The 41,549-nt window shown below is 36.0% G+C and carries 34 protein-coding genes, 1 rRNA gene, 3 pseudogenes and 1 riboswitch; of the genes and pseudogenes, 18 read left to right on the top strand and 20 right to left on the bottom strand.

Going from position 1 to position 41,549, the window contains the following annotated elements; all coding sequences use genetic code 11:
* Positions 1–361, bottom strand: a pseudogene (locus tag BN999_RS03880) (transposase); the annotation flags it as partial.
* Between BN999_RS03880 and BN999_RS20970 the strand changes: the two are divergent.
* Positions 354–575 (top strand): annotated as a pseudogene (locus tag BN999_RS20970) (IS5/IS1182 family transposase); the annotation flags it as partial. The pseudogenes BN999_RS03880 and BN999_RS20970 sit on opposite strands and share 8 nt — an antisense overlap.
* A 43-nt stretch (positions 576–618) precedes the next feature.
* On the opposite strand, the gene thiT reads toward BN999_RS20970, so the two are convergent.
* The 4 genes from thiT to BN999_RS03905 all read right to left on the bottom strand — a co-directional run bounded on the left by thiT (position 619) and on the right by BN999_RS03905 (position 5,111).
* Entirely contained in the window at positions 619–1,191 is a 573-nt protein-coding gene (gene thiT, locus BN999_RS03890) for an energy-coupled thiamine transporter ThiT (RefSeq protein WP_096270077.1), read from the bottom strand.
* Between the two features lie 117 nt (positions 1,192–1,308).
* A riboswitch (TPP riboswitch) is annotated at positions 1,309–1,411 on the bottom strand.
* 63 nt (positions 1,412–1,474) lie between these two features.
* The gene (locus tag BN999_RS03895) at positions 1,475–3,262 is read right to left on the bottom strand and encodes a M3 family oligoendopeptidase (RefSeq protein ID WP_096270078.1); all 1,788 of its coding nucleotides are present in this window, start codon (positions 3,260–3,262) and stop codon (positions 1,475–1,477) included.
* 165 nt (positions 3,263–3,427) lie between these two features.
* On the bottom strand, positions 3,428–4,861 hold the full coding sequence (locus tag BN999_RS03900; protein WP_096270079.1) for an N-acetylmuramoyl-L-alanine amidase family protein: 1,434 nt from the start codon (positions 4,859–4,861) through the stop codon (positions 3,428–3,430).
* Positions 4,836–5,111 (bottom strand): phage holin, encoded by a 276-nt coding sequence (locus BN999_RS03905; protein ID WP_096270080.1) that lies wholly within the window; start codon positions 5,109–5,111, stop codon positions 4,836–4,838. The genes BN999_RS03900 and BN999_RS03905 overlap by 26 nt, the downstream gene beginning before the upstream one ends.
* Positions 5,112–5,373: 262 nt before the next feature.
* On the opposite strand from BN999_RS03905, the gene BN999_RS03910 reads away from it, so the two are divergent.
* Entirely contained in the window at positions 5,374–5,907 is a 534-nt protein-coding gene (locus BN999_RS03910; RefSeq protein WP_096270081.1) for a YceI family protein, read from the top strand.
* A 58-nt stretch (positions 5,908–5,965) separates the two neighbouring features.
* Here the strand turns inward: BN999_RS03910 and BN999_RS03915 are convergent, their stop codons facing one another.
* Positions 5,966–6,847 (bottom strand): VanW family protein, encoded by an 882-nt coding sequence (locus BN999_RS03915; RefSeq protein ID WP_096270082.1) that lies wholly within the window; start codon positions 6,845–6,847, stop codon positions 5,966–5,968.
* 219 nt (positions 6,848–7,066) lie between these two features.
* Positions 7,067–8,284 (bottom strand): NAD(P)/FAD-dependent oxidoreductase, encoded by a 1,218-nt coding sequence (locus BN999_RS03920; protein ID WP_096270083.1) that lies wholly within the window; start codon positions 8,282–8,284, stop codon positions 7,067–7,069.
* A gap of 157 nt (positions 8,285–8,441) precedes the next feature.
* Here BN999_RS03920 and BN999_RS03925 point away from each other — a divergent pair, with 157 nt between their 5' ends.
* Positions 8,442–8,885 (top strand): DUF2663 family protein, encoded by a 444-nt coding sequence (locus BN999_RS03925; protein ID WP_096270084.1) that lies wholly within the window; start codon positions 8,442–8,444, stop codon positions 8,883–8,885.
* Positions 8,886–9,251: 366 nt separating this feature from the next.
* On the opposite strand, the gene BN999_RS03930 is transcribed toward BN999_RS03925, so the two are convergent.
* On the bottom strand, positions 9,252–10,532 hold the full coding sequence (locus BN999_RS03930; RefSeq protein ID WP_096270387.1) for a SpoIID/LytB domain-containing protein: 1,281 nt from the start codon (positions 10,530–10,532) through the stop codon (positions 9,252–9,254).
* A gap of 289 nt (positions 10,533–10,821) precedes the next feature.
* Here BN999_RS03930 and uraA point away from each other — a divergent pair, with 289 nt between their 5' ends.
* A complete protein-coding gene (uraA, locus tag BN999_RS03935; protein ID WP_096270085.1) occupies positions 10,822–12,096 on the top strand; it encodes a uracil permease in 1,275 nt (424 codons plus the stop codon).
* Between the two features lie 65 nt (positions 12,097–12,161).
* Here the strand turns inward: uraA and BN999_RS03940 are convergent, their stop codons facing one another.
* Both BN999_RS03940 and dacB read right to left on the bottom strand, forming a co-directional pair.
* Positions 12,162–14,318: a type IA DNA topoisomerase gene (locus BN999_RS03940; protein WP_096270086.1), complete on the bottom strand. Its 2,157-nt coding sequence runs from the start codon at positions 14,316–14,318 to the stop codon at positions 12,162–12,164.
* A gap of 189 nt (positions 14,319–14,507) precedes the next feature.
* Complete coding sequence (dacB, locus tag BN999_RS03945) at positions 14,508–15,905, bottom strand: D-alanyl-D-alanine carboxypeptidase/D-alanyl-D-alanine endopeptidase (protein ID WP_176481862.1); 1,398 nt, start codon at positions 15,903–15,905, stop codon at positions 14,508–14,510.
* Between the two features lie 224 nt (positions 15,906–16,129).
* Here dacB and BN999_RS03950 point away from each other — a divergent pair, with 224 nt between their 5' ends.
* A complete protein-coding gene (locus tag BN999_RS03950) occupies positions 16,130–17,392 on the top strand; it encodes a helix-turn-helix domain-containing protein (protein ID WP_096270087.1) in 1,263 nt (420 codons plus the stop codon).
* Between the two features lie 15 nt (positions 17,393–17,407).
* Positions 17,408–17,548, top strand: coding sequence for a hypothetical protein (locus tag BN999_RS20485; RefSeq protein WP_176481863.1), 141 nt, complete (start codon positions 17,408–17,410; stop codon positions 17,546–17,548).
* A 76-nt stretch (positions 17,549–17,624) separates the two neighbouring features.
* Here the strand turns inward: BN999_RS20485 and BN999_RS03955 are convergent, their stop codons facing one another.
* From BN999_RS03955 to BN999_RS03980, 6 genes are all read right to left on the bottom strand, one after another.
* On the bottom strand, positions 17,625–19,235 hold the full coding sequence (locus tag BN999_RS03955; protein ID WP_176481864.1) for a YndJ family protein: 1,611 nt from the start codon (positions 19,233–19,235) through the stop codon (positions 17,625–17,627).
* Entirely contained in the window at positions 19,222–19,836 is a 615-nt protein-coding gene (locus tag BN999_RS03960) for a DUF4166 domain-containing protein (RefSeq protein ID WP_096270089.1), read from the bottom strand. The genes BN999_RS03955 and BN999_RS03960 overlap by 14 nt, the downstream gene beginning before the upstream one ends.
* Positions 19,837–19,847: 11 nt before the next feature.
* On the bottom strand, positions 19,848–20,756 hold the full coding sequence (locus BN999_RS03965; protein WP_255247394.1) for a DoxX-like family protein: 909 nt from the start codon (positions 20,754–20,756) through the stop codon (positions 19,848–19,850).
* A 76-nt stretch (positions 20,757–20,832) separates the two neighbouring features.
* The gene (abc-f, locus tag BN999_RS03970; RefSeq protein ID WP_096270390.1) at positions 20,833–22,395 is read right to left on the bottom strand and encodes a ribosomal protection-like ABC-F family protein; all 1,563 of its coding nucleotides are present in this window, start codon (positions 22,393–22,395) and stop codon (positions 20,833–20,835) included.
* Between the two features lie 372 nt (positions 22,396–22,767).
* Entirely contained in the window at positions 22,768–24,492 is a 1,725-nt protein-coding gene (locus tag BN999_RS03975) for a methyl-accepting chemotaxis protein (RefSeq protein WP_096270090.1), read from the bottom strand.
* A 229-nt stretch (positions 24,493–24,721) separates the two neighbouring features.
* Positions 24,722–25,081 carry a hypothetical protein gene (locus tag BN999_RS03980; RefSeq protein WP_096270091.1) on the bottom strand — a complete coding sequence of 120 codons (360 nt, stop codon included), beginning with the start codon at positions 25,079–25,081 and terminating at the stop codon, positions 24,722–24,724.
* Positions 25,082–25,292: 211 nt separating this feature from the next.
* Here BN999_RS03980 and BN999_RS03985 point away from each other — a divergent pair, with 211 nt between their 5' ends.
* The gene (locus tag BN999_RS03985; RefSeq protein WP_096270092.1) at positions 25,293–26,543 is read left to right on the top strand and encodes a DNA polymerase IV; all 1,251 of its coding nucleotides are present in this window, start codon (positions 25,293–25,295) and stop codon (positions 26,541–26,543) included.
* 55 nt (positions 26,544–26,598) lie between these two features.
* On the opposite strand, the gene coaW is transcribed toward BN999_RS03985, so the two are convergent.
* Positions 26,599–27,402: a type II pantothenate kinase gene (coaW, locus tag BN999_RS03990; RefSeq protein ID WP_096270093.1), complete on the bottom strand. Its 804-nt coding sequence runs from the start codon at positions 27,400–27,402 to the stop codon at positions 26,599–26,601.
* A gap of 200 nt (positions 27,403–27,602) precedes the next feature.
* On the opposite strand from coaW, the gene BN999_RS03995 reads away from it, so the two are divergent.
* A complete protein-coding gene (locus BN999_RS03995; protein WP_096270094.1) occupies positions 27,603–29,195 on the top strand; it encodes a BCCT family transporter in 1,593 nt (530 codons plus the stop codon).
* Positions 29,196–29,538: 343 nt separating this feature from the next.
* Here BN999_RS03995 and BN999_RS04000 read toward each other — a convergent pair whose 3' ends face one another.
* A complete protein-coding gene (locus tag BN999_RS04000) occupies positions 29,539–30,741 on the bottom strand; it encodes a S8 family peptidase (RefSeq protein WP_096270095.1) in 1,203 nt (400 codons plus the stop codon).
* 268 nt (positions 30,742–31,009) lie between these two features.
* Here BN999_RS04000 and BN999_RS04005 point away from each other — a divergent pair, with 268 nt between their 5' ends.
* From BN999_RS04005 to qoxD, 8 genes and pseudogenes are all read left to right on the top strand, one after another.
* On the top strand, positions 31,010–31,828 hold the full coding sequence (locus BN999_RS04005) for an alpha/beta fold hydrolase (RefSeq protein ID WP_096270096.1): 819 nt from the start codon (positions 31,010–31,012) through the stop codon (positions 31,826–31,828).
* Positions 31,829–31,944: 116 nt separating this feature from the next.
* Positions 31,945–32,403, top strand: a complete 459-nt coding sequence (locus BN999_RS04010) for an Hsp20/alpha crystallin family protein (protein ID WP_096270097.1) — start codon at positions 31,945–31,947, stop codon at positions 32,401–32,403.
* Positions 32,404–32,475: 72 nt separating this feature from the next.
* Entirely contained in the window at positions 32,476–33,258 is a 783-nt protein-coding gene (locus tag BN999_RS04015; protein WP_096270098.1) for a DUF2268 domain-containing protein, read from the top strand.
* A gap of 207 nt (positions 33,259–33,465) precedes the next feature.
* A pseudogene (locus BN999_RS21145) lies at positions 33,466–33,543 on the top strand (YjcZ family sporulation protein); the annotation flags it as partial.
* A gap of 948 nt (positions 33,544–34,491) precedes the next feature.
* Positions 34,492–35,391 (top strand): cytochrome aa3 quinol oxidase subunit II, encoded by a 900-nt coding sequence (gene qoxA / locus BN999_RS04025; RefSeq protein ID WP_096270099.1) that lies wholly within the window; start codon positions 34,492–34,494, stop codon positions 35,389–35,391.
* A gap of 68 nt (positions 35,392–35,459) precedes the next feature.
* Entirely contained in the window at positions 35,460–37,406 is a 1,947-nt protein-coding gene (gene qoxB, locus BN999_RS04030) for a cytochrome aa3 quinol oxidase subunit I (protein ID WP_096270100.1), read from the top strand.
* Positions 37,406–38,002 (top strand): cytochrome (ubi)quinol oxidase subunit III, encoded by a 597-nt coding sequence (locus BN999_RS04035; RefSeq protein WP_096270101.1) that lies wholly within the window; start codon positions 37,406–37,408, stop codon positions 38,000–38,002. Before qoxB ends, BN999_RS04035 begins: the two co-directional genes overlap by 1 nt.
* 2 nt (positions 38,003–38,004) lie before the next feature.
* On the top strand, positions 38,005–38,289 hold the full coding sequence (gene qoxD, locus BN999_RS04040) for a cytochrome aa3 quinol oxidase subunit IV (RefSeq protein ID WP_096270102.1): 285 nt from the start codon (positions 38,005–38,007) through the stop codon (positions 38,287–38,289).
* 42 nt (positions 38,290–38,331) lie between these two features.
* Here qoxD and BN999_RS04045 read toward each other — a convergent pair whose 3' ends face one another.
* Positions 38,332–38,556, bottom strand: coding sequence for a hypothetical protein (locus BN999_RS04045; protein WP_096270103.1), 225 nt, complete (start codon positions 38,554–38,556; stop codon positions 38,332–38,334).
* Positions 38,557–38,815: 259 nt separating this feature from the next.
* On the opposite strand from BN999_RS04045, the gene BN999_RS04050 reads away from it, so the two are divergent.
* Entirely contained in the window at positions 38,816–39,358 is a 543-nt protein-coding gene (locus BN999_RS04050) for a hypothetical protein (protein ID WP_176481865.1), read from the top strand.
* Between the two features lie 47 nt (positions 39,359–39,405).
* A complete protein-coding gene (locus BN999_RS04055) occupies positions 39,406–40,983 on the top strand; it encodes a flotillin family protein (protein WP_096270105.1) in 1,578 nt (525 codons plus the stop codon).
* A 443-nt stretch (positions 40,984–41,426) separates the two neighbouring features.
* On the opposite strand, the gene rrf is transcribed toward BN999_RS04055, so the two are convergent.
* Positions 41,427–41,542 (bottom strand): 5S ribosomal RNA (rrf, locus tag BN999_RS04060).
* Positions 41,543–41,549 lie beyond the last annotated feature (7 nt).

Here is a 41,549-nt window from a genome sequence, read left to right on the forward strand (position 1 = left end):
TTACCGTAAATTTCACCAGTTTTCTCGTCTGAAAGCTTCTCCCTGACGTATTCTTTTTGAGATTCCCACTTTTCATTGAGATATACTTTTCGATTGTTTCCCTCTTTCGCCTTTGTACACATGGAGCGTAAAGGGCATCCGGAACAATCTTCGCATTCATAGACTTTAAATTCGCGTTTAAATCCGTATTTGTCGGTTCGATGGGACACATGGCTGAATAATAATTTCTTTCCATTCGGACAAATGAATGCATCATCCTCTTCATTGTATTCCCAATTGTCTACATGAAAAGCATTGTTTTGTGTTTTCTTTTCTTCTCCTTTCGATACTGATTATATCTAATAAGAGGTGTTCTATTTCTATATCTGAAGGCTAATTTGGGTTTCACTCGAATGTCTGTTAGAGGAAAAGAGAAAGTGATAAATGAATTAGGATTTGCGCTTATGGCGGTAAACTTGAGGAAGTATACCGCAAAAATGGGTAAATCTAGTTTAGGAAATGGAAATGATTTCAAAAAACTGGTTCCAAGCAATTTTCAATCGCTTAGAACCAGTTTTTTATTACTTTCTGGCTAGTTTTGTCCCAGCCTCTTGTGAGCAGAATTTTATATTGCTTTCACTATGCTGCAGATAGTAGTGTTCTTGGTTGTTTATGAAATAGGAAATATACCGCAACAGTACAAATAATAATAGAAGGAGCAATATAGCTGATATTATATAAGAATGAATACATCCAAACATTCATTCCTTCAATTGCTGATTCAAAAAATACAATCCCAGCTACAAAATGCGCAACAAACCTTAGAATAGATCCAATAATTACACCAAGTAAAATATAAGAGAAATATGCCTTAGTATTTCCTTCTTTTAATGCATTTTTGATCTTACTTGCGAATATTCCAGCAAAGCCTAATACAGTAAACGCTACTAAATAATCAATTGCACCTTGTAACCAATGCATAATCCAAGCCTGGCCAACAGCTATTTGTAGAACTCCCCATAAGAAACCGGATAATAGTCCTCCTTTGATTCCCCAACGAAATGCTACGATGAATATCGGTATCATAGCAAGTGATATAGAACCACCTTGAGCCCATACTTTAAATGATAAGAATGGAGCTAGGTCTAAGACTAATGCTAAAGCTGTAAATATTGCTACTTCAATTAGAAACAATGTTCGTTTTGAGTTCACACCAAATTCCTCCCCTGAATGTATTCTAAAATCAAATAAAAGATTTTTAAACACAAAAAAAGCAATGCCAAGGGGAAGCTTCCTGATGGGGAATTCCGCTCACATTGCATACTATATCCATCATAAAAGCCACCATCCCTACGCTAGTATTAACTAACAGGTTCAAAGGGTCTGAACTAATTCGTTCACTCTCAGCCAAAAGGCTCCCCCTGTGGTCTTATTTTTCACTTTTTTTGCTACCGTTATTGTAGCTTAAGTTTATACTTTTGGCAATTATTCCAGTTTAAAGAGAAATAAACTCTTCAACATCCTTTACACAAAGCGCAATTGCATTTTCCCAGAAATCAGGCTTTGTTAGATCAACTTTCAGGTGCTTCATTGCTAGGTCCTCCACATTCATTCGACCCGTATCACGTAATAATGCTATATAGTCATCCTCAAAACTATTATTACTATTTTGCGCATGTGCATAGATTCCTAGACTAAATAAATATCCAAATGTGTATGGGAAATTGTAAAAAGGTGTACCTGTTATATGAAAATGTAGCTTCGATGCCCAGAATGTTGAATCATACTCACTAAGAGCGTCACAATATGCTTCTTTCTGTGCTTCAACCATCAATTCATTAAGTCTATTAACAGAAACCATCCCTTGTTTACGTTCCTCATAAAATCTAGTTTCGAATAGGAACCTGGCATGAATATTCATGAAGAAAGCTATACTACGTTGTATCTTATCTTCTAATAACTCTAGTTTCTCTTGTTTAGACTCAGCACTCTTTACCGTTGCATCCGCAACGATCATTTCTGCAAAAGTGGAAGCTGTTTCTGCAACATTCATAGCATATCCCTGGTTTAGTCCATGCATGTCATTCATAACATGTTGGTGGTATGCATGTCCTAATTCGTGTGCAAGTGTAGATATATTAGATGATGTCCCAGAGTATGTCATAAACACTCTAGTTTGTTGGCTATCTGGGAAGCTAGTACAGAACCCACCCGGTCGTTTACCAGAACGGTCTTCTGCTTCAATCCACTGCTTTTCGAAGGCCATCTGAGCAAACTCCGACATTTTCGGGCTGAACTTCCTAAAATTATCGATAATAAAATTGGCACCTTCTGAATAAGGTACTGTTTTAACGGTTTTAGATAGTGGTGCACCAATATCATAAATCGCTAATTTTTCTTTTCCGAGTATGTCTGCCTTTTTATTTAAATACTTTACGAAATGCTTCTTATTATCGGTTATCGCGCTCCACATTGCATCCAACGTTTCTTTTTTCATTCGGTTAATCTTAAGTGGTTCTTTTAAGACATCGTCCCAACCACGATGCTTGTATTTTTGCAATCGAAAACCAGCCAAATGATTGAGGGTTTGTCCAAACAGGTCAGAATTATTATTCCATGCATTACTCATTTGATTGAAAACATGTTTACGGAAATTGGAGTCTGGATTACTTAATTTATTCGCTGCCTGCCCAACTGAAAAGGACTTAATCTCTTCCCCTTCGGTAATTTCTACTGTCATATTACCAACTATTGTTTGATACATTTGCCCCCAGGCATTGTAACCATCCACTGCCAAGTCATTAATAATAAGCTCTTGCTCAGAAGGAAGTAGTTCCTTAGCTCCTTCTCTTGTTTCATTAAGTACAAAAACTACCTCTTGCAATTCGTCTGCAGTTAATATTTCAGTCCATGTATTGTCAGGAATAGAAATTAACTTCTGATTGAAAGCAGTACGGATACTACCCATTTTTGCAGCTAAATCATTTCGTTTTCCAACTAATAAATTAGCTGCTGCATCTTTCACATCTTGTGCACTTAAACAACTTATGTATGCAAAGGATTCTCGTAATTTTTTCATAGTAGATTCAAGCTTCTTTACAATGTTAACTAATAATAAGGTATTTGTATTTTCATCTGGATGATATCCGTTAATAAGAGAGGATAATTCATCCATTTCACCATCTACTATTTTAAGATAATCCTGAAATTCCTTTGATTCACTACCCCCAGGGAAAATAACATCTAAATCCCATGTTTTCTTGTAATCACTAGTCTGTTGCATTAAATCTCTCCTCATTTTAAAATTATAATTAATTAGTATTTTACCAATATATGCATTATTTTTCACTAAGAATATTTTGGAAATCGAAATATTTCTATTCCGAAATAAATATATTTCAAATAATAAGGATGTCTTACCTAAATCCAGGTAAGACATCCTTATTAACTATTGCTTATTAGAAATAGTTGCACCTGTGCTTGGGTGAGCATAAATTTGGACCTTGCCAAAATCACCGGTTTGAATTATATACACATGTGCCTGTGTTGTACCAAGAATTTTATACGATAGCCCTCCGAATTTCTTCGGATTTAGGAAACCTTTTTCATTACCCTTTACCGGAGAAGTATTTAATGGATATACACGCCATGAGCTCTCCGATTTAGGTAAATGCAAATACCGATCTCCAGTATTTTTAACGTCACTATTTGATGCACGTCTATCCTCATCAGAGATTGTGGATGCAGTATTAGGGCCTGCATAGATTTGTACTCTTCCAAAGTCAGAAGTTTCAATAATATAAACATGTGCTCCTGTACTACCTAATATCTCGTACGTTAGGCCACCAAATTTCTTCGGATTTAAGAAACCTACCTCATTCCCTTTAACTGGATCTACCCCTATTGGGTACACTCTCCAAGAGCTTTCACTAGCTGATAAGTGTAAATGTTTTTCTGTCTTTTCGTCAGTGTTAGTTGAAGGGCTGGTTGTGGATGAGCCCGGACTGCTATTAATAACTGCACCTGTACTTGGATGCCCGTATATTTGCACCCTACCAAAATCACTTGTTTGTATAATGTAAACATGTGCTTGAGGCTGACCAAGAATTTCATAGGTTAGTCCCCCGAACTTAGCTGGATTCAGAAATCCTTTTTCATTACCTTTCACAGGAGCTACATCAACAGGGTATACACGCCATGAATTCTCAGAAGCTGGTAAATGGATGTACTGTCCGGTAGACCCATTTGATCCACCACCTGGATTACTTGGTACTGGCGCAGGATTTATCGGTATATTGACATCTTGTTCCTCCCCTGATGGAGTTCGGTACGTGTATCCAGCATAGTCACAAAAAGCTTTTACAACCGCTTCTGCATATTTGAGATGATTATTACGCAGTTGCTGTATATCATCTCCTGGTGAATCAGCAAATCCATACTCGATTATATTAGTCACTACATTTCCAGTTTCTCTAATCATAAAATAATAATCCAAACTAGAATTCCCTGGAAGTGTACGTGTGAATACACGTCTAATATTTTGACCTGCTTTCCTTAATTCATCTGCAATTTTTTGAGCAATTGCTTTCCCGTCATAAATAGAGTGAATGACTTCTGCTCCGTCACCACCACCGGCATTTAAGTGATTGGAGTGACAATATTTCGCCCCGCTATCACGAACAATCCTTGTTCTTTCATCGGGAGAAAGGTATTTGTCAGTTGTTCTTGTAATTGCAACTGGAACCCCTAAATCTCTATATCGATTGTATTGATACAACGAAATCTTTAATGCTAAATCCTTTTCTTTCCAATAACGATTCGTACCACCACCCGGGTCCCTACCACCATGTCCCGGGTCAATGATTAAGATTGGTCTTGCCATTAGATTTTCTCTCCTTTACTTTAATTAGACCTTTATCTCGTAATGCATCCCTCTGAGCAATTCCTCTCTTTGTTATATAGTTATTTTTAAACCAAGTATTTAGTGCAACAATTATTGTAAAAATTGAAGCAACAACTTGTTCTAATGTCTCACTATCTATTGGAAGTGGTGATTTTCCAAAGATAACTAGTATTTGGTTAATTAACGCCAAAAAAAGTATGGACGTGCGAATGACCGTACCTTTGTCCACTTTTTTCCACCTCCTTTAATAGGTATATACTATTATTTTCATTCCTGAACTATTTCGTGACGGCGAATGTCCATAAGAATGAATCTTCATAACTATATTCGAATATTTTCTTAAGAAGGTGGCAAAAGAAAATCATAAACCAAAACTAAAATTAATTAAAAATAAATTAATTAAAGATACTTGACTTGCGACTATTATGCATATATACTTAGTTACGTAAAGTAAGTTAAGGAAATTTAATAACAAACAGGAGGAATTTATGATGACTAAAGCAGTATGGAATGTAGACAAAAGCCATAGCGCATTAGAATTTACTGTAAAACACATGATGATTTCAAAAGTTAGAGGATCGTTCACTAATTTTGATGCAACAATCGAAGCTAATCCAGATGACTTAACAGATGCAAGAATTGAATTCTCTGTTGATGTAAATAGTATTAATACTCAAAATGAGGATCGCGATAATCACTTACGTTCTAACGACTTCTTTGATATCTCAAATCATCCAAAAATGACATTTGTTGCAACTAATATTAAACGAAAATCAGACGACGAATATGCTGTTACAGGTGATTTTTCTCTTCGTGGAGTTACAAAACCTGTTACATTTGATGTAACCGTCGAAGGTGTCGGTAAAGATCCTTGGGGAAATGAAGTAGCAGGTTTCAGTGGCTCAACAAAACTAAACCGTAAAGACTTCGGTCTTGTATGGAACGCTGCACTTGAAACAGGTGGAGTACTTGTTGGAGAAGAAGTAAAAATAAATATTGAATTAGAAGCTCATAAACAAGGTTAAATTAAGATTTACTAGATAACTGTTTTACCTTTATAAAAAGGACCATTCCTCCGTGTAATTAGGAGGAATGGTCCTTTTTTCGATTAACTGTTGCATAATCTGATGTAAAAATTCTTACAATCATTTTTCCATCAATAGCTTTTGCACGTATTAATATCGGATAGCTATACTCGTTCTTGAAAATGAAGTCAGGCCCCCACCAACTTACTGTCGCATCCTTCCCTGGTGGAACATACGGTACTGAACGACTATGAGAATACCTCTCAACTATCTCAATTCCTTCAATAGAAACGGCATTAAATAGAGTGGATGAAACTTGGCATATACCTCCACCAATGTCTTCAGATAACTCCCCCTTTACAATCACAGGAGCTCTCTTATATCCTTTTTCAACTGTTCGCTTCCCTACTACCTCATTAAAGGAAAACGTTTCTCCTGGAAAAATCACATGATTATTGATGGCCTCTGCAGCTAGTTGAATATTATGAGAACGTTCTCGATTGCTAGTACGAAAGTAGGTAAGATAATTTCCGATTTCATTAGAACTAATATCAGTCAGTAATTCAGTATCCACCCTAGGATAAACTAGCTTTTTAGGCACTTTCATTTCGAACGAAACATCACTATAAAAAAACTCATAAAAAAAACGTATAAAGTTACGGCGATCTAACGATAAGCCTACTTTTTCTGGAACAATATTCCAAGAATCATCTAATGTAGCATTAACTGGTTCTTTATATATTTGTTCTTCAAGTCGTTCAAGTAATAAGGACAATTTTTCACGATCAAGAAATATAGAATCTATATGACGATATGTAAAATCACTTCGTATAAGTGTTTCATTTACATTATTATCCGAAATTACCAATCGGTTCTCCGCAGCAGTATTCATTCCAGTAAAAATAATAATTAAAAGTATCAGTACTATTATCCTTTTCATTAATGGTCTGCACCTCCTGACTTTAGTATCTGAAAAAAACCATAATTAATGTAACAAACCCCACCTCACTACAGGCAGCAAGGTGGGGAAAATTATCTAAAATCCCGCTTATCTTCTAATGAACGACAAGTGACCATATAGCCAATCATGGCCGATAGTCCAATTAAAAACCATTTCCATATTTTTTTCATGAAACCACCTCATTTAGATAAAAAACTGTTAAAATGGACGAACTTTTCCTTTTTTCAATAAAAGTTTTGGACCACCTAGTAAAAATAAATATCGATCATCTACTACTTTTTTCATTGTTGCAGCTGCCTTACCATATAACTTTTTATCACCTAAAATAGCTCCCATTCCATCTGTGACGCCTAAACTAGCAACTGTTCCTTTATCACTAAAAACAAATTCTTCTAATGGTTCATTGTGGATAAGGGCCCTTATATTATTCCCGCAAGTTGTTGCATGTTGCATTGCGGCTTGAGCAGTTGGCGGATAAGGGCGGTTAGCTTGCTTATCCATTACCCATGCACAATCTCCTAGTATAAAAATATTATTGTATCCAGGCGCTCGCAAATCACCATGTACTGTTACCTTTCCTTTAGTTAAGTCGAAACCTGACTTGCCTAATATGGAACTACCGGTAACACCACCTGTCCAAACAATAGTACCCGCCTTAATTAATTCATTATTTTCTCCAACGATAAACCCTTCTTCAGTACACTCATGAATACGAGTGCCCTCCATGATATGAGCACCACGTTCTTGTAATGATTTTCTGGCATAGGTTACTAGATCTTTGTCAAAGTTAGGGAGTATACTCGGTGCTGCCTCGACATTAACAATCTTCACTTTCCCTCTATCTATATCATATTTTTTACATAGCTTTGGAACCTTCTCCACAAGCTCCCCAACAAATTCAATTCCAGTAAACCCACCGCCTCCAACCAAGATGTTCAGACTGGATTCATGCGCATTAGGATCATTATTGAATTTCGCAAATTGATATTCGATATGTTCACGTATTAATCGACAAGAATCAAAATCCTCAATAAAAAATGCATGTTCATCCATACCCTTTATTCCAAATGTGTTGGTTTCATAACCGAGACACACCACCAAGTAATCATAAGTCAACTCGCTATTTTCTAGAATAACCCTGTTATCATCTTTTTCAATTTTAACAACCGTATCATAGATCAACCGTACTCTATTCGGATTAATTATATCTCGAATCATAATTCGAACTTGATTTTGATTAATAGTACCCGCTGCTAATTCATGGAGCCATGTAGTTTGATAGTGATAATTATGTTTATTGACTAATATTATTTCTGCTTCTTCTGGAGAGAGATTTTTTATGAGTCTCTTTGTTGTCATCATGCCTGCATAGCCTGCACCTAACACAACAATCCGAGGCTTGTTATTCAATGTCATTTCACCCTTTTCACTATTACTTGCGATCGAACTTTAAACGGTAAACAGTTTAGTATTATGCATAATTTTTGATAATATCCGATACTAACTTCTTTTCTAAATGGATGATTAAATATCACTGGACTAGCATAAGTATGGTTAGTAGGGGGGATTGTTTATGCCTTTAAAAACTGTGGAATATCTATCTGATGAAACAATAAACAAATTAAAGGAAGTTATTAAAAAAAGTAAAAAGAAGAAACGATATGAGAGATTACGAAATAACTCTCTAATAGTAGCACTATTACTTTTACTCACGTTTTTTTCAATACTCTATGTTGTCGATGTACGTTATGTTTCTGATCCATTTTCTACATTTGCGAATATCCTATTAAATCCTTATTATTTATTTATTATTGGCTTAATATCACTTTCATTTGTCTATTATAATTTTTACCAGAAAAAGCTTAAAAAAGAGAAAGACAAGCTAAATAATGTTCGAAAAGAAGTTATCGATTACCTTAATGATTCCAAAAATATGAACCTACAGGAAAAGGTTGATGCCATTAAAAAAGAGATGAAAGATGTTTATGATATTAATTTGTATGTTAAAAACAAGTAATAACATCCACTATGTAAATCGCATTGTTATAAGAAAGTAATAAAAAAGAGGCTGGGACATAACTAAAAGTATAAGTTGAGAACCTGAACGATACACCACATCAGCTCCGGAAATATACGGAGACTCCTACGGGAGGATAGGCATCGGTGAGACCCCGGAAGAGCTTTAGCTCTGAGGAGGCTCACCAGCCGCCCGTGGAAAGCGTAGTATATTTCCGGACCCCGGAAGAGCTTTAGCTCTGAGGAGGCTCACCAGCCGCCCGTGGAAAGCGTAGTATATTTCCGGAGCGGGTCTATGCGCTTTTCATGTTCGTTCGGATTTTAATCAACTAAAACTCTTTTGTCCCAGCCTCTTTAAATATAGGTGTTACTTCACCTGTTGTAAGGTCTCGGATGAAATATCCATAATGGTTGTACCTGGATAATAAAATGAAATAATCTCCCTATAATTCTTTCCCTGTTCTCCCATAAAATGTGCTCCCCATTGACTCATCCCTACTCCATGCCCAAAACCTCTACCCTTCATCGTATATACACCACTATTCAACTGAAGGGAATCAATTAAATAACTTTTAAAAATAGTCCCCCCTATCATGGGACGAATACGGTTTAAATTCATATCTTTTAATTGAACTTGCTCAAACAAAACCAATCCTTCAAAAATACGTCTCATAAATGTCACACTGATCGAACCACTAACACTTCTCCCCGAATCAAGTTGATCTCCTTTTAGTTCAAATTCAGGTACAGTTAATATTTTAATGTCACCTGGATACCCATTACGATTTAACCAACTTTTGATGGTATCGGTAATGTCCTTATCTCTTTCCGCCGTATTTTCCCACCAGTTTGGATTGCTGAAATCAATGCTTTCATAGTCAATTTGTGTTTCGTGTAATGAAAATTCCCATGGATGAGTTGGATCAAATGGATCATCCTTAATAGGAAAATAATTTAAAGGTTGTCCCCCCCAAACATTCGCATTATTTTCCGTTACACCACCATTACTCGCTGAGTAAAATGTTTCAACTAATCGGTTATTATGTGTTATTACTTCACCCTTTGTTTCTTCTACAGCTTTTGTCGTATTGATATCCCACTCATAGCCACCATAAACTTGGTAGCTTATCGTATCATCCATTACCTGATCCATTTTAGATACAGCATAGGTTCTTGCTGCTAATGTTTGCGCTTTTAACGTTTCGAGCCCCCATGACGAGAAAACTTCAAACGGAACAACTCCTTTTAAATAATCCTCTAACGGCAATTGGTTTATCGGACGTATTGAATGATCTTCTTCAACAATAAATTCCATCGCACCTAAGTATGGTCTATCATTAATAAAGACGACATGGTTTGTGTCATATACTTGAGGGACTAAGATTAATCCTCCAGTTATTTTTTGTTTCTTCTGACCCTTGTTTTTTAGATATAGTTCTCCTTTCTTTAGTGATAATGTATAATTCACTCCTTCTTTTAAATGTAATGTTGGGTCTAGACTAAAATAGTCTCCTTCAATTCGGATGTCTAATTCGTGCGTGTTTCCAATATAGTTCCTGAGTTTAACAGTAACCATCTGGTCAGCACTTACTAAATTCGGTACAAGTAATATTCCTATTATGGTGAATATAAATGTTATATATCTCATGTGGATATTTTTTCTTAGGTTTGCTTTTATATACATAGTAAAAAAGTAGATTGACATAATTCTTCATTCCGTGTAATATGTATTTAAGTTCATACGGTTACCTTTAATTCAGTCCTGTGAGACTGACAAGGTGTGTAAGGCAGTAAGGCTGTCTTATATATTCATAGAAATGGTCTGTCCATTTCTATACTCTTATGCTTTTTAGCACCTTGTCCTTTTTTAGGCAAGGTGCTTTTTTATTTCTCTTACTTGGTAACTGATGAACAATTTATTAAGGGAGAGAATTTTAATGGCACAATATGATGAAATACAAGTAGATCAACGTTTACCATTTTTACAAAGCTTACCACTAAGTTTCCAGCACTTATTTGCAATGTTTGGATCTACTGTATTAGTACCAATTATTTTTGGGGTAAACCCAGCTACTATTCTATTAATGAATGGGATTGGAACATTATTATACCTATTTATTACAAAAGGAAAAATTCCTGCTTATCTAGGATCTAGTTTTGCATTTATCGCGCCAGTTGGATTAGTCATTAGTCAATTCGGATATGGATATGCATTAGGTGGCTTCCTTGCAGTGGGAATCATTCTAACCCTTGTAGGTCTGTTAGTAAAGTTTGCAGGTACTGGATGGATTGACGTATTATTCCCACCTGCAGCAATGGGAGCAATTGTTGCTGTTATTGGATTAGAATTAGTACCAGTTGCCGCTAGGAATGCGGGGTTAATTGCTCAAAATGCAGGAGATACTTCTTGGACAATGGACCCAACAACAGTGATTGTGGCACTTCTTACATTAGGAATAACGGTTATTGGTTGGGTAACATTCCGCGGGTTCTTTAAAATTATCCCTATACTTATTGGTTTTGTGGCAGGTTATGTTATCGCGTATTTCTTTGGATTAGTAGATTTTGAACCAGTTAAAGAGGCAGCTTGGATTCAAGTACCAACATTCTACACCATGCAATTTGATTGGTCTGCAATTCTTATTATCGTTCCAGCTGCATTAGTACTTATTCCAGAACATATTGGGCACCTTTTTGTAACGTCTAACATTGTTAAGAAGGATTTAGCAAAAGACCCTGGACTTGATCGTTCCCTAATGGGTAATGGTATTTCCACAATACTTTCTAGTTTTGTAGGTTCTACACCAAATACAACTTATGGAGAGAACATTGGTGTACTAGCAATAACAAGAGTTTATTCCACATGGATTATTGGTGGAGCTGCCGTTATCTCTGTACTTCTATCATTTGTAGGTAAGCTTGCAGCACTTATCACTTCAGTTCCACCAGCAGTACTTGGCGGAATTTCCTTACTATTATTTGGAATCATTGCTGCTAGTGGGATTAGAATGCTAGTAGAAGCCAAAGTTGACTATAGTAAGTCCCAAAACCTGATTTTAACTTGTGTCATTTTAGTCATTGGTATTAGTGGTGCAACTGTACAAATTGGTGAGGTTGGACTTTCAGGTATGGGATTAGCAACTGTTATAGGAATTTTACTCAGTCTACTTTTCAAAGTATTTGATGTATTAAAACTATCTAACGAAAAATAGTATTTATTATCTACTAGATTAAAAGAAAAAGCTGGGATGTCATTTTAAATGAATCCCAGCTTCTTTTACTTTTCAAACTCCATATTCCATGAATAGTACTCATTTTGCGGATTTTTATCATAACTTAAATAGGCGTTGAATTTCTTCCCTTGTTTACTAGTTAAACCCTTTACATACGCCTTTTTATTCTTAAGTAAACTTTTTACCATGGTTTTTGTAGGTCTTTTCTTTAAAGCTGATAAATACTTATCATTTTTCCAGATTACAAACTTGCAACCTTTTTTCCAATTACTACAACCAAAACCTTTTCTCCCCTCAACAATCTTCCCACCACAATTTGGGCATGTTCCTAGTACTTCGTTAGATGGTTTCTTTGAGCTACCCGTTATTTCATGAATGATAATCTCTTTATCTTTCTTAATTATATCAACTGATTCGGTTGTAAATCTAAAGATCGTATCAAGAAATATGTTTTTCTTAACTGTTCCCTTTTGAATATCAGAAAGTGTTTTTTCCAGACGACCGGTAAATTCCAGATCAAAAAGAGATTTAACTGGGAATGTATCGACTAATCTCCTACCCAATTCGGTAGTAACCAAATTTTTACCATTTGCAGAAATATAACCGACGTCTTTTAGTTTCTTTATTGTTTCCGCTCTTGTTGCAGGTGTTCCAATACTAAACCCAGTCAATATGTTTCCAACTAACTCTTCATCCTCTTCCTTAATACTCCTTCCACACGTCTCCATCACTCGAAGTAGTGTCTTCTCAGTATGTGGTTTTGGGGGTTGAGTGACATGGGTTGATACCTCTGATGTATCTACAGTGACTTTTTCATCTTGTTGAACAACTGGAAGTAACTTGTCCTTTGAGGAGATTCTTTCTACCTTTTTCCAGCCTTCCACTAGTTGTACTTTCCCTTTGGACTCAAATATTCCTTCTAGGTCTACATGCAAAACCTTCGTCTTAAGTCGAGTTTCTTCATACTCTGCAATCGGCATAAATTGGGCAATAAAGCGATTTTTGATGGCTGTATAGACAATTTGCTCGTCTGCTGTTAAACGGCTAGGCTTCATATAGGTTGGGATAATTGCACTGTGACTTTCTACTTTTGCATTGTTAAACACACGCTTCGTTTTCATAAATTTAATTTCATCTTTATACGGTAAATCTGCCGAAAGTGTAGTTAACACTTTCGCTGTTTTACCCACTAAGCTTTCCTCTAGTGCGGTACTTGAGGTTCTTGGATATGTGATAAATTTCTTTTCGTATAACGATTGAGCAACCTTAAGAACCTTATCGGAAGTCCATCCCTTATACTTACTAGTAATAAATCCTTGTAAGTTTGATAGATTAAAAAGAAACGGTGGAAATTCTTTTTTCTTTTCAACTTTCTTATCGAGAATAACTGCTTCTTTCTGTTGAATAAGCTCTTCAACTTTTACTAGGATATCCTTTTTCTTAAATTTTTCTTCTTTCCCCACTACATATGTCCCTTCATATGTTTCACTTTTACTTGTCATAAAAGTTGCCGTGAGCTTGAAAAAGTCTTCCGGAACAAAACTTTCAATCTCTTTATCTCGATCATAAATAATCTTTAAAGTAGGGAGTAGTACACGACCAATGTTTAATGCCTTTCCCTTTCCTTTTTGATATTTCAATGTTGCAACTGAGGTTAAATTGATACCGATTACCCAGTCTGCCCATTGTCTACTAACTCCCGCATCTTGCAGGTGCCGTAATTCATCATTTAGCTTTAATGAATCAAGTCCTCTAAGTACTTCATCTCTAGTCCATTCATTTAACAACAACCGGTAAACAGGTTTAGTTGGCCTAGCTTTATAAATAATACTATCACCAATCAACTGACCTTCCCGATCATAGTCACATGCTGAGATGATACCATCAATATCTACCCGCTTCATCAAACTATGTATAATTGTTAGTTGCTTCTTAGCACCTTGATCTGCCCATTGTCTGTTTTTAGGATTACTTTTTACTTTATACTCAAACTTCTCTGGGATGAATGGGAAATTATCCATTTTCCATCTTGCCATTTTGGTATCATAATCTTTTGCATCAAATAATTGTAATAAGTGTCCAAAAGCCCAGGTTATAACATACTGATTTCCTTCAAAGTAACCATCTTTTTTGCCTTTAATGCCAAGTGCATCAGCAATATTCTTTGCAACAGATGGCTTCTCTGCAATAATTAATTTCAAAAAAGCACCTTCTTTCCGTATAGAAAAAATGTTAAAGAGAGGAATTATTTATTGGGATCAAAATAGAGGTTAGAAAAGAGAGTGAATCTATTATACTACATATTTTTACTTTTTATAAGGAATATCGAGTTGTTTAAAATATAGTGAAGCTTAATACCTGTATGATAAAAAGAATTAAAAGCAAAACAATCACGAAACGATTGTTTTGCTTTTTTCAGAGATAATGTACTCAACTAACTTGTCGATAATATCTGGTCCATCTTCTTCATCTAGGAGATTATTCAACATAATGGAGAAAATGAGCTCTTCCCCTTCCTTTGTCTTTAAATATCCCGACAAAGTACTAACCCCCATAATCGTTCCAGTTTTCGCATGTACCTCTAACCCATACATTCGGTCATTCAACGTACCTCCTATCATCCGGTCCTCATTACCAGCAACAGGAAGAGAACGATAGAAGCTATTAAACCAAGGCTCTTCTTGAATACGGAAAAGAAATTTCGAGATTTCATTTGGTTGAATTAGTGTAACATGTGAAATGCCAGAGCCATCACGGATTAGTAGCTTACTAGTATCTACTCCTAATGTATTTAGCGTCTCTTCCATTACGTTTAATCCACAATCCCAACTTCCTTCTCCCTTTACAACCTTACCTAATTCTTTAACAATCATTTCCCCATGACCGTTATTGCTCAACTTCATAAAAGGGACACTTAAATCTGCTAAAGATATCGAATCACGTACATATAGAAGACTGGCTTGTTTAGGTGTAACTCCTCTAATTGCTGTGCCACTGGTACTAATCCCTAACTTCTTTAAAGCGTTCTGGAATAACTCTATTGCATAGTCAGTTGGTTCCCAAACCGCCACCCATTCTTTTAGACTTTCAGAGTTAAGTGAAATACTTCCCTCTACTACAACATCATTATTCCCGTGAAGTCGTATTACCGTTATTTCCGACTCACCCTCCTCGACATGGGATTCTGTAGTGATTGCCCTATTTATAATGTTTATATAATTGGTCAACGGTGTTAATGAGATGGTAGGTTTTTCACCTGGTTTATCTCCGGGAGAGATGGTAAGCATTACTGTGCCTGTATCATAATCTTGATTAGGTGAAGCTGTTAAAGCAGATACCTGTGCACCATAATAATAATGTTCATCATTCCAATTCAAGTCCTGTGACAATCGAACATCATCATACCATGTATCATCACCAATTATATCCCCCTGGATCTCTAGAATTCCTTTTTCCTTTATCACTTGAGCAAGATATTCAAAATCTTGTTGTAACAAGGTTGGATCTCCTTTGCCTTTTAAATAGAGATTTCCAATTAATATATGGTCTTTTATTTCACCATCAATCCATAACTCAGTTGAGAAGGTATAGTTTTCCCCTAATACTGCAAATCCTGTAGCACAAGAGAAAATCTTCATATTTGATGCTGGATGCAGTCGAGTATCTCCCAAATGTTCATATAATAATTCGCCTGTTTTTCTTGTTCGTATACTTATTCCAGCAAGTGCCCCCTGAAGATTAGGTTCACTTTTCATAAAATGATGAAATTTCCTCCATTTTTCATCCATAAAGTTTACTCCTTTTTATTTGTTTTTCATTTTCCCTATTGATTCTTCCTACCTAGGTACATATTTTTAGCCTGATTATCGAGGTTTTCCAGGAAAACTTTCCTCTTTTTCTACAAAAATATATAATAAACTACCTATTTTCCCATTTTGTTGAATATTGTCATTATTATATAGTATTCTAACTTATTTTTGCTTATAATAAAACCCAGAGAGGTGAGGGAAATATGGGAATAGATTTAGGACAAGCAATTAAGATTAATCGTTTACGAGCAAATATGACACAAGCAGATCTCGCAAATGGAATTATCTCTGTATCCTATTTATCCAAGATAGAAAATGGTTCAGCTGAGCCCCCAAACGAAGTCATCGAACTACTAGGTGAAAAGCTTAAATTAAATACAGATTACTCAGAGGATGATATTACAGATCAATCAATAATACAGTGGTTTAAGCATTTGTTACATTATGAGGTTGACGATTCAGTAATACTCTACAACAAAATCAAAAGTAATATCTCAAATGTATTCGATAATCAATTGTTGTCTCTAATTGAAATACATAAGTTGTATTACTATGTATTAATAAATAATTTTACAGAGGCTGATGGCCTTATTGTTTCACTACATAAAAGCTCTAATAAATTTACAGAAACTGAAAAGTACTATTTCTATAAGTTTGTTGCATACTACCATTATTCAAAACTGGCATATCGAAAAGCCCTAGATTTCTATCAAAAGGCAGAAAAATATTGTAAATCTGATATTTTTCACAAACCGGAAGAAATTGCTGATTTATTCTATATGATAGCTTGTTCAGCAAGTAAAAGTAGACAGACACATTTATCATTACTATATTCTATTCGTGCTTTAGAATATTACCAATCTAATTATGACTTAGTAAAGTCAGCAAATTGTCATATACTACTTGGAATTTCTTACCGAAGAATTAATGATATTGAAAAGGCAAAAGAGAGTTATAATTATGCAATTAAAATAGCAAAGAAACTTGAAAATAACTATATATTAAATTTATGTCATCAAAATTTTGGTAAAGTACTTTCTTCCATAGGGGATTCTGAAGAGGCAATTAATCAGTATCTTATGAGTTATGAGTTGAGGAAAAATAGTTCAATCCATAAAAAACTGACAACTATTTCGAGTTTAATGCAAGAATACTATTCTAAAGGCGACATGGACAACGCAAGGATTTGGATGGAATTAGGAATAGATCTTTCAAATGGACTTAAACCATCTGAATCAATTCATGTTTATGAATTTAAAGTTTATAAATATTTAATTAACGGCCTAGATACATCATTTGAATCACTAATTACAGATCACATAATTCCTTTCTTTAACGAAAAACAATTACACTACGAGGAATCAAAGTATATTAAGCTCATAGCAAAATATTATTACAGTAATCGAAAATATAAGTTAGCAGCAACTTACTATAAAAAGTTGGGTAATATTTACTTTTATCCTTGAAAGGAGGTGAAATAGATGAAAAGAATCTTTATTTTAGCACTTATTTCTTTTGCTATCATATTCTCAAGCGTTTCAGCTAGCAGTTTGTTTTCTTACCAAGGATATGAATTAGCAAATAATGAGGAACCATACCCTTGGCCAAAAACAAAAAAATAACCCTCTAGATTAAAGATGTGTATTTTTCCTTGTCTTCTACAAAAACGTATTACTCAAGGACATTTTAAGGTAGCCTTCAAACATCCTCGGTTTCATTCTTCTGAATGTCATACTCTATTGATAAGAAAGGCAAGGAAAATATCCACATTTTGTGTTTTGCTATTAATTTTCCATCGGTACTTTCCGTTACTATAAACTCCTCTTCCAACGGTAATTTCATTACATATTTTTTTACTACCAGATAAATTCCTGAATCCAAATTATCTAAAGAATGTCTTTTACTTGTTAGGCAAAGACTGTTACCACTTTGGCTCAGATTTAACACACCCATCATCGAAGCACCTGGTAACGGCAAAGCAATATTCATATATCTTTTTCCATTTGTTAAATGCTCCGAATACAATGCAACAAATACAGTTTCTCCTTTTATCTTACGGATCCACGCTCGTACATTTCTTCTGCCATCGATGGTATCGTCGATTGGAATAATAGCCCCGGTCATTTCCTCTCTTCTTCTTAGTAGTGGTAGATTTATTTGTTTCATATACTTACTAAACAGTTTATAAATGGCTGCATAAGGAATAAACCACTTACTCCAATTCACCTTCGCAAAAAGTCTATATGAATTCGTATTTTCATAGAAATCTACTATTGTTGGTATAGTCTCAGGAATGATGGATTGGTAATGTTTCATCTCTCCCACTAATCCTTTGTACGGAGTGGCTCCGATTTTCCCTTGCAATACCCTTTCTCCGACTACCTTTTGTCCTCTAATTTTACTTATAGGAAACTTAGGTTTCCTTTCTTTAGAAGCTGGCATCTCTATCATCCAACCAGTAATACCAATTAATCCAAAGAATATTGTATTTAACACACCATGTGTAGCAATCATCTGATCGATACCAATAGAGTATAGACTAGAATAATTACCAAATGCATAAGCTAACGAAAACAAAATAGTTATTCCTAATGAACCAAATGAAATTATGATGAATACTCGCTGTACCTTATTAGTAATTGGAGCTTTTATACTCAAAAAAACACAAGAATAAATACCAAAAATATATAAGATAACAGATAATACTTCTAATAAAACCGAAAAAGTAATCCCTAACGCAACCATCCAAGGTGAAAGAATAATAATGAATCCAGTTACCAAATACCATTTTCCTATCTTCTTAAGTAATCTTCCCAAAAGGCCAAAGAATACTAGAAATAAAAAGCCAGAGTAATGGAAATGTATACTTGTGAGCCATGTTATGATAGTTGAAAATCCTGTGTCAATTTTAGAGTGGTATGCGAAAAACCACATTCCACCAACCGATAAGTATATTAACCCAAGGTCAATTAATATTTCTTCAAAATGAACAAATCCCCTATTTATAAATCGCTTTACTCCCAATAACGCAACCATACATGTAAACAATAGATAGAGAAATGCTAGAGAAGTAATAACAAATCCATGAACAAATGGAATTAAGAATACCGAAGTAGAAGCAATTAATGAATAATAAGGTAATAGACTCTCTAGTTTACCATGAGTTTCTTTTGTTAATAGATAGAGTACTAATGGAACAAAGATCAACTGTGAAACTGTTAATAAAGCGATAAACCATTCCGTTCTTTGAAACAGTATAGTCACTATCATAAAAATAATATTTACATAAAGAACGTTACGAAAGTTCATCTTCAGTAAACACCCCTTTATACGAAAAAACTGTTCCAATAATTGGATTACGGACATTAACACTGATGGTATATGCCTGTTTTGTGTCACAGTAACCTTCTTCAACAGTAGCTATCCCTTGGAATATTCTTGGTAATGGTATCTCTATCCTTCCAATAACTAAACGTTGTCCTTTAGATGAAATTAACAGACTCCCGTCCTTAACTACATGAAAACTTAAATCAGAGTAAAACCTTGCTGGATCACCTAGATAATCTTTAATTACTTTTTGATTACGATCAAGACTCATGATTGCATTAAAATAGCGTTCCTTGTTTCCAAACTGGAATTTTCTCTCCCAGTGAATTTGCTCTTCTCCTTTTTCCCCAACAGTAGGTGTATTACAAATTATAAAAGGGATGTTCTTTCCACGCTCTGGGAAAAGCAACTTCCATTTCACACCATACCAAAAGAAAGGATAGAGCCATTTTGGACCACCTACTATAGTATGCATGATCCCGGAACCTATAAATTCTCTTTTTCCCATAGATTCGTAGCGTTGTCTAAGCATGGGATGAAGTTTAGTAAATTCTTCTCCAAGTACGACTTCATATATAGACATTTTCGGAACCCCTACCGTTCTCTTTTACAATTTCTTGCAGTTGGAATATCTTTACTAATAACTAAGCCAATTAACGATAAAAGAAATAACGCTAAATTAAAGGTTAATGGATTAAATGGTTGAAAAAGGGAGTGAAAATTATAGATAATAGCTCCTACCATTAAGAATGGAAATACAAGAGCCTGGATGCAAAATAATCTCCGCTTATTCCGATAGAACATCCAAATTATCGCGAAGAGTACTTCTATCACCCCTGCGATTATTGTAATCCACTCCCCTTGATTAGTTGTCATGGGTATTACATTTGTCACCATTGCGATTTCTTCTGGATGCATGGCTATTAATTTCGGAATCATTCCATGGTATATCCAAATAAATATAAAAAAAACAGTAAGCAAGGAATGACTAAAGAATCGTATGTATTGCGATGACGGTGTTTCTCCTGTCTCCATCCATCTCTTTAAAACATCGAAGCTTAGAGCCGTTGCCCAACCCATTAATGGCCTAAAAACATAACGGTCAATTAAACTACCAATGCGACCAAAGCTAGGTTCATAGTTGTATTGCGTGAGAAATTGGATAGAATTATTTTTATTAGGTATGTATTTCCAATACCCTTTACCCTCTTTTATAATCGATATTTTCTGTTCTGTACCAAAATGAAGTGAGGATGTTCTGGAATCATCATCCGCATGAAAACTCCCTACACTTTTTCCCCACCCTTCTACGGATAAACCAAATCCAATATTGGTGCGATATAAAAACTCCTGTGGCTCACCGTCTTGTTTGGGCAGGTAATTTATTTCCGAAAACCTTAAATCCCATTTTTGATGGAGGCTTGGTTCCTGTGTTGCTTTCCACAACCTGTCCATATCTGTATGAATCACGGTCTCCACATATATAGGCTTGTTTTTCACCATTTATCCCCGTCCCCTTACCGTCCTTTTGATTCAGTTTACCATAAAAAAAGGGTAGTAGAAATTACTACCACCCTTCTTAATTACTATATTTCTTTTTCTTTTCTAACAGTTCTTGAAATTCTTGTTCTAAATTTGGATCCGGATTTAAGCTTAATCTACTTAATACTTCTGTTAGCCTTGCTTCAATAACCATTAGCTCTTGTTCTGTTTCATCTATTACTTTAGGCTGAAAGTTTTGGTATGCATGATAATCCCCTTCTATTAATTTCATCCTCTGATTCTCTATTGTTATAATTTTTGTTGCTGTATTTTCTATAAATCTTCTATCATGGGAGACAAAAATAACGGTTCCTTTATATTCCCTAATCAAAGACTCTAATGCTTCTACTGCATCAATATCCAAATAATTGGTCGGCTCATCCAAAACAATTGTATTAATATTGCTTAAGAAAATCTTAGCAAAAGCGACTTTGACCCTTTCTCCGCCACTAAGTACTTCTACTTTCTTATATACATCGTCTCGAATAAAATGCAGTCGAGCCAATACTGTTCTTACTAATGACATCTCTTGAGTAGATGTTTCCAAGACATTATCTATGATAGTCTTGTCTCGCTCTAAGATATCTAAGTTCTGACTGAAGTACCCTATCTTAACAGCCGGTGATACCTCAATGTCTTTCTCCGTTGAAATGAGTTTTTTGATAAAAGTGGTCTTTCCAACTCCATTGTTTCCAATAATGGCCACTTTATCTCCAGCATGAATATATAATTTAGCTTTCTCCCATAGCAATCGACTTCCTATCTTTCCTTCCATTTCCTCCACACGAATTATTGGCTTATTACCGAGTAACGTTTCATTGACTATATCCATAACTAATGGAGGATCTTCCTTTACTTTCTCAACCTTTTCTAGTTTTTCTAACCGGGTTTTTATAGCGTTAGCTGCAGTTTCAAGTTTTTTCTGCTTTTTAGCAAAATATGGTTTACCACCTTTAAGATTTGCATCAGAATCACTCTTTTTTTTGGGATTTTTGGTTGCTCTTGCAGCCTTTTTCTTTTTCAGTTCTAAGGCGTGATTTAGTTGCCTCTTAATGGATAAATATTGATTATATTCCCTTTGTTGCTTTTCTATTTCCATTTCTTTTTGGTCGCGATATGACGTATAATTACCAATATACGCAGTCACCTGCCCGTCTTTCACTTCCCATATTTTATTACAAAGTGAATCTAAAAAAGCACGGTCGTGAGATACAATCACTACAGCACCAGTCCAACGTTTTAACTGACTTTCTATTTTTGCTATATGGGCTTTATCTAAATTCGTTGTTGGTTCATCAGCAAATAGAATATCCGCCTTACTAGCGATTGCTTCATTAATATACTGTTGGGTAATTTCCCCACCACTTTTTGTTGTATTAGTATCTTTTAATTGTGGTAGTAGCTTCAAACTAGCTACAGTTTGGACAGATCCAGTAAAATTTTCTTCCTTACCTGATAGAATATTTATTAAAGAAGTTTTTCCACTTCCATTTTTGCCGACTACACCTATAAAGTCACCTTTCTGTATTTGTAGGTGCTGAGCTTTTAATATTTCCATCCCATTGACTTCATATATTATATCTTGAGCTTCTAATAGCATGTTTTCACCCCATTTGTTCAAAGAAAAAAGCCCCTACTCACGAAGAATAGGAAGCTAAACCATGCCAAATAAACAAATGTCTTTTAAAACATTTCGAATGTCTACCTGTACAGATTATAATCCTATTCAACGTGTTGAGTATAAATTGCATGCTAAAAAGAGGGCTTTTCCCCTTATTTTCCAATACAATTATTCAATTCACGATTTAAAATAGGATTAATTTAACATCTGCTTAAGGTAACACCCTTTCATATTTTCTTACGTTAACTATAAAATAAATCCAACTTATCTGTCAAATCAATTTCTAATATATATTCTCTAAATGTCAAAAAGGACAACCCTTCTCTTATAAAGGGTCATCCTTTTTTGTGTCTAAAATTTAAATTGGCGAACAAGTCCGTTTAGTTCCTCTGCGATCTTTGCTAAATCTTCGGAACTCCTTGCCATTTCTTCCATTGAACTGCTTGTTTGCTGAATTGAAGCTGATGTTTGTTCAATTCCAGCTGCTGACTCTTCTGATATAGCTGCAATTTCTTCTATAGAAGTATTCATTTCTTGTGTTGTCCCATCAATCTCTACCAGATTCTGTTTCACAACCCTGATACTGTTAACCATCTCTTTAATTGCTTGGCTAATATCGTTAAATGTTTCCTGTGTATCGTTTATTTGTTTAGTTCCCAGCTGCACTTCTTTATATCCCATTTCTAATGAGGAGGTAACAGTACTAGTTTCTTGTTGAATCTTTTTCACGATTTCCGTAATGTCTGCGACCGAAGTTGCTACCTGTTCCGATAACCTTCTTACTTCACCTGCAACTACTGCAAACCCTTTACCGTGCTCACCTGCACGTGCTGCTTCAATTGCTGCATTAAGAGCAAGCAGGTTGGTTTGTTCAGCAATGTCACGTATTACTGAGATTAACTGGCTAATGGCTTTTGAGTTCTCATCTAAACCGCGAACTTTTGCTACAGCATCCTTTACTATTGAATCAATTTGGTTCATTTGATCTCCAGATGCTTGCATTAAGTTACTACCCTGATTAGTCAGGCCAACTACAGATTCAGAGAAATGGTGGATCTTCTCTCCGTTATCATTTGCCTCTTGAACACTCGTATAAAAACTGTGCATAGTATGGGTCAGATCACTAGCACCATCAGCTTGTCTTTCTGATCCAGAGGCTAACTCCTGCATAGTTGATGCTACTTGTTCCGCACTTGCTCTTACCTCACCTGTAGACTGCATCAATTCTTCACTCTGTGCGGTTACAGTGTCTGATGCGGTTGCTACTTGTTTCATAATACGTTTTAAATAAGCAGTCATTTTACTCATAGAAGAAGCTAATTGTCCGATTTCATCTTTTCCTTCATAATCAATATCCGCTACCGTCAGGTCACCTTCTGCAATTCGATTGCTTACCTGAACAACTTTTTTGAGATTTTGAGAAATTGCACGGCTAATGAAAACAATTGATATTACACCAACTATAATGGAAACAATTAGAAAAATGAGTTGTGTCGTAAATGTTTCTTGTTGATTCTCAATTGCACTATTGACTGCATCCTCTCGCTCTTTATCCACTGATTGTACTAGTTGATCCAGTAGCTCTATGGACTCTTCTCTAAGATCATTTGTTTGAATTAGAAATGACTCTGCTACATCCGTATTGCCATTCTGTATAGCCGATACAATGTAATTTGTAAACATTCTATAGAGCTCTTGATTGTTGGAAGCTACTTGTTGAAATACTTTTTCTTGCTCTTCTGATTTCAAATTAACTTTAACCTTACTTGCTAACTTATTATATTGGACCTGATTTTCTTTAAATGTATCTACTAAACTAGGATCTTGTATTTGATAGTAAGAAACAATGTATATACTCATGTTACGTGTTAAAGATCCCATTTCTGAAATGTCCATTGCGATATCACTTTTATTCTCCAACGCTTCAATATCTTTACCAATGCTGTTAATTGAACCCGATACTAATATCGCTGAAATAATAAATAACAAACCGACAAATGTAAACGTAAGCCCATACTTCATGCCTATTCTTAAATTGCGAAAGTTTAGTTTTTTATTTCGAGACTTTTTCCCCATGTCTGCTCCCCCAAATATGTATCTATTGCATAAAAAAAACTATTCATTTTGAATAGCAATCTTTTTTTACTTCTTTCAAGCAATCATTTCATTTATGATATTAATTTTATACGATAATCCACTAAATTACAACAAAACCCGACAAATAAACTACGGTCTTATTTATTTCCTCTTATAAGGTTAAATGCCAGTCAATTTAGCAGTGACTGGCATTTAAGTTGGTATTCATTTAACTCCATCGTAATGCTACCGTAAGTCTGCAGCATTCTGTATCTTCAACCTTTGAAATGAATTCTAATTTTAATCCATCCGGATTAAAATTCACATGAACGTCCGACGTTATTCCAAGCGATTTTATTAAACGCTCCACCTCATTCATATTCGACTTTTGTGCGGACTCCATGACTTTTTTACTAAATTCCTCTGAGTCTGCAAATTGGTCTAATACAATACTCGCTTCCCTCATTAATTTCCTTGTTTCTTGTGCTGATTGATGCAGATAACCCGTATTTACATCAGGAAATTGACGATGAAATTGGTTAGGATATGGGTATACCGGGTAAACATATACTGGATAATAATAATACAACGACCGCTCCCCCCTTTCCCCTATTTTTTCCATACAACACTATATGCAAAAAAATTGCTTTCAGGGATTATATAATAGATGGTTTATTATTTCTCAATTAGTTAGAATCTAGAGATTGTCCTCTTATAGCCTATTTGTATAATTTTCCATTGATAATCTAAATTAAAAAACATATAATAAGAACAAATGTTCCGTTTAGGTGGTGAAACAATTGGATTATTCTACTTTCCCACGACATGATGTTCTTTGTATTGATATGCGATCTTTTTATGCTAGTGTCGAGGCTGTTAAATTGGGGCTTGACCCAATGAGAACCATGCTTGCAGTCGTTGGTGATCCAAATAGATCTGGAAGTATTGTTCTAGCAGCTTCACCAGCTTTAAAAGAGAAATACGGTATAAGTAATGTCAGTCGTTTTTTCGAATTACCAAATGATCCAGAAATCCATATTGTCCCGGCACATATGGCCGACTATCTCCAAGTCTCTGTAGAAATCACCAGACTTATTAATCAGTATGCTCCGAAAGAAGCTATCCACCAATATTCTGTAGATGAAGTCTGGGTAACACTGAATGGACTTGGTAAGCTATTTGGCGAACCTATAGAAATTGCAAAACAAATTAAACGCGACATCCTCGATAATTTTGGCATTACCTGTTCGATTGGTATTGGGGATAATAAATTCTTAGCGAAGGTTGTAATGGATTTACACGCCAAAAAAGTTGGAATAGCAGAATGTCGCTATGAGGATGTAGAAGAAAAACTCTGGCCTTTCCCCGTTGAAAAAATATGGGGAATTGGAAGTCGTATGAAACGAAATTTAAACCGCATGGGTATTATCACTCTTGGGCAGCTCGCAAGATTTGACTTAGAACACCTTAAGAAAAGATTTGGTGTTATGGGGGAACAGCTATATTGGCATGCTTGGGGAATTGATTTAAGTCCTGTATTGGGGGACTTTGTTAAACATGAGCAAAAAGGATTTGGGCATGGTATTGCACTCTTGAGGGATTACACGAGAGATGAAGTTGCCGTTTGTATATTAGATCTTTGTGAGGAAGTCTGTCGTAGAGCACGTACAGCTGAAAAAACTGGTAAGACGATCCATCTTGGGATTGCTTATTCTAAAGAAACTGGCGGTGGGTTCTCTCGCTCTAGATCTATCCCGATTCCTACTAATGTCACAATGGATATGTACCATATCTGTATGCAGCTTTTTGAGGAATTTTATGATGGCTCTAGTAATATCCGCCATGTCTATGTCACACTGGATAACCTATATGATAAAGCTGAAACACAATTAAATTTATTCGAGGACCGCTCCAAACGAACGGATATTGGCTATGTAATGGATGCCATCCGCGAAAAGTATGGAACAACTGCTATCCTCCGAGCAAGTAGCTTCACCGATGCTGGAGTTACACTAGATCGTAGCAAGAAAATTGGTGGACATTATGCCTAAATCCCCTCAAACTTTTTTTGAGGGGATTTAGCGTTTAGCGAATAGAACAAAACAATTACTCCATTAATGCTCCAATAGCCCCAGCATGCGATCCCTTTTCTAGAAAAATAGGCTCATAGGACATCGCATCCTTAAAGCTACTAAGAACATTCTTTAAAGCAGTATTATTCACTAATGTACCACCAACAAAAACAATACGTTTAACCTGCTTCAACATCGCAGCTTGACCAGCAAGCAAGATGATGGTCTCACCAATTAACTGCATCACACTTGCTAAATAATCATTCTCATTAGCTGCATCATTTAAATGTACTTTTCCTAAATTTGCAGCTGTTAAATCACCAAAGATTGGTGGCTCATCAGGTGCATAAATATCTCGAACTAATAAGTCGCTCTTTCGATTATCCCCCAATTCAGCCTTAGCAGTATACGAAGAAAAGTCATTTTCACCGGTTATTAAATGGCCAAGTCCCATTAAGGTTCCTCCACCAATCCCACTACCTAACATGCGTTCAAAAGAATCAAATTTCACATGGAATATGGAGGTCCCTGTACCGATATTAACCAAAATATAGTCTTCATGTATTACGCCTATTTTCTGTTCTAGCAAATAGCGTGTCCCTTTCGTAACCGCGTGAAATTCTTCAACAATTTGTGAATCATTTATCAATAGATTCTTTAGTTGACCAGCTTTTCCACCAGTAAATACTAATTTAGCATCAGGAGCTAATACTGCTAACCATTGTGCTATTTTTTCTAATTCAAGATTTGAAAAAGTTTTAATATCTAGTTTTCCTTTTTCCTGATAAGCAATTTTAACAAGTGATCCTCCAGCATCTATTCCAATTTTACGTGTCAACTCGTCTCCCCCTCAAAAACCCTCTTCATTTTCAATTTACACGAACCAGTTGAAAAAGAAAAGTAGAGCATTAGGTTAATGCAATGAAACTGTAATATAGAAATAGTTTGACCACTGGTTTAAGTAACATGGAAAGCAGGAAATTGTACATATTATGAGTAGACTACAAATTTGAGAGTGTACAAGGAAGGAATGTTCTCATGAACACTAAACTAATTGATTGGCCAACCTTTATTGGCGCACTCGTCGTGTTATTTGCCGTGACTTTACCTTTAATATTTTTTCCGGAAGCAGGAGCTCAAGCAATTAATTTTGCTAATGACTTCTTAACTGGAAAATTTGGAGTTTTATATTTATCCCTAGGTATATTCGCATTTATATTTCTTCTCTATGTCGGATTTAGTAAATACGGGAAGATAAAATTAGGCAAACGCGGGACAGAAAGAGAATTCGGATCGTTTTCTTGGGCAGCCATGCTATTTTCTGCAGGTATTGGATCTAGCATCCTATATTGGGGAATGATTGAATGGGCTTATTATTATCAGGCACCTCCATTCAATGTTGAACCAGGGACAAAAGAAGCGATAGAACTAGCCGCGACCTATGGCATATTTCATTGGGGGCCGATTGCATGGGCAATCTACACACTCCCTGCTTTACCAATTGCCTATTTTTATTTTGTTCGTAAAAGTCCCGTCCTGAAAATAAGCGCTGCATCAAGGCCAATTATAGGTAACCTTGCAGATGGCCCTCTGGGTGTAGTCATAGATGTATTGTTTATTTTTGGACTATTGGGTGGTGCCGGTACAACACTTGCCCTAGGAACACCTATGATTGCTGAAGGTGTACATGACATTACTGGTTTACCAGTAAATCTAGGCCTGCAGTCGGGAATCATGCTATTATGTACGATTATTTTTGCAATAAGTGCATATTCCGGTTTGAATAAAGGAATTAAAGTTTTAAGTGATTTTAATATATGGCTTGTACTATTTATTTTAGTTTTTATCTTTGTCTTTGGTCCAACAGTATTTATTAGTGAGACAACGTTTACCAGTCTAGGTATTTTATTAGATAATTTCTTCCATATGGCGACCTGGTTGGAACCTCTAGCACAGATAGACGGTTATCCAGCTTCAAACTTCCCGGAAACATGGACTGTTTTTTACTGGGCTTGGTGGACGGTGTATGCTCCTTTTGTTGGACTATTTGTAGCAAGAATCTCACGAGGTAGAACAATACGTGAAATGATCTTTGGAACTTTAATTTATGGAACATTAGGATGTGTATTGTTTTTTGGGATATTGGGTAACTTCGGACTCTATCTACAACTAACAGGCTCATTTGATGTCATCGGCTTTATGAATGAATTCGGTGCACCAGCAACCATTATCGAAATTCTTCATCAGCTGCCGATCTCAAATTTTATTGTGATTGTTTTTACTATATTAGCTATTGTTTTTCTAGCCACAACGTTCGACTCTGCCTCCTATATATTAGCTGCTGTTGTTCAAAAACACGTCCCGGGCGGGGAAGCATTACGTTGGAATCGCTTATTTTGGGCATTTGCCTTATTATTGCTTCCTCTTGTACTCATGTTTTACGGAGATTTACAAGCATTACAAACAGCGAGTATCGTGGCAGGATTTCCGGTTATGTTTATTATGGCATTACTCGCGATGTCCTTTATCAAGGCAGCAAATACAGATTTAAAAGCACTAAAGGAATATCGATCCCCTACGATTTATATCAATAGAAAGAATACAGATGATACACGGGATCCAAAATCCTGAGGAGCAACCTTTATTGCTCCTTTTCTTACTTTTTTCAATTCGAATGAACCATAAAAATGAGGCTGGGACAAAAGAGTTTTAGTTGATTAAAATCCGAACGAACATGAAAAGCGCATAGACCCGCTCCGGAAATATACTACGCTTTTACTGTCAGCACAGGGGCGACATCTGTTCGAGAGTACCTCCGGCTGGTGAGCCTCCTCAGAGCTAAAGCTCTTCCGGGGTCTCACCGATGCCTATCCTCCCGTAGGAGTCTCCGTATATTTCCGGAGCTGATGTGGTGTTTCGTTCAGGTTCTCAACTTATACTTTTAGTTATGTCCCAGCCTCAATATTAAGTATTATTAATAACGAACAGAAGCATTTACATTAATTAGACCGTGCTCAACTGTTCGACCTACACCATTCATGTAAACAGCAGTATTTTCAATTGCTGCTCTAACCTGTGCATTATTTTTTCCTTGACCAGTAAGTAATGCCGCTTGACCTGCTACATAAGGAGAAGCCATGGATGTACCAGACATATAAACATAACTGTTATTTGGATAAGTAGAGGCAATGTCTACACCTGGGGCCATTACATCAACCCAAGTACCCCAGTTTGAGAAATTAGCTTTACGATTATTCGAATCAACCGCACCTACAGCAATAACATTTTCATAAGAAGCAGGTTCGAAAGTTGTTCTAACACCATCATTACCGGCAGCAGCTACCACCACAGCACCACGGTTCCAAGCGTAATTAACAGCATCTTCTAATGTCTGTGTATCACAGTTACAACCCAATGATAAATTTATAACCTCTGCACCTGCATCTGCTGCGTAAATAATTCCATCTGCGATATCAGCCAATGAACCACTTCCTTGTGCATCCAATACACGAACCGCCAATACTTTTGTGTTTGGAGCCATACCAGCTATTCCAGTAGCATTGTTCGTTTCAGCAGCAGCAATTCCTGCTACGTGTGTACCGTGACCATTTTGATCTTGTGGATACCAGTCATTTTGAACAAAGTCATAACCAAGAACTACTTTCCCATCTAAATCAGGGTGATTATAGTCAACTCCTGTATCAAGTACGGCAATTTCTTGACTTGAGCTACCACGTGTAACATCCCAGGCATGGTCTGCATCGGTATTAAATAATCCGTATTGATAACTAGGGCTAAAATACGTATCATTTGGTGACCAAGTTGCATTAAGTACATAGTTTGGCTCGGCGTACTCTACATTAGGATTATTACTTAAAGCCTTAACAACTGCATCTACATTGCCCACCTCAAGCACTAAAAAAGGTGATTTTACTGCGTCTACATCTGCTTTCACCTTAACATTAGCATTGTTAAGGACTTTATTTTGTTGCGAGACAGAAACCTTATCTTTAAACTTAACAATCACTTCACCTTTTACCTGTTCAACTTTAGCTGCTGATACCGATACATTTGTAACCTTTTCAAGCTCCCCCTCATCAGCAGCGGCATTCCCAACAATTGGGAAAATCAATGTAAAAACAACGACAATCAAACCAGCTAGCCAAGACTTCTTCATAAAACTCCTCCTCTCGTTTATACGTTTAAGTATACTGTGAGAGGCATATCCAACTAATGAGCAAAGTAGCCTAAAAAAGTTGGGAAAGTAATGAGGATATGTTCATTTTGACACTGGCCAATATCCTTACGAAGGAAAAACTACCAAATTTAAAATTAACTCTTTATAATGATAAAATAGTTAAGCTTAAATGAAATAAATGAAAGAACTATTTGATTTCAATTAAACATAGACATCAAATTATTTTAGAGGTGAAAATAATAACCAGATGAACTTCACAAAAACTTACATAAAATTACTAAAAACAACTATTTATTGTGAACACAGGATTCAGGAAGAAAAACCAATAATATTTCTCATACATGGCTTTGTAGCTTCATCCTATACTTTCAATCGTCTTAAACCACTTCTAGCAAAAGACTTTTCTGTAATTGCAATTGATTTACCCGGATTTGGTAAGAGTGAAAAATCAACTACTTTCACCTATTCCTTCGACAACTATGCCAATTTAGTATTGGCATGCCTGGATCATTATCAAATAAAAGATGCTTATGTTGCGGGTCATTCAATGGGAGGACAGATTGCCTTAAACACAGCATTGAAGGCACCGGAGAGAGTGAAAAAATTAATATTATTCTGCAGCTCAGGATATCTACCAAGAGCCAAGAACTACCTTATATATAGCTCGTATCTCCCTTTCTTTCATTTAATTGCAAAACGAAAGATAAATTCTCAGAGTGTTGTAAGGAATCTCAAAAACGTATTTTATGACCATTCCTATATTACAGAAGACCAAATTGAGGAATATGGGAGGCCACTTAAAGACAAGAACTTTCCAAGATCGCTAGTACGGTTGCTTAGGCATCGCGAGGGGGATTTATATAGTGAACAATTAAAACAAATCAAGACACCTACTTTACTACTTTGGGGCAAGGAAGATAAAGTTGTCCCCCTACCAATTGGGAAAAAACTTGCTAAAGACTTACCAAATGCAAAATTAATTTCGTATGAACAAGCTGGTCACTTGGTAACAGAGGAAAAAGCCCAACAACTATATAAAGATATCCAAACCTTTACCTTAACCTAAGATTAATTGTTTCTAAATCTTGGGTTTTTTTAGGTTCAAAATGGAATATTTGCCCACCACTTTTCTTAGAGGTGGCATATTCTATTAGTAATATTCCGTCATATGAGGTGAGTTAAATGGGTTTTAGAAAGAATAGGTTACCCGGTCGCTTTGATATAGACATGTCACCACTACAGGATTTGATGAAACAAATGGATTCCTTTTTTAATCAATCCTTTAAACATATGAACGAGCACTTTCACCTTCAACCATTTTGGCTAGACCTAAAGGAATATGACACCTATTACTTAATTCAAGCAAAACTGGATGGATACAACCGGGACCAAATTCATATTGAAGTGACTGGAAACAAACTACGAATAACTATTAAAGACCATCAATTTTTCGATCAGAAAGACTTAAAAGGTGATTTTAATCATAAGAAGGAAACGATTCAAAGAAAAGAGCGTGTCATATCATTGCCAGTCGATATAGCAAAGAAAGATATTCTTGCTTCTTTTAAAAACAGCCTATTAAACATAAAAATTCCAAAAGAAAAAATTAATAAAACTATTATTGACATTGAAGAATCATAATACAGCATGGATTCAGACTTTATTAAAGGTGCCTGAATCTCTTTTTTAATAACAAATAAAGGAGGGAAATGCTTGCCCGTATATCGAACTGATAAATGGATAGAAAAATCCTATCATTCCCCTAAATATATTTATAAAAAACTTACGAAGTTCTTTCATGAAGGTAATGTAAAGGATATTACAAATCTCTTAATACATCATGGTATGTATCATAAACCAGAAAATGATGGTGAACTATTACTAGAATCTTTACGTAAAAAAAATGTGTGGGAAATTATTGAGAAAGAAGAAATAAAACTTAAACGGGAATGGAATGGGCAAAACGTATCAATATTTATCTTGCCTTCTGATAGCTATAATAGAAAAATTAGAGAACATTATAACGGTAGATCTGGTCTTGCTTTTCCTGACAAATTATTTATATTTTTATCATCTGAAAGTACAGTGGAAGAAATAAAAGCATTATTTACTCATGAATATAATCATTGTTGCAGACTCATCCACGATCCAACAAAGGAAAAAGATTACACACTACTTAATCGTATCATATTAGAAGGGCTAGCCGAAAATGCCGTCCGTGAGAGATTTGGTACCTCTCCTCTAGCTCCATGGACCACCTACTATACAAATGATGAATTACAGGATTTATGGGAACAGGTAGTTCTCCCCCACAAGGATTTATCCAAAAACACAAGAAATGCGAGTGCTATTCTTTATGGAAAGAGCTTCTACCCAAATATGGTCGGCTATGCCGTTGGTTATTATTTGGTTAAACATTATATGAAACAAACTGGAAAAAGAAGTAAAGATTTATTAAAATTACCAGCTGAAAAAATTGCCTTCATTGACGAATAGGCAAATGTACAGTTTCCTTAAAAACTGGGTGTCTAACCCAGTCAATTAACGAGCACATTCATATAGTATTAACAAACACTAAATCTTAAGTGTTTTGTCTTTGGAGGTTTATTTCTCCCAAAATTCACCGTTATTGTATGTTAGGAGGGATGTAGAATGTCATTCGGATACGGCTGTGGTGGTTATGGTGGTTATGGCTACGGCGGGGGAGGATACAACAATAGCTTCGCGCTTATCGTTGTTTTATTTATCCTTCTAATCATCGTAGGTGCTGCTTGGCTATAATTTAAGAATTTACTAAACTACGATTAGGCGGGGGCATCCCCGTCCTAGGTAGTTATGGATTTAGTTACGAAAGGGCTATATTTCTTCTAAGTTATTGGCCAAGAGGTGGGCCTAAAACGATTAATTAATGGAGCATCCTATTTAGGATGCTCTTTTTATTTTTGGGTTAATATATATAGTTTTTTAGTATTGGTCTTACTCATTAGTAGATAGAAACTGTGCGGTAAATACGCATTATGGATAGAGCATCATACCCGCTACGGAAATACACTCCGCACTCGCTGAGCGGCTGGTGAGCCTCCTCGTGCTAACTTCTTTAGGGGTCTCACCGATGCCTATCCTCCCGCAGGAGTCTCCGTGTATTTCCTTCGCTAGTATTTTGTCAAAAAGATTTTAGCATCTTTTAATTCAGTATCAAGATTCAATAACTTATAATAATTAGAAAATCGAAACTAGCGCAGGCAGAATACGGAGACTCCTGCGGGAATAGCACGTGTCCGAAGACCCCGCAGAGGCGAACTTTCCTCGAGGAGGCTGAGGCCGGGCCCGCGGAAAGCGGAGTATTCTTCCGGAGCGGCTCAGTACAGCTATACCCAATAACTAATTCTGTTGTAATTAAACTAGTTACCGCACAGTTTCTATTAAAGAATGTCTTAATTAACAAAAAAAGTTTGAAGTATTACATAAACGGAAACATAATGTTAGCCTCAACTAAATTTGTCAAGGTTCAAGATCAAACCTACTTTCTATTACTAGCTTAACCTAGCACATTTTCCCAATTGCCACAAATTCGACAAATATTATTGAACAATATGTGAAGTACTTCTCAAACCATTGTAATAATTATCACAACGTAATAATATATAGTAGCGCCACTTTGTGAATAAAATCACAAGTTTGTCCAAATTGTGAACAACTGTAACCATTTTTGGTGAAAGGAGAAAAAATATGAAACTTAAGTTAGCATTTATTTCATTTGCAATTTTGTTAACAACTTTTTTAGCTGGTTGTGAACCTTTACTTGTATTAGACCCTAAAGGTCCTCAAGCAGAAACAACAGCTAATGTAATTTGGATATCTATAATAACCATGGCAGTCATTGTAATTGTGGTTATTTCGTTATTGATTTTCATGATTTATAAATACAGGGCTTCTAAACAAGGAGAGGATTATGAACCCCCTCATATCGAAGGAAACCCACTTGTTGAAACAATTATTGTTGCTATTCCAGTATTAATTGTAATCTTTCTTTCTATTGTCTCAGTTAAATCAACCTATGAAGTAGAGACTGTTCCTGAAGGGTACGAAAATCAAGAACCCCTTGTAATCTATGCTGCATCTTCTAACTGGAAGTGGCATTTTAGTTATCCGGAACAAGATATCGAAACACTTAACTATGTATTTATCCCAACTAACCGTCCTGTAGAATTTCGATTATATTCTTATGGACCGATTACAAGCTTCTGGATCCCACAGCTTGCTGGCCAAAAATATGCAATGGCAGATATGGTAACAAAAATTAACTTAGTAGCAGAAACACCTGGGGATTATGTTGGTAGAAACGCTAACTTCAGTGGTGAAGGATTCGCTGAAAATACATTTACAGCAACCGCATTGTCTAATGAAGAGTTTGATAAATGGATTGATGAAATTCATTCTACTGCAGAACCACTAACAGAGGAACAATTTAACAAACTACTAAAACCAGGTCATTTAGGACAAATGACATTTACTGGAACACATTTAGATTTTGCGCCTGCTCCTGAAGGTGAACACGCTGGACATCATCATGGCGATGAATCTGAAGATGAAACTAATACAGAACACGAAGATCACTCAAATCACTAAAATACAATGGATCATTCATAGTTTGCAAGCTTCATATCAAATGAAGTATTTCGAAAGGAGTTAAAAAAATGGAATTCTTTGATCGGTTTGCCGTCCCCCATCCAAGTCCATTGATTTATGCATCAATGGTTGCAATCGCATTAACACTTATCGCAGTTGTTATTGGGATAACATACTTTAAAAAATGGGGTTATTTATGGCGTGAATGGTTAACTACTGTTGACCATAAACGAATCGGTATGATGTATATAATTTCGGCATTGTTAATGCTTTTCCGTGGTGGAGTAGATGGAATTATGATGCGTCTACAAACTGCTGTACCGGAAAATTCTTTTCTAGATGCCCAGCACTATAATGAAGTATTTACGACTCATGGAATTGTCATGATTATCTTTATGGCAATGGCTTTTATCATTGGTATGATGAACATTGTTGTACCGTTACAAATTGGTGCACGTGATGTAGCATTCCCAAGATTAAATGCAATTAGTTTTTGGTTATATTTTGCGGGAGCAATGCTCTTCAACGTTTCATTTGTAATCGGTGGGTCACCTGATGCAGGATGGACTAACTACTTCCCATTAGCAGGAACAGATTTCAGTCAGTCTGTTGGAGTTAACTACTATATGTGGGCACTTCAAATATCGGGGCTTGGTACTTTAATGACTGGTATTAACTTTATTGTTACGATCCTTAAAATGAGAGCACCAGGGATGACATTAATGAAGATGCCAATGTTCACTTGGTCTGCTTTAATTACTAACGTTATTATTGTATTTGCCTTCCCTGTACTAACCATCGCGTTACTTATGGGTACACTTGACCGACAGTTTGGCACACATTTCTTCGCTTCAACAAATGGCGGGATGGATATGCTTTGGGCGAACCTTTTCTGGGTTTGGGGACACCCTGAAGTTTATATCTTGATTCTACCTGCTTTTGGTATTTACAGTGAAGTCATTGCAACTTTCTCTCAAAGAAACCTTTACGGATATAAATCCATGGTTGGATCTATGGTACTAATTTCATTTATGTCCTTCTTAGTATGGGTACACCATTTCTTCACAATGGGCCATGGTCCATTAGTAAATGGTATCTTTTCCATTACGACAATGGCAATTGCCGTACCAACTGGTATTAAAATATTCAACTGGCTACTGACCATGTGGAAAGGTAAAATACGTTTCACAGTCCCAATGCTCTATTCAATCGGATTTATTCCGCTATTCACCATCGGTGGGGTTACCGGGGTTATGTTAGCTATTGCAAGTGCGGACTATCAATATCACAATACGATGTTCCTAGTTGCCCATTTCCATAACGTAATAATTCCAGGTGTTGTCTTTGCAATGCTTGCAGGACTAACATACTGGTGGCCAAAAGTATTTGGATTTATGCTTAATGAACGAATTGGAAAATGGGGATTCTGGTTCTTATCCATTGGCTTCTGTCTAGCATTCTTCCCTATGTATATTACAGGACTCGATGGTCAAGCTCGACGTATGTACACGTATTCTGAAGAAACTGGCTTTGGTCCATTGAACTTGCTTTCGTTCTTTGGTGCAGGATTGATGGCAATTGCCTTTATCCTTATCGTGTTTAACATTTACTACAGCTTCCGTAACTCACCTAGAAATGTTGGTCAAGATCCATGGAATGCACGCTCACTTGAATGGGCTACCCATAATCCGGTTCCAGAATACAATTTCGCTGTAACACCTGTAGTAAACTCATCTGAAGCATTCTGGGATTCTAAGAAGAATGGTCATAACTTATTCCCAGATAAATTTGAAAAAATTCATATGCCAAACAATAGTGGAGTGCCAGTCATCATGGCAGGATTCTTCTTTATCTTTGGATTCTCCTTTGTATTTAGCATATGGATTGGAGTTATCTTAGCTGCACTTGGTATCTTTGGCTGTATGGCATATCGAACATTTGAAAATGATCATGGAAGATATATTTCCGTTGAAGAAATTAAGGAAACTGAAAAGAAATATGGAGGTGCTAAATAATGAAGCTAGATAAATCGCAGCCTCTTGAATATGGCACTCATCAAAACCAAATGAATATCTTAGGATTTTGGATATTCCTAGGTGCTGAAATTATGCTTTTTGGAACATTATTCGCATCTTTCTTCACACTAGAAAACGGTGTTGGTTCTGGCCCAACTGGTGCTGATGTATTCGAAATAACACCGGTTGTCTTAGAAACAATTATTCTATTAACTAGTAGTTTTACAATTGGCCTTGCAACACATGCAATGCGAATTAATAACAAAAAAGCAACTCTAGTATTCTTAGGAATTACCCTTTTATTAGGCCTTTCATTCCTAAGTGTAGAAATTTACGAGTTTATACACTATTATCATGTAGGCTTAACCTTACAAACAAGTGCTTTCTCAGCAATTCTATTAACAACACTTGGCACACACGGTGCTCACGTAACATTCGGCTTATTCTGGGGATTATTCATTTTCCTTCAAATTAAGAAGCGTGGATTTACACCAGAAACAACCAATAAATCATTTATTTTCTCTCTTTATTGGCATTTTCTAGATGTTGTCTGGATCTTTATTTTCAGCTTCATCTATTTGAAAGGACTGATGTAAACATGAAAGAATTATTTCCAGCAAAACAGGTAATGGGGTTTGTCTCTTCACTACTTCTTACCGTTGTTGCCCTTTGTGTTTACTTCCTTGATATGTCATTTGAAGTAGGAATGACGATATTATTAGTCACAGCATTTATTCAAGCGGCTCTCCAGTTAGTATTTTTCATGCATGCTGGTGAATCATCTGATAAAAAAGCTATTTACACAAATGTGTACTATGGTATTGCAATTGCATTAGTTACTGTATTTGGTACTCTATTAACATTAATTTGGGGATACATGTAATAAAGGAGCTCTGTCCTAATCGACAGAGCTCCTTATTATTATTTAGATGACTTTCCGCTTATTTTTTTCCACTACTTCTTCAGTTGCAACTAAAAATACACCCATAATGAAAATGAATACGCCACCCATTGTTACTCCAATACCAATTCCCGTTAACATTCCGTAATCGCTTCCAAAATAACCATATAGGAATAATACCATACCTATTGTAACTAAAGTTCCGCAAAGTATGCTGACTGCCCTTAACAATTTCGCAGAATTTAACATGATAAAACCCCCTTCTTTCTTATATTATTCATCTCGTTCACAAATTTGTCAAATTTTTAACTAAATAGGTAACTGTCCTTTATCTTGTCTAAATGCTGGAATATAAAATAGGCTGAGGTGTAAATCACCACGTAATTTTATCTATTTCAAGTAGTTCCTATCATTTTTTTAAAAATTGTTTGTATTTTATGAAACCTACGTTACAATAGAAACGTAATATAGGTAATCGGAATTTTATTTTATAGTTAGGATGATGCATATGACATTGTTTGGGGTAGACATTCAAACCATATATTTAACAACACTAATCATATCAGGGTGTTTTACCGTTCTTTACCTATTCTTTGGTGATGTCATAGACGGTGTTGGTGAGGGTGTTCCTTTCTTAAATCCTACTCTAATTTTAGCATTTATTGTATTCTTATCCTCTTCTGGATATGTATTTGAGTTAGTAACACCTTTCTCAAGTACATTTATTCTTCTTATCTCAATTGCTTTTGCACTTATTATGGATGTTTTACTAAACTTCTTCGTGCTAATTCCACTTGCTTCAGCAGAAGAATCCATAGCTTTCACTGAAGAATCATTAAAAGGTAGAGTCGGTAAGATCATTATCTCTGTTCCCACTGACGGTTTCGGTGAAGTTGTTATTGATGGTAAAAGTGGTATGATTTCGAGACCAGCAGTAAGTTATGAAAACATCCCTATCTCTGAAGGAACAGAAGTATTAGTATTAGATATTAAAGATGGTGTTTTTTATGTTATTCCTTACAATTTAGATTCCGAATTATCATTATCATAATATGGTTAATAACCGTATTAAATATATATTATTAAGGGGGAAATTAAATGGATCTAGGAATTTTTGGTGGTTTTACAATCCTAATCGTAATTGCTTTATTTCTTGTCATTACACTTATTGCAGTATTTATTAAGAAATACCGTACAGCAGGTCCTGATGAGGCTTTAATTGTAACAGGTAGTTATTTAGGGAATGGAAAAACCGTACATACAGATGAATCAGGCAACAAAATTAAGATAATTCGTGGTGGAGGTACTTTTGTACTTCCTGTATTCCAACAAGCAGAACCATTAAGTCTATTATCAAGCAAACTTGATGTAACAACTCCTGAAGTATATACAGAACAGGGTGTACCTGTAATGGCAGATGGTACTGCTATTATTAAAATCGGTGGTACAGTTAACGAAATCGCAACAGCCGCCGAGCAATTTTTAGGTAAAACAAAGGAAGACCGAGAAATTGAAGCAAAAGAAGTACTTGAAGGACATTTACGTTCTATTCTTGGTTCTATGACAGTAGAAGAAATATATAAAAACCGTGATAAGTTCTCACAAGAAGTACAGCGTGTGGCGTCACAAGATTTGGCTAAAATGGGGCTAAATATTGTTTCCTTTACAATTAAAGATGTAAGAGATAAAAATGGTTATCTTGATTCCTTAGGTAAACCACGTATTGCACAGGTAAAACGTGACGCTGATATAGCTACTGCAGAGGCAGACAAAGAGACTCGTATTAAACAAGCCGAAGCAGCAAAAGAAGCTAAAAAAGCTGAGCTTGAACGTGCAACAGAAATTGCTGAGGCTGAAAAAGAAAACCAATTAAAAACAGCAGAATACCGCCGTGAACAAGATGTTGCAAGAGCGCGTGCTGACCAAGCTTATGATTTAGAAAATGCTCGTGCACAACAAGAAGTAACTGAACAAGAAATGCAAATTAAGATCATCGAACGTCAAAAGCAAATTGAACTAGAAGAAAAAGAAATTCTACGTCGTGAAAAACAATATGACTCTGAAGTTAAGAAAAAAGCTGATGCAGACCGCTACTCTGTGGAGCAAGCAGCAATCGCTGAGAAAGCGAAACAAATTGCTGCTGCTGATGCGAACCAATATCGAATTGAAGCAGAAGCAAAAGCACAAGCTGAAAAGATCCGTGTAGATGGTCTAGCAAAAGCCGAAGCAGAACGTGCACAAGGTGAATCTGAAGCAGACATTATTCGTCTTAAAGGTCTTGCTGAAGCCGAGGCAAAACGTAAAATCGCTGAGGCGTTTGAACAATATGGTCAGGCTGCAATTCTAGATATGGTTATCCGTATGCTTCCAGAATATGCGAAAGAGATTGCTAGTCCACTAGGTAACATCGATAAGATTACTGTCGTAGATACAGGTGGAGATGGTAAAAATGGTGGCGGTGCTAACAAGGTTACTGGTTATGCAACTGACCTCATGGCATCTCTCCAAGAGACACTTAAAGCGTCCTCAGGAATTGATGTAAAAGAATTATTAGAAGGATTAGTAGGAAATAACAAACTACCTGTCAATGACCGTGATGGATTGTCATTTGAACTAAATGAACCCAAAACAAGTACTGAAAAAGAATCCAAAGTAGAAGAAAAGGTCTCTAAATAATAATTTAGCGCATCCCTGCGGATGCGCTATTTTTATACTTTAATAGGTATTATCAGGCTGGTGATTAAAATGCCTGGGCACATGCTTAAGAATTTATAGCTAATGTCTTGGGAATTTGGGTTGATACTATCGGAGTTCGGGAGCATGATTCAGCATCTTGGGAACAAGATGCTCGGTTTCGAGCTGATGCTCTACAAGTTTGGGTATATGGTTTCAAATTTTGAGCACATGAATTGGAGATTCGGGCTGATACGTCAGGAATCTAGAAGCTTACTCTGACAACTTGGGATATGATGCTCAATTTCAAGGTGATAGTTCAGCTGCTCCAGCATTTTCTCTAAGAACTGGCACTCATTCTCCATTGAATACCCTATCTTACCCCACATCATCCTTATACATCAAAAAGCCAAGAGACGACTAAATCATCTCTTGGCTTTTAATTTGCCTGGCAACGTCCTACTCTCACAGGGGCAATGCCCCAACTACCATCGGCGCTGAGAAGCTTAACTGCTGTGTTCGGTATGGGAACAGGTGTGACCTTCTCGCCATCATCACCAGACAATGGA

It is taken from the genome of Paucisalibacillus globulus (assembly GCF_900184735.1).
In the GTDB taxonomy this organism is placed as follows: Bacteria; Bacillota; Bacilli; order Bacillales; family Amphibacillaceae; genus Ornithinibacillus; species Ornithinibacillus globulus_B.

Excerpts from the sequence above, each read along its gene's own strand:
- BN999_RS03895 (WP_096270078.1), bottom strand. The coding sequence starts at position 3,262 with ATGCAACAGACTAGTGATTACAAGAAAACATGGGATTTAGATGTTATT.
- BN999_RS03900 (WP_096270079.1), bottom strand. The coding sequence starts at position 4,861 with ATGGCAAGACCAATCTTAATCATTGACCCGGGACATGGTGGTAGGGAC.
- BN999_RS03910 (WP_096270081.1), top strand. The coding sequence starts at position 5,374 with ATGACTAAAGCAGTATGGAATGTAGACAAAAGCCATAGCGCATTAGAA.
- BN999_RS03915 (WP_096270082.1), bottom strand. The coding sequence starts at position 6,847 with ATGAAAAGGATAATAGTACTGATACTTTTAATTATTATTTTTACTGGA.
- BN999_RS03920 (WP_096270083.1), bottom strand. The coding sequence starts at position 8,284 with ATGACATTGAATAACAAGCCTCGGATTGTTGTGTTAGGTGCAGGCTAT.
- BN999_RS03925 (WP_096270084.1), top strand. The coding sequence starts at position 8,442 with ATGCCTTTAAAAACTGTGGAATATCTATCTGATGAAACAATAAACAAA.
- BN999_RS03930 (WP_096270387.1), bottom strand. The coding sequence starts at position 10,532 with ATGAGATATATAACATTTATATTCACCATAATAGGAATATTACTTGTA.
- uraA (WP_096270085.1), top strand. The coding sequence starts at position 10,822 with ATGGCACAATATGATGAAATACAAGTAGATCAACGTTTACCATTTTTA.
- dacB (WP_176481862.1), bottom strand. The coding sequence starts at position 15,905 with ATGGATGAAAAATGGAGGAAATTTCATCATTTTATGAAAAGTGAACCT.
- BN999_RS03950 (WP_096270087.1), top strand. The coding sequence starts at position 16,130 with ATGGGAATAGATTTAGGACAAGCAATTAAGATTAATCGTTTACGAGCA.
- BN999_RS20485 (WP_176481863.1), top strand. The coding sequence starts at position 17,408 with ATGAAAAGAATCTTTATTTTAGCACTTATTTCTTTTGCTATCATATTC.
- BN999_RS03955 (WP_176481864.1), bottom strand. The coding sequence starts at position 19,235 with ATGAACTTTCGTAACGTTCTTTATGTAAATATTATTTTTATGATAGTG.
- BN999_RS03960 (WP_096270089.1), bottom strand. The coding sequence starts at position 19,836 with ATGTCTATATATGAAGTCGTACTTGGAGAAGAATTTACTAAACTTCAT.
- BN999_RS03965 (WP_255247394.1), bottom strand. The coding sequence starts at position 20,756 with ATGGTGAAAAACAAGCCTATATATGTGGAGACCGTGATTCATACAGAT.
- abc-f (WP_096270390.1), bottom strand. The coding sequence starts at position 22,395 with ATGCTATTAGAAGCTCAAGATATAATATATGAAGTCAATGGGATGGAA.
- BN999_RS03975 (WP_096270090.1), bottom strand. The coding sequence starts at position 24,492 with ATGGGGAAAAAGTCTCGAAATAAAAAACTAAACTTTCGCAATTTAAGA.
- BN999_RS03995 (WP_096270094.1), top strand. The coding sequence starts at position 27,603 with ATGAACACTAAACTAATTGATTGGCCAACCTTTATTGGCGCACTCGTC.
- BN999_RS04000 (WP_096270095.1), bottom strand. The coding sequence starts at position 30,741 with ATGAAGAAGTCTTGGCTAGCTGGTTTGATTGTCGTTGTTTTTACATTG.
- BN999_RS04005 (WP_096270096.1), top strand. The coding sequence starts at position 31,010 with ATGAACTTCACAAAAACTTACATAAAATTACTAAAAACAACTATTTAT.
- BN999_RS04010 (WP_096270097.1), top strand. The coding sequence starts at position 31,945 with ATGGGTTTTAGAAAGAATAGGTTACCCGGTCGCTTTGATATAGACATG.
- qoxA (WP_096270099.1), top strand. The coding sequence starts at position 34,492 with ATGAAACTTAAGTTAGCATTTATTTCATTTGCAATTTTGTTAACAACT.
- qoxB (WP_096270100.1), top strand. The coding sequence starts at position 35,460 with ATGGAATTCTTTGATCGGTTTGCCGTCCCCCATCCAAGTCCATTGATT.
- BN999_RS04035 (WP_096270101.1), top strand. The coding sequence starts at position 37,406 with ATGAAGCTAGATAAATCGCAGCCTCTTGAATATGGCACTCATCAAAAC.
- qoxD (WP_096270102.1), top strand. The coding sequence starts at position 38,005 with ATGAAAGAATTATTTCCAGCAAAACAGGTAATGGGGTTTGTCTCTTCA.
- BN999_RS04045 (WP_096270103.1), bottom strand. The coding sequence starts at position 38,556 with ATGTTAAATTCTGCGAAATTGTTAAGGGCAGTCAGCATACTTTGCGGA.
- BN999_RS04050 (WP_176481865.1), top strand. The coding sequence starts at position 38,816 with ATGACATTGTTTGGGGTAGACATTCAAACCATATATTTAACAACACTA.
- BN999_RS04055 (WP_096270105.1), top strand. The coding sequence starts at position 39,406 with ATGGATCTAGGAATTTTTGGTGGTTTTACAATCCTAATCGTAATTGCT.